This window comes from Nocardia sp. NPDC047038, from assembly GCF_040644075.1.
Lineage (GTDB): Bacteria > Actinomycetota > Actinomycetes > Mycobacteriales > Mycobacteriaceae > Nocardia > Nocardia sichangensis.
In genome coordinates this window covers 539,982-596,998 of record NZ_JBEYVQ010000004.1, presented here as the reverse complement: position 1 = coordinate 596,998, position 57,017 = coordinate 539,982, and the positions used below count along the sequence as shown (strand labels likewise).

Below are 57,017 nucleotides of genomic sequence, written 5' to 3'. Positions count from 1 at the left end.
TGCACGACGTCTCCGGCACCAAGCCTATGGATAGGCCTACCCGCGGCCCTGTTTTGATCAGGTGTCCGTGACCGCCGATGCACCGTTCACCTATTAGTAGATCGGGGTGTTCCTCGCCTATGCCTCCCCGCGGACATGCCCTGGTGGATCGGGAGTGGTATCTGCCGGAGTCCTGGACCGGTGACCGCGACCGCTGCCGCGGCGCCGGCATTCCTGACGAGGTGGAGTTCGCGACCAAGCCGCGGCTGGTGATGGCCATGCTGGAACGGGTGCTGGCAGCGAAGGTGCCGTTCGGGTGGTTCACTGCGGACGAAGCCTACGGTCAGGTCAAATACCTGCGGGTATGGCTCGAACAACACGACATCGCCCACGTGCAGGCCAGCCGCCGCAACGACACCCTGATCACCACCGGTTTCGGCCAGGCCCGCGCCGACGAGCTCGTCGCCGCGCTCCCGGCCCGAGCCTGGCAGCGGATCTCCGCTGGTGCCGGCGCGCACGGACCGCGCGACTGCGACTGGGCCAAAGGCCGATCCGCATCGGCTGGCGACCCGGGCGCGGGCACTGGCTGCTGGCTCGGCGCAGCATTTGCGGCCCCGCCGAGATCGCCTACTACGTCTGCTATGGGCCGCGCCGGTCCACGATCGCGGACCTGGCGTGGATCGCGGGGTCGCGGTGGCGGATCGAGGAATGTTTCCAGCAGGCCAATAACGAAGCGGGCCTGGACCACTACCAGGTCCGCAGCTGGCGGGCCTGGTATGCCCACACGACCCTGTCCGTGCTCGCCCTGCCCTGGCTCGCTGCGACGAATGTCCTTGCAGCAAAAGGGGAAACATCACCAGCGACGAGGGTATGATCGCTCTTACGCTACCGGAGATCCGCCATTTGACCATCAACCTCCTCCTCACCCGAATCCGACCCGCCGCCACGTCTGGGCCTGGGCGACCTGGCGACGCCGCCGACAACACCAAGCCCGCATATCCCACCACTGACAACGAGGACACCCACTCACCTGAGTGCCGTTGCTGTCCTGTACTAGGCGTGTCTCGAAGTGGAAACCATTGGTTGTCGATCGTGGTCAGGCCGGAACCTGGTCGGCGGCGAGGAAATCTTCGACGGATCTCAGCGCGCGGTCTTCCAAGCCCGCGTAGTGGGCTTCGCGGACCGCGCCGGTGAGGGCTTCGTCGAGCAGCAGATTGCCCGCGGCATCCAGGCGCTGCCGCTTTTCCTCCGCGCCGGGCAACAATCCCACCGATGACCGCGCGAGTCCGCAGTAGTAGGCGATGCCGTCGTCGAGTTGCGCGCTGAGCGCATCCTGCATGGGTCCGACGAGCGCGTCGTCGTCTGCCACGCCCGCCAGTCCCAGCCACAGTATCCGCTTGCCCGCGAGCCGGGATTTGCTGCGTCCGTAGGCGAATCCGTAGTTCCACACCCGATCGATCCAGCCCTTCAGAATCGCCGGGACCTGCATCCAGTACACCGGGAACACTGCGACGATCACGTCGGCGGCGAGGATGCGCCGCATATGGCTCTCGACCTCGGGGGAGTAGGCCTTCTCCCGGTTGCCCCATTCCGGAAGGTCGGCGGCGGTCATCCGGGGATCGAAGTTCTCGGCGTGCAGGTCCAGCAGGTCGATCCGGTAGCCGTCCGTGGTGAGCCGCCGGATGGCCAGTTCGGCGATATGGGCGGTCAGCGAATCGGGCCGGGGATGGGCGACGACGACCAGCGCGGTGCGGGTGATCGCGGTGTCCACGGTCGGGTTGTGCGGCAAGGTGGCCTCCCTGTGGGTCCGGAGTTCCGGACGATCGGTTGTGCGGTCTGGATTCATTCCACACCCCATGCGATGGAGGATCTATGGGTAGAGATCTACATTCGATAGGAGTTCGTCTACCGTGGAGTGGGTGGATCCATTGAGCAAACTGCTGGCCGGTATCCGTGCCGAGGGAGCTGTGCTCACCAGCGCGGTCCTGGAAGCACCGTGGAGCATCCGGTTTGCCGACGAGGCGCCGCTGACCATGATCACGGTGCTGCGCGGTGGTGGCACACTGCTGCTGCCGGGCGGTCTCGGGCGTCGGATCACGTTGGGGGACACCGCGATCGTGCGCGGTCCGGGAAAGTTCGTCGTTGTCGACAGCGCGGATACTATCGGCCTGCCGCACGAGGAATACGAGGTCGCCTGCTTCGCGCCCGACGCGAAATGCGATCCCGCGCTGGACGGCGGTCGCCGGGGCAACGACCCCGACGGTGAGACCGCTCTGATCGTCGGCGCCTATCGGGCTTCCGGTCGGCGCCATGAACGGCTGCTGCGTGCGGTACCACCCATCCTGGTCGTGACCGATGATGTGGAGGTGTGTGCGTGGATGGAGTCGATCGCCGAGGACGCGGCCCGGCGTCCGGCCGGAGCGCAGGCGATGATGGATCGGCTGCTCGATTGGGCGCTGGTGTGCACGCTGCGCAACTGGTTCGAGGGGCTGGAAGCAGACGCGCCGGGTTGGTATCGCGGGCCGGCCGATCCGGTGGTCGGGCCGGCTTTGGAGGCCATGCACGGAAAGCCGGCCGGCAATTGGACGGTCGCGTCGCTGGCCGCTGAGGCGGGGGTATCGCGGGCGCTGTTCGCGCGGCGGTTCTCCGAGGTGATGGGCCAGTCGCCCCTGGCGTACCTCACCGAATGCCGGATGGATGAGGCGGAGGAACTGCTGGCTGACCGGAGTCTCACCGTGGCGCAGGTGGCGAAGGCCGTCGGTTATGCGGACGCGTTCGGATTCAGTGCAGCGTTCAAGCGACGCCGGGGTATCCGTCCCAGCGATTTCCGCGCCACCGCCGATCTCGGAGCGGGAACCGGCACGGGGCCTGTACTGAAGCAGGCAAGTGACCGGTGCGTTGAAGGTGAAGTCACTCGCGATCAGGTATTCATGAAGTGGGCCCGGTGGTGATGGTTGCCACTGCTGATGATCCACACCGAGACGATCTGCCATCGGTTGCATCGACTTACGCTTGCCAATCGGCGAGCAATCCACGCAAGTAGAGTTGACCCTCGGCCCGTTGATCCCGGCGCGCGAACCCGGCGAACATCTCCGCGACGAACTTCTCGATCACCGGACGGACCACATCGATCTCCTCACCCAACACCACTGCAGCAGAACACATCCCCACCACACCTAACAGAGCACTACTAGTCGCTGCTGCGGAACGAACGTGTCGATGCGTCGACCGGTTTCCAGATCGATCTGCGTGCGCCGGATCCGCACATAGTTACGCACCGTCGAGTAGGACAACTCGCTCGCGGCTTGCTCGTCGATCAGCCGGACCAGAACCCGCCGGGCAGTATGGCGCTGCTTGCGCGATGCGGTGGTATCGGCGATGAGCATCGCATCGATCGCGGGTTGAACGCATCCAGCTTCGGGGCCCGCCGCACAGGCACCTTCCGGGGCGGTGGCGCCGCTCCCGCCAATGCTTGACGCACCGTCCGCCGATGCACACCTTGGCGGCGGGCCAGCTCGCGAATAGAAAGTCCCTCGACAAACGCATTACGCCGAATGGCAGCAAACAACTCCACCCGACACCCCATCCCAGACCCCTTCCACCAGCTCTGAACTCCGACAAGGTCGGAATCGAGCCTGAGGTGGGGGGCCAGATCAAACCGTCACAACCCACCCGATGCGTCACAAGTGGAGCCAACGCAGACCGTCACACCGGGGCCGGATCAGGCTGTCACAGCCAGCGCGGCCTGCTGCTGACTTGCGACGCTTTATCCGCAGATGCTGCGCTGACAATTTGACGCGGCCTCTCACTGCTGAGCGACTGCTGTTCATTTGGGAAAGTCGAGTCCGGCGATCAGGTCGAAGAACTGTTGGTCGATGACACCCCACACCTCGACCTCGATCGCATCGGTGACTCCCTGGTACTCGATGGTCCCGCCCGTGGATGGCGGCACGACCCGAGACAACCCCAGCAGCTGCGCCCAAGCCTGCACGATCGCCGGGACCTGGGCTTCGCTGTAGTCCCGGCCCGCGGTGGTGCCGCTGACCGCGAGCGCACCCGTGTCCTCGGTGACGAACAACTCCCAGCTCAACGGTGCACACCCCGCCCGCTGCCCGACCTTGTTCACTACCGCCTCCACACTCAACTCGATCATCCGACCGAAACCATGACCACCGGCCGCATCACGCCACGACGTCACCGCCCCACCTCCTGTCCACATCGAGGGATGTCGACCACGGCTGGAGCAACCTCCCGGCGGTGAGTCTTCGCTCGCCAGTAGCTATTGCTCTGATCATCAGGGTGTTTCGGTCGTGTGGAGTCGCGTGGTGTGGCGGTCGGCCAGGGCGATCCGCCTCCGCAGCCGTCCGGCGACGGTGTCCTTCGACAGCGGCGTGATGGCCAGCTTCCCGAGCGCACCCATCCCGGTGTGCGGGTGTTGCAGCCGCAGCCGGGCGCTGGCCGCGAGGTGGTAAGGAACCCGGTCGTCGAGCACGGCCAGCGCTGCCCGCATGAGCGCGACCTGGCGGGTGGAGGCGGCCTGGGTGGAGGCGGCCTGGCGGGCGCGGCCGGTGTTGGCGGCAGTGAACTCCCGCGTCGCGGAGAGGACGCGGCGGCACCGGTCGTCCCAGCGCACGCGCATCCGCGCCGCGTGGGGTGCGCCGATCGCGGCCGAGGCCGTGGCTCCCGCGTCGATCCCGGTCACGGCGACATTCCGTCAGTATGACGCGACCGGACGGCCAGCTCAGCGTCGTTGTTGAGAAACGGTCGGTTCTTCGCCACCTCGGCTGTGCAGTCCGGATGTGAGCTTCGGCGTTTCGGGGCGTCACTGGTTGCTGTCCCTGCTGGCCAGTGTCGTCGACAGGGTCGCGATCTGGGTGCCAGCTCGGATCCTGACGTGTCGCGGCGAAGTTCTCTCCCGTGGCCTTGCGGAACTCGCTGATCTGCGCGCTGATCTCGGTCACGTCTCGATCCACGCCACCGGCGAGTATCCGCGCGGCAATGGCGTCTTGCTCGACGCTGCGCATCCGCAACGTCGGTTCCGCGACTTGCTGTTCCAGCGCGACCAGGCGGCAGCCCGTAGCACGTCCTCGCCCGCAGCGCGGTCGCGATCGTTGATCAGGTCCTCACGCAGGTACCCGCAGGCAAGCGGTAGCAGTGCAGTCATCGTAGGAGCCAGTTCCGCATTGGCTGGCCACCGGAGACACCCGTCTCCGCGCAGCCGGATGAAATGTGCTCGCCAAGGCCTCGACCGGGAAAGGGGGGTGCCGTCAAGGATGGCGTCACCCGTGGCGAGGCGAGAGCCGTGGCGAGGCGAGAGAAAACCCAGGTAAGACGGCCGATTGGAACATTCGTTGTCCTCACGCCCCGATTGCGTCTTGCGGCGTGATTCTTCCCCGGCACCCCGTAGTGCTGGTGAGGTGGTTTGGATGTTGCGGCCGTCGAGTGCGGCGACTGAGCCGAACCTGCTGAATGGTCTAGGGGACATCAGAATGGGTTTCCTGGTTGGTGGCATTTGCCGGGTTCCGCCTGCGCGGCCGACTCCCTTGTCGGCCTACCCGACGCCGTTGTCGAGGGCGGTTGGGGTGACGCTGTTGTCACCACTGTTGTGCTCGCTGCACGACAACCATCCTTACTGAATAGGTACCGTCCCACATCGGTCATTCACACCGGCACATACCTATCTATGCAAGGCGCCTACCTACCTATTGCGTTCGGGTCAGCGGTTGTGACTCGCGGTGGAAAGTGGCGGTCGCCGTCGAGTGGCGGTCCGGTGAGAGCGGTCAGGTGGTGCCGATGACGAGGGTGCTGCGGGCGGTTTCGACGACGTCGGCGGTGATGGTGGTGTGGCATGATGCGGTGGATTTGGAGGAACAGTCGTTGCAGGGGGGAAGTAGCCGCGGGTGATGCGGGCGACGGCGGCGACGGCTTGGGCGTCGGTGAAGTCGTCAGGGTCAGGGTCAGGGTCGTGGTCGTGCCAGTGCCGGGTCAGGATGAAGGTGAGTTCCTCGGTTGTGAGCGGTCGGTAGTGGTGGGGGAAGCCGACGCGGCTGTAGAGCTGTGACTAGCGGGAGAACGTTTTCCCGATGCCGGGCACTCCGATGAACAGCGGGCCGTGGTCGCCACGGTCGTACTGGTCGCGTAGGTGCTCGATGGCGGTGGCGGTCAGGCGTTCGGATTCGTCGATGACGACCGTGCGGTACTCTCGGATACCGGCGTTGACGTGCTGGTCGATGCAGATGTTGACCCGGTTGTAGAGCAGTTTCAGATCGTCCCGCAGTTCGCGCAGGGTCGCGGCGCGGTGGGAGTGTAGAACACCGTGCGCGAGCGGGCCAGCGCGGCGTAGACGTCCTTGTCGGAGTCTCCGCGGGGACCCCAGGTGCGTAGCAGGTGCCCGGCTTTGTCCCAGTGGTCGTAGCGGGAGGCGGACAGGGTTTTCCCGATTCCTGCTGCGCCGTAGCAGATTCCGATGGTGCGGTCGCGGCGGGCGGTGTCTGCGAATTCGACGAACCGGCGGTGCGCTTTGGTGGCGATGAACGGCCAGTTCCGTGGCGGTGGCATGGTCAGTCTTCCTGGTGGGCGCGCAGCCGCGGCCGGGGCGGAGGGTCTGGTTCCGGCGGCGCGTGTGTGGGTGCCTGTGTGGGGAGGTAGTCGGTCACCACGGGGATACGTTCGTTAATCTGCTCGCGCAGCCGGTGCCGGTAGGCGCGGCGGGCGGCCTGGATGTCCTCGAGCCCGATGGTGTCTCCGGTGTGGTCGGGGCTGACGACCTTGCGCAGGAACTGGTTCTTGTCGAAGAGGCGGATCTCGGTGATGTCGCGCGGATCGCAGCGGAAGGTGACCGGTTCGCGGACATAACATCTGCTCGAAAATCTCAATCGGCGACGTTAGTAGCCGGATCAGTGCCTCGGTATCCGGCCAAGGCAATCTGCTCGGGAAACGCCCGCCGGGATCCGAGAGCTGTGCGCGAATAGTTCGTCCCTGCCACCATCTCGCTGCTCGGGACTCGCCGGCCTCGGCGTCGGAGAGCGGCATGTACCGTACAGCAGTTCCGACAACGACCTCGTCATGATGACTCCTCCGACTTCGTGTCCACCCCGACGAGTTCACCAGCGGCAACACGACGGGCCGCGGACACATCGCACGCCGCGCGTAGCGAAACAACGTCGCGCAGCATGCGCTCCACTTGATACTCAGTGAGATATCCGTAGCCGCCGTGAGCTTGAACGGCGAGCGCACAGGTGTCGATGGCCTGCTCGCACACCGCGTCGACCACGGCCGTCGCCTGCCATACCGAGCAGTCCCGCGCACGCAGCACTTCGCGCAATCCGGTCGCGACCGCTGCGCTGGAAGAGAACAGGGCGTCGCGGACGTTCGCCAGTCTGATGAGCGGACTGCCGAACTGCTCGCGTTGCGCCGCGTAACTCAGTGCGGCCTCGGCAGCGGCTTGTGCCGTACCGAGTGCCACCGCGGCGGCGCCGAGCATCAAACGGATGCGCGCGGCCTCCGTATCGACTCCGATGATCGTCGCGGTGCTCTCGGGTACCGGGGCGGATATCTCCGCCGACGCGGTACACGCACCATCGAGTCCGGTACGCGCCAGTGGGTGGAATGTCAGCGCCTCCGGCGGAATCACGCGGACGTGACCGCGCCCGAGTACGACAATGTGCGGAAACGTTCCGGCCGGATCGATCCGATCGATCCGGCCGTGAACCCGGCCGTCCGTGACGGTCAGCCGCACCGCGGTCGATCGCTCGTCGACGACCGCGACCGCGGCCGCCCCGCTTCGCACGGACTCGGCGAGCGGATGCCGGCCGAGGGATTCGACTGCCGCGTGCGCTTGCACCGTCGCCCAGCCGAGTGCGGGCCAGTTTCGACCCAACGCGCTGAAGGCAACGGCAGCGAATTCGTCAGCGACACTGTCCGCGGCGTCCTCGGCCACTCCGATCGTCCACACGCCGAGTTCGGCCAGACGCCGCCGAATCTGCGCGACCTCGTCAGGATATTCGTCACCGACATGCTCGGTGGTTCGAGCCACGACCACGCCGATCAGGTTTGCGATATCGGCCTGCTCGGCGGTCAATGCGGGAGTGTGCCGGATCATCTCCAGAACCTGTCCGGATCAGGGCCCCTGCGCTCGCTGAACGACGCGGACACCTCGTGCGCTTCCTTTGTCGTCAGGTACAGGCTCAGCAACTGGTCGTGCGCCATCCTGGCCTGCCCCGATACGCCGTTGTGCCGACCGGAGAACGCGGTCTTCAAACCCGCCAGCGCCATCGGGCTGCGGGCGGCCAGTTCGTGCGCGAGTTCGGCCGCTCTCCGCCGCAGGTCGTCGGCCGCGACGACCTCGTTGACGAGACCGAATCCGAGTGCCTGGGCAGCGGTGTACTTGCGATTCAGGTACCACATCTCCTTGGCGCGTTTGCGGCCGATCGTGTCCTCGAGATACCAGGTGCCGTATCCGGCGTCGAAGCTGCCGACCATCGGCCCGACCTGACGGAACACCGCGTTGTCCGCGGCGATGGACAGGTCGCAGACGGTGTGCAGCACATTGCCGCCGCCGACCGCGAACCCATTGACCGCCGCGACGATCGGCTTCGGGATGGTGTCGATCGCCTGATACACGTCGATGATCGGAAGCACCTGCGACTGATCGAGGGAGGTGACTTCATCGTGCTCGCCGCCAATGCAGAAGAACTTCTCGCCGGTCCCGGAGAGCACGGCCGCCCGCAGCGCTGGATCGAGCCGGAACCGTTGCAGTGCGTCGAACAGTTCGAGGCAGGTCTGGTGCCGTAGTTTGTTCCCGGCCTCTGGGCGGTTGATCTGGAGAATGACGATCGGGCCGTCCTGTTCGACGACGATATCGGTGTATTTTGCCATCATTACTGCTGCTTTCCGGCGCGAAATCCCTTGCCGCTCTTGTTGCCGTGATATCCGGCGGCGACCATCTGACTCAGCAGTGGTGGCGGCGCGAATCTCGGGTCGAGGCTCGCCTCATACGCGCTGCTCGTCGCGTGATGGTGCACGTCGAGCCCGATCAGATCGAGCAACTCGAGCGGCCCCATCTTGTAACCGAGTCCGAGCCGCATCGCGGTGTCGATGTCCTCGGCACTGGCCAAGTCGTTGTCGTATTCGGCGATCACGTCGTTGAGATAGGGCATGAGGAGGTGGTTCACCAGGAAGCCCGGGCGGTCCTTGACGACCACCGGGTCCTTACCGATGGCCTCGACGAATGCCACCAGCCGATCGACCACCGCGGGGTCGGTCTGCAGCGCGCGCACGACCTCGACGACCTTCATCAACGGCGCCGGATTGAAGAAGTGCAGCCCCGCGAATCGGCCGGGGTTGCGCACCGAACGAGCCAGTGCCGTGACCGAAATCGCGGAAGTGTTGGTCGCGATCAGCGCGTCCTGCGCGACGACGTCGGCGACCGCGAGCAACAGATCGCGCTTCAGTTCGATGCGCTCGCTCACCGCCTCGATCACTAGCGCACTCTCGGCCACGTCCGCGACATCGGTCGTCGGCCGAATTCGCCCGAGTATGAGATCGCGATCGACGATGGTGGTCTTCCCCCGGCTCACTCCCACGTCGAGGAATTTTGTGAGCGCGGCGAGGCCCGCCTCGATGCGCTCTTCGGACGCTTCCAGCACCGTGACGTCACGACCGGACGCGGCGATCACCTGCGCGATTCCGGAACCCATGGTGCCGAAACCGAGTACCGCCACTTTATGGATGTCAGACATGTGCATTCCTTGCTCAGAGGCCGAAAAGCCGGTTGTCGTCATAGGTATAGAAACCGCGCCCGGTTTTGCGTCCGAGATCGCCTGCGGCGACCATCCGGCCGACCATGGCGGGCGGGAAAAAGCGCGGGTCGCGCAACTGCTCGTAGAGGCGCGTCGCCACCTGCTGGTGGATATCGAGCCCGACGATGTCGAGAAGGGTGAACGGCCCCATGGGATGCCCGAGCGCGCCGGTCACCGCCGAGTCGATCGACTCCTTTGTGCCGAGGCCGGACTCGAGCGCTTCGATGCAGCTGTTCTCCCACGGGATGAGGAACCGGTTCACTATGAATCCCGGCCGATCCTTGGTGACCACAGTGGTCTTGCCCAAAGAACCGAGGAATTCCAAGGTCGCCTGATGCGCCCATTCCGCAGTATGCCGACCGTCGGCCACCTCGACCAACTTCATCAACGCCGCCGGGTTGCAATAGTGCGTGCCAACGACCCGCTCCGGCCGCTTCGCCCCAGCCGCGATCGCCGTCACCGACAGCGTCGAAGTGTTGGTGTGCAGGAGGGTCCTTTCGCCGACGATGGCGTCGAGCGCACCGAGCAACTGCCGTTTGGCGTCGAGGTCTTCGAAGATCGCTTCGATCACCACGTCGGCGGGCGCCACGGCGTCGAGGTCGGTCGTTCCCTCGACCAATGCGACCGCATCGCGCCTTTGCTGTTCGGTCAGTTTGCCAAGGGCGACGCTCTTGTCTAGGAAGCCGAACACCGTGTCGATTCCGCGCTTCAAGTTGTCTTCGTCGAGGTCGTGCACGATGGTCCGGTATCCGGCGCGCACCGCGACGGTCGCGATTCCGGACCCCATGGTCCCCGCTCCCATCACCGCGACAACACGGTCCTGTCCTGTCATTTCGATGGCTCCTGTTCCAAGTTCGTTCTGCTCAGCGGGCGGATTGGCCGCCGTCGATGACGATCGTTTCGCCGGTCACGAAGTCGGCGGTGTCACCGGCGAGCATGAGCAGCCACGGTTTGATCTCCTCGGGCACGCCCATCCGGCGGACGGGGATGTTCCTGACCACTCGCTCGTACAGTGCGTGATCGGCGCGCAGTTCGGCGTTCAACGGTGTCGCGAAATAGCCCGGCGCCAATGCGTTCACCTTGATGCCGAAAGGCGCCCATTCGACAGCCATCGCGCGGGTGAAGGCGATGACACCGGCTTTGGACGCCGAATACGCCGCGTGACCGGGCACGCCCTTGATCGCGAAGTTGGAGGTGATGTTCACGATCTTCCCCGCGCGCGCCGGCACCATGTACCGTCCCGCCGCCCGGGTGGCGAGATAGACCCCGCGCATATTCGTCGCGATGACCCGATCCCATTCGTCCGGCTCCTGCTCGAGCAGCGGCGTGGTCGCGACGATGCCCGAGTTGTTGACGAGCACGTCCAACCGGCCCCACTTCGCCACAGTGGCGTCGATCAGGTTGTCCACCGCGTCGACGGCGGTGACATCGGTCGGGCAGGCGAGGGCCTCGCGCCCGAGATCGGCTTGTTGAGCGACGAAGGCGTCGAGTTCGCTCTTGGTCCTGGCAGCCACACAAACCCGTGCGCCCGCGTCGGCCAGCGCGTCGGCCATCGCCCGACCCAATCCGCGGCCCGCGCCGGTGACAATGGCGACCTTCCCGTCGAGTGGCGCCGTCATCTAAGCCTTCCTGTTCTCTGCGCGGTGTCGCGGCCGATCAGCATCCGCTGCACCTCGTTCGTTCCGTCGTATATCTGGGTGACCTTGGCGTCCCGCAGGTAGCGCTCCACGCCGAGTTCGGCGAGATCGCCGTAGGGGCCGAGGATTCGCATCGCGTCACGCGCAACACGAAAACCGAGGTCGGTGCACGTCTGCTTCATGATCGAGATCTCACCGGTGGCGGGCGCACCTTCGCTGTCCACGCGGCGCGCGACGGCGTACAGCAGCAGACGACTCTGCAGGATCTGTCCACGCAGTGTCGCGAGCGCGGAAGTCACCTCGTCGGGTAGCCGGTCGGCGTGCAACCTGTTGACGGCGACCAGCGTGCGCGCATATGCCGCACGCGCGATTCCGACGCCCTGCGCCGCGGCACTGATCCGCGATTTGATCACCGAATCCATCACGATCCGCCATCCATCGCCGACCTCGCCGAGTAGATGGTTCGCAGGCACCGTTACGTCGTCGAAGAACAACTCCGCGGTGCTCGACCCGTGCATGCCTAGCTTCGCGAACGGCTTGCCGGTGGACAGTCCCCGCCACGCGGCGTCGAGCACGAACGCCGTGATGCCGTGGCGGCCCATTCTGCGATCGACCGTGGCGAAACAGACGATCACGTCAGCCCGGTCCCCGGTGGTGATGAAGGTCTTGCTGCCGTTGAGCAGATATCCGCTCGGCTGCGGCGAAGCGACCGTACGTAGACCGGCGACATCGCTACCCGCGTTCGGCTCCGTGATGGCGAGCGAGCCGTACAGTGACCCGTTCACCAGCCTCGGCACGTACCGCTCGGTCAATTCCGCGGATCCGGCCGTCATGATCGGGTACGCGGCGTGCATCTGGGTCATGTAGACCAGACTGGTCGCGGCGCAGCCGGTGGCGATCTCCTCCACCGCCGCCGCGTACGCCACATTGGTGTCCCCGGTGCCGGACAATCGCTGTGGGAAGATCAGCCCGGCCAAGCCGGCTTCGGCCAATGCGCGATAGCTGTCGTGCACGAACAGGTGGTCCCGGTCCGCCGCGGCGGCGCGCGGTGCCACATCGTGGGCAACGACAGCCCGAACCGCGGAGCGCACCGCGCGTTCCCGCTCATCGAGCAGCGCGTCGGCGGCGGGTTCGTCGAGTGCCTCGTACAAAGCCGAGTACGCGGCCGGATCGTGATCGATGTTGAGTGCAGCAACTGCGTAGTTCATACCGATACTCCGAATTCCGGCGGCCGCTTCTGCTTGAACGCCGCTATGCCTTCACTTGATTCCGCACTGCCGATCGCAAGCGCCGCGAGTGACGTCTCGAATGCGAGTCCGGCATCGAGCGAACTGTTCACACCGTGGTCGACAGCGTCGATGACGGCCCGGCACGCCAGCGGTCCACGCGCGGCTATCTTTTCGGCAGCCTCCCATGCCAGCGGCATCAGCTCGGGGGGCGCGACCGGCGCCGCCACGATGATGCCGAGCTGATATGCGCGGTCGGCAGTGATCCGGTGCCCGGTGAGCATCGCATGCCTGGCCACACCGGGGCCGACCACACAAGCGAGCCTTTGCGTACCACCGTAGCCGGGGATCAACCCGAGGCCGGCTTCAGGTAGCGAGAACGCCGCAGTGGTCGAAGCGACCGCGAAAGAGCAAGCCAATACCAGCTCGAATCCGCCGCCGATCGCCAGACCGTTGACCGCGGCGATCACCGGAATCGGACAGCGCTCGATGCCGCGGACGATCGCCTGACCCGCGCGCATGACCTCGACGGCCTGATCGGCATCGAGCCGGGCGATCTCGTCGAGGTCCGCACCGGCGCTGAATACCCGCTCCCCGGTGCCGGTGAGCACGATGGCGCGCACCGAACCCGATTCGGCCAGCGCGGAGATCTCGGCGCCGATCCTGCGCAGAATCGAAAGCGACAGCGCGTTGTGAACCTTGGGCCGATCTATCCGAACCGTCGCGACGGAACCGTCGCGCTCGACCACGACGGAGTCGTCCGCGCAACTCGCGGTCACGACGCATCACCTTCCGCATCGCGGTTTTGAACGGCTCCACACTCGATCAGCCGGGCAATTTCAGTAGGGCTGAAACCGTGTTCGAGCAAAACCTCAGTTGTGTGCTCGCCGAGATCGGGATACGGCGTATTACGCATCACTGGCGTCGACGCGAACCGGAATGGGCTCCGCACCACACGGCGGCGACCGTCGTGGTCGTGTACGGGAATCAGGGAACCACGTGCCTCGACCTGCGAATCGGCGACTACCTCGGACAAGCTCTGCACCAACGAACACGGAATTCCTGCCTCCCCGAAAAGCTTTCGCCATTCTGCAGAGGGTCGCAGAAGCAACTTTTTACCTACCGCAGCGACTATTTCCTGACGATTGGCACGTCTACCCGCATTGTTGTCGAGGTTATCGCGATCCAGGAACTCGGGTAACTCGACTACCGCGCAGAACCGTCGCCACATCGCGTCATTTCCGATCGCAATCACCAGATCACGGTCAGCCGTACGGAAGGATTGGTACAGCGCGAGTACCGAATCCGTTCCCCCACTCGGCGCCGGTTCCTGCTCTCCCGCCAGATAAGCGGCGATGCGCGGCGCCATCACCGCCAGCATCGAGTCGAGCAGGGAGACGTCGATGAGGTCGCCGACACCCTCCGTCCGCTGCCGTGCCACTGCGGCGCTGATCGCCAGTGCGGCGCACATCCCGGTGATCACATCGGAGAGTGCGGTAGAAACGCGTTGTGGAGAGCCCCCTTCCGCCCCGGTTACCGACATCAGGCCGGACCGCGCCTGGGCTGCCAAGTCGTAGCCCGGCAACGTATGATCCGGTCCGTCCAATCCGAACCCGGACATGGCGCAATAGATGATGCGCGGAAAATCGGCGCGCAGTCGCTGGTGGTCGATCTCCAAGGACGCGAGTTTGGCAGGATTCAGGTTTTCCATGAATACGTCGGCATCGGCGATGAGTGCGCGCAGCGTGTCCAACCCCTCCGGAACCCGCAGGTCGATCACCACCGAGCGTTTGTTGCGGTTCGCCGAGGCGAACCACGCCGACGCGGATCCGACGAAAGGCGGTCCCCAGGATCGCGCGTCGTCGCCTCTGTGTGGGCGTTCGACTTTGATGACGTCGGCACCCATGTCCGCAAGATACATAGATGCGGTGGGACCGGCGTAGGACGTCGTCATATCGACCACTTTAAGTCCGGACAATGGTCCGGCACCGTACATCGGCTCGTCTCGACTGTTCATCGACGAATTCACCTCTATTCAATGGGGGGTATCAGCGAGTGCCAACAGCGACGGCCGAGTCGGGCTCGATCTACACGGCAACCTTCGCGATAGCGTCCTGCAACGGCTTGCAAGCTCAGTAAATCGCGACGTAGTACGCAAGCTTCAACGGGCGATGCAGGGCGGCGACGTCCGATTCGACAACGCCGGGCGAACTATTCCGCGCGACTACGAGGCCATGCTCCATTCGCATGGCCACCCAATATCGGCGCCCAAGTTCCGATCTGCGTGCACTTCAGCGAAAGCCCATAGGCCCCTTTCCCACGTCCGCCATCACGAGGTCTGGAGCAGGCATGGACTTGCCTCCGAGCCCGCCGAAGACGAAACCTCCGAGACACCGCCTCGTGGATACGATCGCAAAGCCGCGAAGGGGGCGAGAGTGTCCGCTCCGAGGTCCGCGGACGCAGAGAGCGGCTTGCTGAAGGCCGACGCGAACGTGGTTCGGAAGACGAACACGGCGAAGAGCTCGACGAACGTGCCGATGATACCTGTGAAGAGCGCCTTCGGAACCGGCGTGCTTCGAGATGGATCCTGAGTGGCCATACCGCCGCTCTCCTAGCTAGAGCTTCTCGGGTCAATTCGATACGCCTAACGGTAGGTTATTAGACACCTTGGGTCAAGGTCCGACTTTTAAGGCGACCTTGAGTGATGCGACATGTCAACCCTCGGCAACCGCGTTGCTCCGGGGTGTGATCCTGAAGAGGCGGGCCAAGCCGCCAGGGATTCGAGCCGAATGGTCTTCGCTCGACCCGAGCGGCCAGGAGGTGATGGCGATGTGTCAATGTTCGACAATGGCCGGTATCCTGGGTAGATGTCATCGAAGATTGAGGTGTCACGTGGCTGATCCGCGAACTTCCGCACCGGCAAGGACCATCGGCCAGCGAGTACTTCGCCCTAGAGAGCAGGTAGAGGAACATATTCGACTGATGATCCTGTCCGCAGAGCTGAAGAGCGGCGAGATGCTTCCCCCAGAGGCGGAACTGGCCAGGCAGTTCAACGTCAGCAGAACAACGTTGCGCGAGGCGTTGCGATCACTGACCACCCAGGGGCTCGTCTACAAGGTTCCGGGCGCTCGCGGCGGGAATTTCGTCCAGGCGGTCGATCATCATTCGCTTGGGTCGGTGGTCATAGAATCGGTGCACAACCTACTCGAACTCGGCAGCATCGACTTCAGGGAAGTTGCCGAGGTGCGGCAGTGTCTGGAAGTGCCGGCCGCACGACTGGCCGCGGCGAAGCGCGGCGAGGAGCAGCTCGAACAGCTGCGCGACATCGTGCGACAGCAGAAGGCCGCCTCTGTGGAAGACCCTGAGGTGCCGAAGCTCGACGAAAGGTTCCATTCGCTGATCGCGCAGGCATCGGGGAACCGAGTGCTCGCATCCTTCGTCTCAGCGCTGCATCACGAGACCGAACCGGTGCACTACCTGAACCTTTCGCCAGAGGTCGGCCGGGAGACAGTCCGTCAGCACGGTGCCATCGTGGCTGCAATCGCCGCACAGGATGCCGATGCCGCACAAGACGCTATGGTCGAGCATCTGACCTACTTGCGCTCACACATCGCCGACGAGCGGGGCAGTAGCGGTCAATCCGAGCGCAAACCGCCAGAATTGATGTAAGTCGAGTTCGATCAGCGAGACGAGGCACCGCCCCGTGGCCTTTTGGTGGGTACCGAGATCGGGCCCACGGTCGCCAGACCCGGTATGGCTTCTTGCCCCTGTCTTTCGAATGATCCGGGGGGTGGTGTCGCCGGGTGCTGGTGGCGTCGACGGACCGCTGATGAGGACAGGGCCGATGGTAGGTCTCTTCGTAACGTGGGTGCCGGGAGTTGACGCCAGATCGGCGGCCGTCCGACCGAGCGTTTCGATGCGATGAGGACCGAGCAAGGTGACACACCCCTATGCCGTGTTCTGCGGCGTTGACGTGGGAAAAGGCGAACACCACGCGGTCGGGCTCGACCCGAACGGGAAACGGTTGTTCGAAAGGCATTGCCCAATGACGAGTCGCGGTTGCGGGCGGTGTTCGACAAGCTCGCCGCTCACGGCCGGTTGCTGATCGTGGTCGATCAACCCAACACGGCAACTCTGCGAGATGCCGAAATCCTTGGCGATCTGAGTCAACGGCGCTTCGCCCTTGCGGGCGACCGCGACTACATCGCGACGGAACTCCTCGGGAAACGGCTTGGGCATGATGACGATCCTTCCACTGCGAAGACCGAAGTCATCACAGATCGGGAGTCAACCGAACCGGGGGCAGTCCGAGAGCCTCGAGCTCTGGCGTCAAGACCGGACCGTGCGGATCGCTGGGATCGTGAACGGCTCAATCGGAGGGAAGGCCACAGAGCCTCGTTATTAGGGCGCCGCACGTTCGCGCCAGGGCTCGAACCAGCACAGACAGGGCAAGAAAGGCAGTGATTTGGCAAAGGTATTCTGCGGCATCGACTGGGCCGAGCGGCATCACGATGTCGCGCTGGTCGACGCCGAGAGCAAGTTGGTGGCTAAGCGGCGCATCGACGAGTCCGCCGACGGTTTCGCTCAGTTGATGTCGTTGCTCGCCGACGCAGGCGACAGCCGAGAGGATCCGATCCCGATTGCTATCGAAACTTCACGGGGGCTTGTGGTCGCCGCGCTGCGAGAGACCGGACGCGTGATCTATGCGATCAACCCTTTGGCCGTCGCTCGCTACCGGGAACGCCATACCGTCTCCCGCAAGAAGTCCGACCATGCCGACGCGATGGTTCTGGCGAACATCCTGCGGACCGACGCGCATGCCCACCCGGACACGGCCTGCCGACAGCGAGCTCGCTCGGGCAATTTCAGTCTTGGCTCGTGCCGCCCAGGACGCGGTTTGGCGTCGCACCAGGACACTTCAGGAACTGCGGTTACTGCTACGCGAGTATTTCCCAGGGTTTCTCGCCGCCTTCCGTCGCGCTGGCGTAACCAACCTCGCCAGTCTCGAAGCTCGCCAACTGCTCGTGCTCGCCCCGACTCCGACAGCCGGTGCCAAACTCACAACAGCGGGTATCGCAGCCCCCCTTCGGCGCTCCGGCCGCCAACGCAGCATCGGTCCGTTGGCGGCCGAGCTCCATCGGGTACTGCGGGTTCCGCAACTGCGGCAGCTCCCGCGCATCGAGGACGCATTAGGCCGTCAAGCGCTTGCCCTACTGGCGACCCTCAACGCCGAATGCGACAACGCCGACCAGCTCGGCCAGGCCGCCATGGAGACGTTCCAACAACACCCCGACCACCGCGTGATCACCAGCTTTCCAGGCATGGGCGACCTCAGCGGCGCTCGACTCCTGGCCGAAATCGGCGACGATCGCACCCGTTTCGCCGACGCCCGCGCTCTCAAGGCATACGCAGGCTCAGCGCCCGTGACCCGCGCATCTGGACGCAGTATCGCCATCACCCGCCGACTGGTGAAAAACGACCGGCTCAACGCGGTCAGGTTCCTCTGGGCATTCGCCGCCATTCCGCGGCCAGGACCCGCCAAAGACCACTACGACCGACGTCGAGCCCGCGGCGACCGGCACCCCGCCGCTCTGCGCCACCTGTTCAACCGCATGCTCGGCCAGCTCTATCACTGCCTGCACACCAGCCATACCTACGACCCGATCAAAGCATTCGCCGAGCCCGCCAATCACTTACGGCCCGCTGCCGCTTGACGCTTAGCGAGATCGGAGGTCTCGATGCCCGGCATCGGCGCCAGGACCGGCACCCATCTTGCCCGAAGTCGGTGACGCCACGGTATTCGCCTCGGCCGGCCACTTCGCCTCCTACCCCGGCATCGCCCCGCCGTGTTGACGCGGCATATCCAGAACCGTTTCGGGTGGTCTGCGTTAGCGACTTTCGACGTCGGGGCAGAAACGCGTCGGCCTCGGCTCGGTGCGCGCCATAGCGCGCCGGGCGCGGGTCACCTGCTTGCCTCGGCCAGAACGTCCCCGATGATCGCGATCCCGCGCTGTGCCTCGGCGTGCGTGATCACCGCGGGTGGTGTGACGTGGATGCGATTCTCGATGATGAGGGGGAGGAGACCTTCGGCCAGCAGTTGCGCCTTGATTCGCCCTATCTGGGCTGCTGGCAACGGTACTCGCGTCTGCTGATCGCAGACCAGCTCGATCGCCCACATCACACCCGATCCGCGCACCTCGCCGACGATGTCTGTACTCGACGCGAGCTCTCGGAGACCTGGTCCGATAGTGCGGTCGCCCACGCTGGCCGCGTTCTCGACCACCCGCTCTTCTGTCATTGCGGTGATCGCCGCAACCGCCGATGCTGCTGCCAGGGGATGCCCCGAGTAGGTGAGTCCGCCGGGAAAGACACGATCGTCGAAGTGGTGCGCGATGGCACTCGGGATGATGATGCCTCCGAGTGGCACGTAACCCGAGTTCACGCCCTTGGCAAAGGTGATGAGGTCGGGACGGACGTCGAACGCGTCGAGTGCGAACCATTGCCCCGTTCGACCGAAGCCGGCCATGACCTCATCCAGGATCAGCAGGATGCCGTGGCGGTCGAGTAGTTCGCGCAGGCCCGACAAGTAGCCTGGTGGCGGTGTGAGGACGCCCGCTGAGCCGGGAACGGTCTCGATGATCACGGCCGCGATCGTGCTCGGCTCTTCCATCTCGATCACGCGTTCGATGTGTTCCAACGCTCGCTGCGACTCCTCCTCCGGAGTAGTGGCCCAGAACGGCGATCGATACAGGTACGGCCCGAAAACATGGACGTGACCGTGGGAGTATTCATTCTTGATCCGCCGCCAATCTCCCGTCGCGGCGATGGCGGCGCCGGTGTTGCCGTGATATGAGCGGTAATGCGAAATGATCTTGTCACGGCCCGTGAACAAACGGGCCATCCTGATGGCGTTCTCATTCGCATCGGCGCCACCATTCGTGAAGAACACCTTCTCGAATCCTTCTGGTGCACGCTCGCGAATGAGCCGTGCCGCTTCCGCCCGTACCTCATTGGCGTGACTGGGGGCTACCATCGCCAGCCGTGCGGCCTGAGTTTGAATAGCGGCGACCACCTTGGGGTGCCGGTAGCCGAGGTTGGCGTTCACCAACTGGCTCGAGAAGTCGAGATACTCGCGGCCGTCGAAATCCCACAGGGTGGATCCGTTGCCGTCCGCAAGCGCGAGGGGGTCCAGAGTGCCCTGCGCCGACCAGGTGTGCAGGACAGTTGAGAGGTCGGCTTTGGCGACCTCTGTGTTGGTCAGAGCCCCTCCGGGTTGGATCGACATGGAAACTCGCTCCTTCGAATTGCAGACGGATGGAGGCTGATCATCCGACCGCTGCGGGGTCAGCTATGGGCTGGTTCGGTCTCAGCCTTCAGCGAGGCTAGCAGATTGTTCATCACTTTTGGTGGATCGAAGCATCAGAACGAAGATCGTTAGGCTAGGAGCTCGCCTGACTGCATGTTCACTCGGAAGTCGAATCGGTAATTGTTGGACAATCCTTGACGGCGTCATTGGCGGGCAGTAGCGTCGGCGACGGATCCCTGTAGGAGATTCCGGCGGCCCAGAAAGCCTGACCCGGAGAATCGCTGAGCACGTGACCCCGACCGCTCGCATGGCGGTGAATGCCTGTCGAGCTGAAGCCTTCACACGAGAGAGCCATATTTCAGATGACGACGATCGACCCACTGGAGACCTATGTCTCCGGGCATGAATTCAAGATGTTCATCGGTGGACAGTTCACCGATGGGGCGGACCTCGAGCGGCGCGACGTGAGGGATCCCTCGACGGGCAAGGTCGTCACCACTGTGCCCGCCGCAAGCGCGGTCGACGTGGAAGCGGCTATCGCCGCCGCTGCGGAAGCGCAGCCTGCATGGGAAGCGCTCGGGCTGAGCGGGCGCATTGCGTGCATCGACAGGTTTGCCCACCTCGTCCGTGAGAATCGAGAGCGACTCGCGATGCTCGATGCAATCGATTGCGGCAACCCTGTCGATGCGATGCGCGGAGACATCGACATCTGCGAGGCGTACTTCGACGGCTGGCCTGCCCTTGCGAAGTCGATGAGGGGCGACGTGATTCCGGCCAGTCAGGGTAACCTCCACTACACAGCGCACCGTCCGTACGGGGTTGTTGGCCGGATCACCGCGTTCAATCACCCGGCGTTCTACGCGATCACGCGCCCGCTGCCTTCGCTGATCACGGGCAACACGTTGGTGATGAAGCCATCGGACGAGACCACACTCTCGACACTTGCGCTGGCCGAGCTCTACGCGGAGGCGTTCCCCCGAGGTGTGGTCAATATCGTGAGCGGTGGTGCCTCGGCCGGTGATGCCATTGTCACGAGCTCGCAGATCAAGCGCATCGGCTTCACCGGCTCGGTGCCGACGGGCCTTCTGATCCAGCGGCGTGCGGCCGAGTCCGGCCACATCAAACATATTTCGCTGGAGCTCGGCGGGAAGAATGCGATGGTTGTCTTCCCCGATGTCGATCTCGACGAGGCGGTGGAGGGTGCTATCTTCGGGATGAATCTCAATGTATGCCAGGGTCAGTCCTGCGGCTCCAACTCCCGGATCATGGTCCACGCCGCAATCTATGACGAGTTCGTGAATTTGCTGTCCTCGAAGCTCGACCGCTACCGCGTCGGCATCGCGTACGACGAATCCACCGACGTCGGGCCAGTGGTGAGCCAGGCCCACTGGGATCGCGTCAACAGCTACATCGAGGCTGGCGTGGCCGAGGGTGCCACGCTGGTGCGCGGCGGGGGACGCCCTACGGGTGTGCCCAATGGCGGGCACTATATCGAACCGGCCCTGTTCGCCGACGTAACGCTCGACATGCGCATCGGGCGCGAAGAGATCTTCGGCCCGGTTATGTCCGTCTTCCGATGGGACGACTACGACGCGATGATCGCGGAGGTGAACGCCCTCGACCTCGGTCTGGCCGCGAGTGTGTGGACCAACAATCTAGCGATCGCTCACAAGACAGCCGGCGAACTCGAGGCCGGTTACGTGTGGATCAATGACTCGACCCGCCACTACTTCGGCACCCCGTTCGGGGGGGCGAAGAACAGTGGACTCGGTCGTGAGGAGTCGGCCGACGAACTGCTCTCGTTCCTGGAACGGAAGGTCGTCCACACTCGGCTGGGTGATCCCCGGAGTGCCTTGAGCCGGATGCTCGGCTGAGGTGCGTCGTCTCGGCCATGCCATCGCAGGGCATGGCCAGCTCTGCTGTGGCGAAGGCTCGCTGAGATTCCGGCCTCGATGATGGCGGAGAAGTCTCGGCGTCTGGCCGGGCGCGCGGTTGAGTGCCAGTGGATGATCTCGGACTCGGCCAGGCCAGCTTCGAAGCCGCAAATGGTTCGAGCTGAGCGCCTCGGTCATCCGTACCGTCTGGCCGATCAGTGCTCGGTCCATGGCACCACACGCTCGTCAGCGTGCTCGTGTTGTTCATGGGCTCTGCTGAAAATGTGATGGTTGGGCGTTGGGTCCTCGCGCCGACTGCGCTCATGGGTAGGACGGTTGTTGCGTGCCGAGTCCGCTGGGAGCGGAGTCGGCCGAGCACGGCGGCCTGGCGACTTGGTGAGCTGTCGCCTGCACCGCACAACTGAGCATAAGTTTCGGAAAAAGTTGGACAATAAATGTTCAACACTTTGGAAAAATCGAGTAGTGTGCTGTGGAGCACAGAGCCCAGCCGTCGCATCGTGGTCGAGCCAACGGCGAGTGCGGAGAAAATTCATTCCCGGCAAGGAGAGGTCGAACTAGCTATGACTGCGCAGAGGAATTGGATCGTGTTATGCGTGGTGGCGCTGACGTTGCTCCTCGCTGGCTGTGGTGGTGGGTTGACCACCGAGGTACCAGAGGCGGCCAAAGAGCACGTCTGGACGAGGCCGGCACTGGCGACCGACGCGGCAGGGAATCAGGCCGAGCTGCCGTACACCTCGGTCGATTCCGGGGCCGGGAGCGAGGTCCGCATCTGCGTACTTTTCCCGCACCTCAAGGACCCTTACTGGGTGGGCCTGGCCTATGGCACGTGGGTCGAGGCGCAGCGGACGGGAGCGTCGTACGACTTGTATGCAGCAGATGGCTACGGCGACCTGCCGAGGCAGATCGACCAGGCGAAGGACTGCATCAACTCGGGGAGGTATGACGCCCTGGTCATCGGTGCGATCTCTGGTGACGGCACCTGTGACACGATTCGGCAAGCCCTCCAGAAGAAGATGGTCGTTATCGACAGCGTGAACGGGATGGCATGCGGCGAGGAGGTGACGTCCGATCCTCGGTACGCGCGGACGCTCGTGAGCTACTACGTCCTCGGTCAAACGGCCGCTCGATACATCGCAGGGCTCGACCAAGAGCTCGACCTGCTGGCGTTGACGGGTCCTCAGGGCGTGCCGTGGTCCGACAGCTTGCTCGCAGGGTTGAAGAATGGGCTCGAGGGCAGCAAAGCAAAGGTTGTCGCCGCGCCACGCGGCGACATGGACGCGACCGTTCAGCTCGCTCTGGCCGGCGACGCCTTGAGTGCCGATCGATCCATCGATGCAGTGTTCGGAACATCGGTCACAATGTCGGCCGGAATCTCCGCTGTGCATAATTCGGGGCGTAAGGACATCCGGCTCTTCAACGGTGCACTCGACGGAGACAGCTACAAGGGCATCGCGGATGGTCAGATCGCTGTCGGCGCCAGCGACCTGGGCCCGATCATCGCTCGTATGGCGATCGATACGGCAGTTCGTCTGGTCACCCAGCCAGGCGGCGTTGCCTACCGTACGATCGGCCCCAAGCCTATTCTGGTCGATTCCGACACGATTCATAACGTGGCGCGGGAGGACATCCTGTCCCCGCCTGGCTTCAAGCCGGTGCTCAATTTCGACTCGAAGAAGAAATAACAAAACCCCTGATACCGATTACCCGCAAACCCTTAACACCGAGAAGGACACCGATGTCTGACAAGGAAGCCGTCCCCGTGCTGGAGTTACGTGGGATCGGGAAGCGATTCGGCGCGGTGGCGGCCCTCAAAGACGTCTCCTTGCAGCTGCATGCCGGTGAATGCCACGTACTTCTTGGTGAGAACGGGGCCGGAAAGTCAACACTTGTCGGTGTCATTCTCGGGTTTCATCAGCCATCGTCAGGAGCGCTCCACATCAGGGGAGAACACGTCGAGCGCTACTCACCGCAAGTCGCGCGCTCGCTCGGCGTGAGAGCTGTCATGCAGGAGTTCAGCCTGTATGAAAGCCTGCCCGTCTACGCGAACCTGTTTCTCGGCCAGGAGGAGCAGACGGTCGGCCTCAGGCGGAAGCGAGTCATGAGGAACGAGGCGCGCGAGCTGTTGGCCGAAATCGACGCCCCGTTCAGAGCCAATGACATCGTCGCCAACCTCACGCGTGCAGAGCAGCAACTCGTCGAGATCAGTAAGGCGCTGACGCGCCGAGGCGATGCGGGTGTGCTCCTCCTGGACGAGCCGACGGCGGCCCTCTCCGACGGCGAGGCGAATCGTCTGCTCACGATCTTGAAACGCCTCAAAGCCGAGGGCTGGGCGATTCTCTATATCAGTCACCGCATGGACGAACTCCGGGTGATCGGCGACCGAGTCACCGTTCTTCGTGACGGACGCCACGTCGCTACACATGTTATCGACGAGGTCTCCGACGACCAGCTCATCACCGAGATGTCCGGACGAGAGGTTGACCGAAGTCCGCACAACAAATCGCCGATCAGCGAGTCTGGGACCGTTGTCTTGACTGTGGAGCACCTGGCGACCAGGAACCGGAAGGTGGAGGACGTCTCGTTCGAGCTCCGGTCCGGCGAAGTACTGGGAATCGGCGGCCTTGTCGGCTCAGGCAAGGGTGATCTCGGGGCTGCACTCTTCGGGATCACTCCGCTCGCCGGTGGGCGGATCACCGCGGCGGGCATACCCGTGCGCTCCCTGTCGTCTCGCACGATGTACCGGCTCGGCTTCGGCTATGTGGCCGAGGACCGCAAACGCGGAGGAATCCTTCCTGACACCGATGTCGCGATGAACATCATGATCGAACGGATCGCCCTGACACGCCGCCTCGCGAGATGGGGGCTTCTGCGCCGCGGAAGAATGCGGCAATCTGCAGACCAGCTGATCGGCAGGTTCGACGTGCGTCCCTCAGGTGCAGCCGAGATGCCGATCTCCCATCTCTCCGGCGGCAATCAGCAGAAGGCCCTGATCGCTCGGGCGTTGTCGACAAAGCGCAAGGGACTCATCGCAGTCGAACCGACTGCAGGCGTCGATGTCGGCTCCCGTATGCAGATCTACAAGCACTTGCGTAGTGAGTGCGAAAACGGAGTCGGAGTTCTCCTGATCTCGTCGGACGTCGATGAACTGGTGAGCCTCAGCGACCGCGTTCTGGTAATGAGCTGCGGAACAGTATCCGCAGAACTAGAAGGCGCGGACATCCATGCCGACGCGATCGTAGGTGCGTCGTTCAGCTCGACTCAAGGAGCACTCTTGTGACCGAAAACATTGTTCTCGACCGCGGCGCCGGCCCGAAGCGCAACTACGCCACGCCGGCGGACTGGTTCGTGCGGCAGTTCGGAGCCGTCGGCCCGCTGCCTGTGCTCCTGGTGATTGCCTTCGGGTACTTTTCGGCGGTGGCTCCGACGTTCGCGACGGTGCCGAATATGACCGACCTCCTACAGCGATCGGTCTTCCTTCTCCTCATGGCCAGCGGCCAGCTTTTGATCCTCATCACGGGCGGCTTCGACCTGTCTGTCGCCGCCGTGGTCTCGTTCGTCAGTATCGTCGGTTCACAGGTGATGGCGAACACCTTCCTCGACGGAACCGGCAGCAGCCAACTCGTGGCTGTCCTCGCGAGCCTCGCGATGACGGTTTTGGTCGGCGCGATCGTCGGGTTGGTCAATGGGCTGGGTGTTGCGCTGTTGAAGATCAATCCGTTCATCGTGACGTTGGCCGTCGCCACCATCCTCGGCGGTGTCACTCTGATCGTCAGCGGCGGTGTCACCGTCGGCGGACTCCCCGACCTCTACAGTCGCGAGATAGCCAATGGGAGTCTGTTCGGAATACCGTGGCTCGTCGTACTGACTGCCCCAGTCATCATTGCTCTCGTCGTCCTTACCAACTACAGCGTCTTCGGCGTTCACCTGTACGCGTTGGGCGACAACGCGACTGCAGCACGGATTGCCGGCGTGCGAGTGGACCCGGTGATGATCACCGCGTACGTCTTGGGGAGCGCCCTCACGGCGTACGCCTCGTGGCTCCTCACAGCTCGCATCGGCAGTGGGCAACCCACGATGGGAGGTAGCTACACAATGGAGTCCTTGACAGCGGCGATCATCGGAGGCGCCTCGTTGCGCGGGGGGAAAGGTACCATCGTCGGCGTATTTCTCGGTGTGCTCTTTATGCAGATCCTGACGAACGGCATGAATCTCATGCAGTTGGACAGCAATCGACGCCAGATCGCGATCGGCCTCGCCTTGGTCTTCGCCGTGCTCATCGACCGACTGCGGAACCGTGCCCGCGACACATCGGCGGCCAAGCTCCGTTCCGGGCATGCCCAATGACCGGCTGTCTACGTGCCACTCGAGCCGGGGCGGTCGACATTATGTCGGAATTGTCCTCATTGTGCGTGGAGATTGGAAAGGTTAGTCATGACGAACATTGTTGAGGTCGAGTCCCCGATTCCGGGCGTTTTCTTCCGTCGACCCGCGAGCGATAAGCCGCCGTTCATCGAGATCGGCGACTATGTCACGAGTGGTCAGACGCTGGGCTTGGTCGAGATCATGAAGCAGTTCGCTCCGTTGGAGTCGCGGGCAACCGGGACGCTGGTGGACATCTGCGTAGAGGACGGCGCGAATGTCGAGGCCGGTTCGGTGATTTTCAAGATCCGGACGTCCGATGAGTGACTCACCAACGATCCTCGTCGCCAACCGAGGAGAGATCGCAGTCCGCATCATCCGTGCGATTCGCGAACTAGGCCACGTATCGGCGCTCGTGGTCAGCGATGCCGATCGAGACTCGCTTGCTTCGCGGTTGGCCGACCGGACGATCGTGCTGCCCGGGACCGCGTCAAAGGACACTTATCTCAACGGTGACGCGATCATCAGCGCTGCCAGAGAGGCAGGCGCTGTCGCGGTTCATCCGGGATACGGATTCCTGTCCGAGCACGCCGACTTTGCCCGTGCGGTCATCGACTCGGGATTGACCTGGGTCGGACCGTCACCCGACCTCATCGCGGCAATGGGCGACAAGGCCACCGCTTTGCAGCGAGCTCGTGCTGCTGGCCTCCCGACTGTCCCAGGCTCCGATGGCGTGGTGGCCAGCGCTACTGCCGCCGTCGCGGTCGCCGAAGCAATCGGCTATCCGGTGGCCATCAAGGCCACCGCAGGTGGGGGTGGCCGAGGCATCCGCATCGTGCAGACGCCCGACGAACTGGTCTCGATGTGGGACGTGACGGCCGCGGAGGCTGTCGCCGCTTTCGGTGATGGTCGCCTCTACCTCGAGAAATTCATTCCGCGCGCCAGGCACGTCGAGGTACAGGTGTTCGGTGATGGCACACGGTTCGTGCATCTTCACGATCGCGACTGCAGCCTGCAGCGTCGGCACCAAAAACTCATCGAGGAATGCCCCGCTCCGGGTATACCGGTGGCCACACGGTCTGAACTGCACGAGTCGGCGTGTCGGCTCGCCGCCGAGATCGAGTACGTGGGCGCCGGCACGGTCGAGTACCTCTACGATCCAGATACCGACAAATTCCACTTCATCGAGATGAACACGCGGATCCAGGTCGAGCACCCGATCACGGAGGAACTCCTGGGCGTCGATCTGGTCCAGGAACAGCTAGCTGTGGCACTCGGAGCCCCGATGTCGTTCGAGCAGGACGCACTGATCCCACGCGGGCACGCGATCGAGCTGCGCATCAACGCTGAGAATCCGAGGCTGAACTTCTTCCCTTCACCCGGAGTCTTGACATCGGTGTCATGGCCGAGCGGGCCGGGCGTTCGGATTGATGCAGGTGTGGCGACCGGCGACGCTATCCCCCCGTTCTACGACTCGATGATCGGAAAGATCATCGTGTGGGGAAGCACGCGACACAAAGCGATCAGTAGGGCGCGCCGTGTCCTCGATGAATTTTCTTTGGAAGGCGTCTCCAACACAGCCGCATTCGTGGGTGCTGCACTAGCCGACGAGGCCTTCGTCGCCGCCGCACATCACACCAAGTATCTCGAGGAGCGCTTGGACGTCATCCTAGCCGGGTTGGTCACGCCGGACGGATCAACGAAGTCGGACCCGCCTGGCTGTCGCCAGAGTCGGTAGATCTACAAGTTCAATTCGCGCCAGCAAGAAACGTGAGGTTACCAAGCAATGAGCGTTCAAGAGACCAGCAGAGTGCGGGCCGTGGACATCAACTGCGACCTGGGTGAGGGGTATGGCAACTGGGAGTTCGGAAATGATCCCGACCTGATGCCGTTCATCACCACGGCCAATATCGCCTGTGGCTTCCACGGCGGCGATCCCGTCATCATGGGGCGCTCCATCGAGTTGGCAGTCCAGAGCAATGTCACCATCGGCGCGCACCCAGGTTTTCCTGATCGTGCGGGATTCGGTCGCAGAATCATCCCGCTCGATGCAGAGGAAGTCGGGGCGATGCTCACGTACCAGATCGGTGCGTTGCAAGGCTTTCTGCGCTCACGCGGCCTGGAACTGAACCATGTGAAGCCGCATGGGGCGCTCTACGGCTATCTTCTGCGAGACTCGGTCATCGGTGAAGCCGCGGCGCGTGCGATAACCACGGTGGCACCGGGATGTCTCATCTACTGGCCGGCCGGCGCAGGGGCCAGCACCTATCGCGATGTCCTCGAGAATTCGGGCCACAAGTTCGTCGGTGAGATCTACCCCGATCTACGGTACTCGCCTGACGGAGCGCCGATCGTCGAGCGACGCAAGAAGCTCACCGATGTCGGCTTCGCGAAGGCGCAGGTTCGCCGTTGGCTGACGAACTCCGTGGTCGAGACGGAGGACGGATCGATGTTTCCCGTCGATGGGACGAGTATTTGCCTTCACTCTGACGCACGCAACGCTGTCGAAGTCGCGAAAGCGCTCGCGGAAGAGATCACCTCTCTGGGATTTCGGTGCGCGGCTGAGCCGAAGTCGACTGCTGTCGCCGCATGATCGAGATCCTGAGTCCGGGGCTGAGTACGACCATCCAAGACACCCGCGAGCGGCTCGGACTGGCCGTGCTGGGCATCCATGTGGGTGGTGCACTTGATCACTACTCGGCCACGGTGGCGAATCTACTGGTAGGCAACGACACCCAGGACGCGGTCCTCGAAGCCGCGTATGTCGCTCCGTCGTTCGTGGTGCATGTAGATACTGCGATGGCCGTAACCGGGGGGTCTGTCGATGTGGTCGTCAGCGGCGAGCACTTCGACTCCTGGACGACCGTTCACCTGTGCAAGGGAGATGTAGTCGAGCTGGGGGCAAGCCGGGAGGCACCCCGGATCTATGTTGCATTCAGTGGCGGAGTCGACGTGCCGCTCGTCCACGGCTCGCGCTCCACAAACCTGTTCGGTCGCTTCGGAGGTCTTGGCGGTACGACCTTGCAGAAGGGTGACCGGGTGCCGCTGGGCGGGTGTGACAGCAGACCGAACACGTTGACGGTTCGCGACAACCACCGGTTGGGCGCACGACGGCGTACTGCGATTCACGTCGTCCCGGTAGAACCAGACGACCGACTCTCGCCGGAAAGTTTTCGCGAGTTCTTTTCCGCGGATTGGACAGTGACTCCATCGAGCGACCGGACCGGCGTGAGATTCAGCGGCCCGACCATGACGTGGAGAGAGAGGGAACAGCCATTCGGGGCCGGTCCTGATCTGTCGAACACCCTTGACGGTGGCTACCCGCTCGGGTCGATACAGATCCCGGGTGGAAGCGGGCCGATTCTCTTGCATCGCGACGGTCCGACGATGGGCGGATACGCCGTCGTTGGTGTCGTTGCCCGGGCTGATCTCGATCTGGTTGCGCAGTGTATGCCGCAATCTGCGGTGCGTTTTCGCCAGACCAGCCGAGATGAAGCACTTGTCATGTGGGATCAGTACCGAAGTGAACTCGCTGCCTTGCCTGAAATCCTGATCAGCACCTGAAACATTCATCCTATGGGTGCGGCTGGACGCCTGCCCGTGCGAGAGGTGGGACAGCCCTCGCCTCGTCAACGAGTCTCGGAAGAAGTGTGCTATGAAGATCTACGTTAGTGGTGAGGATCATCTCACCTTTGTGTTCGAGGCCGACATGTCGTTGCAGGCGAATCTGCGTGCGATCCGCATCGGGCAGGCCTTGACGGCGCGACAGGTTGATGGCTTGGTCGAGTGTTATCCCACCAACACGTCGCTCATGGTGCGCTTTGACACCGATCTTCATCAGCCAGGCGATGTGGTCGCAATCGTCCAAAACGCGGTGCAAGCCATCGATCGGCTGGAGGCTCCGGCTCTTCGCTCCCGCGTGATCGGCATTCCGACATGGTTCGACGATCCGGTCACCCGTGCTTGCCAGGAGCAGTTCGCCTCTTTTCGCCGAGATCCGAATATAGATGACCTGACCTATTGCGCCCGTGTCAATGGTTTGTCCGGGAAGGAGGAGATGATCGATCGCTTCGCCGGGGCGCCCTGGATCGTGTCCGCTTCAGGCTTCTACCCGGGGTGCTTCGAGGGCTTTCAGCTCGTGGACCCGAGCCGTCAGCTCACGACGCCCAAATACGTCTCGCCGAGGCTTCATACCCCGGAGCGGACCGTGGGGCAGGCCGGTTGCTTCGCCGGAATATACCCATACGCGAGCGCTGGGGGTTATCAGATGCTCGGCCGTGCGGCCGGACCAATCTATCAGCCGGATGGAAATCTCGCCGACTTCAGTGAGGGACCTGCGCTATTGAAGGCCGGTGACATCATTGTCTTCCAGCCTATCGATGAGCAGACATTCACTGCCTTGGAGGGGGAAGTCGAGCGCGGCACATTCCGCTACCGCATCTCGCAGGTCGAGTTCTCACTCGACGACATAGAGACTGATCCGGCCGGTGTCTCCCTACGCATCCGAAAATCGGTGGACAACTGATGACCCCGTCACGCCTCTTCCAGGAGTAGTGGACTCTCCCCTGCAAGCGATCTGCGGACATCTTCGCGCCCCGTCATAACGGTCTTGGCGATGATCTTCTCTGCCCGGTCGACGTTCCCGCTCGTGATGGCTTGGTAGATCTCGAGGTGCTCCTGCTTCAGTGATGCTGCATCTCGGGGCACAGCTGTGTTGTAGGCGACCGTGAAGCAATAACCCAGCGCCTCAAGGAGTTTCTGGTAGTACCTGTCGAGATGAGCGCTTCCCAGCAGCCCGACGATCGCGCCGTGAAATGCCAAATCCTTCTCGACGATCGTCTGGGTATCGCTCGTCGAATACGCGGTCAACAGATCATCGAGTGCAGATTTGAGGGTCGAGAAGTCTGTGGAGGGGGAGACTGAGCGGGCGGCAGCTGTTTCGAGGTGATAGCGAGCGAGGTAGAGGTCCATGATCTCTTTCTCCGTCGGCTGCCACACCACCCAGCCCTTGTTCGGAGTGTGCCGAGCGAAGCCGGCGGACTCCAACGAGATGAGAGCGCTTCGCACTGTGTTACGGGAGACCTCCAGATCTCGGGCCAGCAAACTTTCCTTGATTCGTTCGCCCGCCCGCAGGCGACCGTCGAGGATCATCTTGTGGAGAGTGGTGGCGACCTGAGCCGCAACTGGGTGGGACGAGGCTCCGGGGGCTTCAGATGACACCATTGTGAGTATAGTACGTCGGTCTCACCCGCCCTCTTTTGTCCATCAGTTGGCAAGGTGTCCAGCAGGTAGATGGTGGTCTGACATCATCCCTCAGTCGTTGAGGCTCTGACCACCTTGTCCCCTAGAGCAGGTTCCGCGTAGGGCGAGATCCCGTCTTCTGTTCGACCGTTCCATGCTCAGATTAAATGTTGGACATATGCGGTTCGGTCTAATATTCTTGAGGCTCTGATGTAAAGGAGGCCGGATGGGCGACATTCAGGCAACTGCCGCCTTGTTGGCGGTGCTCGACTTCACTTCCGTTGACCGCGAGGAGTTCGATGCGTGGTACGACACCGAACACATTCCTGAGCGGCTGCGCGTTCCCGGTATTCTCGCGGCGCAACGTTGGCTCGTTTCCGGCATAGCGGACACCTCAGTGGCCTTCTATGACTTGAGCGACCTCGACGTGCTCACCACACCTGAGTATCGGAAGATCTCTGGCGAATCCCTCTCGCCTTGGTCCAAGCGAATGATCGGCAAGTGCGACTCTTTTCGCTACTACGAGGCCCGGCAGCTGACATTTGACCAGGAGCCGTCGCCAGCCACCGCGAAGGGGTTCTACGTCGTCGGTATGAACGTCGAAGACTCGTTCGAGGCCGAGTTCAATGCGTGGTACGACGAGGAGCACTTGCCGCGACTGAAGGCGCTGTCCGGCGTGATCCGTGCCCGTAGGTATTTGACGGTCGAAGGTCCACACCGATATTTCGCCGTCTATCACCTAGACGACCCTGGCCTTGTGGGGTCGCCTGCATGGCTTGAAGCCGCCGAGACCCCGTGGACGCACCGTGTGCGTCCACGTACATATGATCGTTTCAAATTGGTTTGCCATCCATTCAGCTCGGACGCACCGGATCAGGCACTCGTCGGTGGAGGTGCGCAGTGACCACGCTCTACACCGTGCAATGCAACTTCAACCGGTCCGACCTCGAAGCCGAGTGGAATGACTGGTACAACGGCCCCAAGATGGGGCGTATGCTGGCGAAGCCTCTCTTCCTCCGGGCCCAGCGATTCAAGGCCCATTCCTTCGATACCGGCGTCAAGTACCTCGCCATGTGGGAACTCGAGTCGCCCGCTGCACTGGAAAGTCCTGAATACAAGGCCACTTGGGGCTGGGATCGGTGGCAACCGATGATCGATGACTGGGTTCGGGACCTCAGCGCCTCCCGCGCCCCTTCCATGCGCGTGCCGTTCATGGAAGGGGCGAGCGGTGCTGTCTACATGCATGTCGCTTGGTTCGACGATGACGTGGACACGGCGGGTTGCGAGGCGCTCGCTGCACGCGAGATCGCTCCCTCCACATGGTGGTGGGGATCGTGTCGAGGACTCGACAATTCGGCGCGCACCATCGCGGTGTCCAGCATCCCGTCCGAGGCAGATATTCCGCGTGAGCCGATCTTCGGACGCGCTGCTCGGCGAGAGACGGTCTACCAATCAATATCGGCGCTGGCCCACGCTGGCGTAGCCGACATCGAGCGCGGCTGACGAACGGCTCGCCTGACCAATACGGAGATGGAGACTTGATGCGGAAACACACGTTCAGTCGTGGCAACAGTGCGCAGGCCCCGAAATGATGAAGTCCACGGAGGCGGCTTCACTCGGTCAGTTAGCTGGTCGCCATGCACTTGTCACCGGTGGTGGTGGCGGCCTGGGCTCGGTGATGGCGTTCACGCTGGCGCGTGATGGCGCCCGCGTTATTGTCGCCGACAGAAATATCGATAGCGCCGAGCGGGTTGCCCAGATAATTCGGGAGCGCGGCCGCAGTGCGACTGCGCTCGAACTCGATGTCACCAGCGAGGCGTCGTGGCTCAGAGCCATGTCGACCCCTGAGGTAGGACGAATCGACATTCTGGTGAATGCAGCGGGGGTCATCGCACGTGACACGCTCGAATCGGTGACCGAGGAGTCGTGGGCGAAAGTGATGTCGGTCAATGTCCTCGGCGCAACGCTGGGCATCAAGGCATGTGCACCGGGGATGCGCTCCGCGGGGTGTGGAGCCATCGTGAATATCGGCTCCACCGCCGCCCTGCAGGCGCATTCGGATCCTGTGTACTGCGCCAGCAAGTGGGCGATCCGTGGGCTCTCCAAAGCTGCGGCTATCGAGCTGGCTCCGTGGGGTATACGAGTGAACTGCGTCCATCCCGGCCTTATTCCGACTGAGCTCACCAACAACGCCGCGGCGAACTACGTCGTCGCAGCGTTGAACTCCACCCCACTCGGTCGGCTCGCCGACGCCGAAGGCGTGGCTGAAGCCGTGGCCTTCCTGGTGCGTGACAGCGCGGAAGCGATTACCGGCATCGACCTCGAGGTCGATGGCGGGTACACCGTCGGTGGTGCAGCGTGGGCCAGGAAAACGTCGGCGAAGAATTCTCAAGCACATGACGGCGCTGATCAAACCTGAGTCCTTCGCAGGTTATGGCTGTCGCCGAACACAGGCTGCGTGACACAGTCTCGCTGCGCGGCGACCGATGTCCAGCGCGACGCTGTCTCTGTTGCGCGAGCCCTTCGTAATTCTTTTCGACAAAGTTCCACATCACCAAGGAGGCACCGTGACAGACGTGCGGGGCACACACCCGCTGCTCGAGGTCCTGGGCGGCCAGTTCACCCCGACCGACGACGCCACGGCGGCTCGCTGGCGGGCCGAGGGGTGGTGGGAGCAGCGTTCGATCCGATCCTTGCTGACCGACGCCGCTGCTGCCCACCCCGATCGGATTGCACTCGTGGGGCGCCGGGCGGAGGGTCGCCGAGTCACCCGAACTTATGCGGAGTTTCACGCGGGTGCCAACCAAGCGGCAAGTATTCTCGCATCGCTTGGAGTGGGACCAGGCGATGCCGTCGCCGTCATGCTGCCGAACTGGGTCGAATATCCCGAGATCGTCTTCGGCATCAACGAGGTCGGCGCCGTCTATGTGGGCATCCCTGTAGCGCACGGCGAGCGCCAAGCCGCTGCCGTATTACGGAGAAGCAGGGCGAAGATTCTGGTGATCCCGCGGCGCTGGCGTCGAGATGAGCATCTCGATCTCTCTCGTCGAATGCGTCTCGATCTCCCGACGCTCGAGCACGTCATCGTCCTCGATGAGGATGCCTCCGATCTGTGTCAGGGGGAGTCGCTCTGGAAGGACCATGCGGAGGTCCCGCGGCAAAAGTTCCCCGAACCGGACCCCGACGGACTCTGCTATCTCGGCTTCACCTCGGGCACGACCGGTGAGCCCAAGGGGGCCATGCACAGCCACAACACCCTGATCTACTCGGCTCGGCAACAGGCCGAGCACATCGGAACCGAAGTTTACGGTCACCCGCTGGTACAGCTTGTCGCTTCGCCCGTAGGCCATCACACCGGCTTCATCTGGGGCATCGTGTTCACCACACTGCTGGCAGGGACCGGAGTCCACGTCGACCGATGGGATCCCACGTGGGGAGCCGATGTCATCCGCCAGGAGGGGGTGACGACGTTCTTCGGTGCGCCGACCTTTCTGCAGGACATGATGCGGACTGACCTAGTCGGGGACCCCGCCTGCCCCCTTACCTGTCTGGTCATCGCCGGCGCGCCGGTGCCGCGCAGCTTGCCCGCGCAGGCGGGCGAGGCGCTCGGCGCCTATGTGGCACCGGCGTGGGGCATGACCGAGTGCAGCATCATTATGTCGTGCACGCCAGATGAGCCGGACGCGATCCAGCGCACAGATGGGTCGGTCTTCGCCGGGTCTGAGGTCAAGATCGTCGGCGCCGGTGGCACCGAGCTGGCACCAGGCGAGGTCGGTGAGCTCCTCGTGCGCGGCCCGGCGGTTGCCTATGGCTACTTCGATCGGCGAGACGCTACCGAGAAGGCGTACCTTCCAGGGCTGTGGTTCGACACGGGAGATCGCGCCAGTATCGATGAGCACGGGTGGGTGTCGCTGGCCGGTCGCACAAAGGACATCATCATCAGAGGCGGGGAGAACATTCCCGTGACAGAAGTCGAGTCGGCCATCTTCGACCACCCCGATGTCTTGAACGCGGCGGTAATCGGGATCGAGGATGCGCGCCTCGGCGAGCGAATCTGCGCCGTACTCGTTATCGAGGCCGGCCGCCCGGAGCCGACTGTGGACTCGCTGGGCGAGTTCCTGGTTGGTCAGGGGCTCTCCACGCACTACCTGCCGGAGCGAGTGATTTGTCTGCCGGAACTGCCGATGACACCCAGCGGCAAAATCCAAAAGTTCAAGTTGCGGGATTTGATGTGACTACTGAGCAGTTGCCCCTCAGCGGGGTGCGGGTGCTTGATCTTTCCACGTTGCTGCCAGGCCCCGTGGCAACGCTCTTCCTGGCCGAGGCCGGTGCAGACGTGGTGAAACTGGAGCGGCCCGGGCGCGGGGACGAGATGCGAAGCTACGAGCCGCGCTTCGGCGAGGCCAGTGCCAACTACGCCATCCTCAACCGCCACAAGCGTGCGTTCGCCGTGGATCTCAAGGACCCCGCCCAGCGAGACCGAGCACTCGAGCTGGCAGCCGAGGCCGACGTCGTCGTCGAACAGTTCCGACCCGGCGTAGCAGACCGGCTCGGGCTCGGATACGAGGCCGTGTCTTCGGCAAATTCTCGTGTGGTCTACTGCTCGATCAACGGTTACGGATCTGCCGGACCCTACGCCACGCGCGCCGGCCACGACCTCAACTACCTGGCCGAGTCTGGCCTGCTGGGCGTCGTCGTCGATCGAAGAGGATCGCCGACATTGCCCGTCAGCGTGCTCGCCGACATCGCGGCGGGGGCCTATCCAGCTGTAGTCAACATCCTCCTCGCGCTGCGCCAGGTAGAAGCGACCGGCCGAGGTGCGCATGTAGAGGTCGCGATGACAAGCAACCTGCAGGTGCTCGGCTACGGCTACTTCGCGACGCACCAGGTCGACGGGAACTGGCCGGTGCCAGGAGGCGAGCTGCTCACGGGGGGCAGCCCGCGGTATCAGATATATCCGACCGCCGACGGACGGCACATCGCTTGCGCGGCATTGGAAGACAAGTTCTGGCGGCGGCTTACCGAGATAGTCGGCCTTGACGAGGAACTCCTCGACGATGCTGGACAGGAGCAACGGGTGATCGCCGCGCTCGCCGAGATCTTCTCGGCTCGCCACTCCGACTTCTGGCGGGACCTGCTGTCATCCGAGGACGTTTGCACATCCGTCGTCGCCACCTGGGAGGAGTCGGTCGCGGCCGGGCTTGTTCAGGTGGACGGCCCTGATCGGGTTTCCTTGCCCGGAGCCGCCGATCGGTCTTTTGCCACACTTCCCAGCCCGCTGGCACCCGCCCTCCGGCGTGCCCCAGCCATCGTCAGCTATCCCGAGCTGGCGGACCTGCCCGACGGCTCACCCTGGGCCTGACTGACGTTCCGAGAAGGAGTCACCAGAATGCGTGCAGTACTCGTGGAGGATTTCGGTCCACCGTCCAACCTCGTCATAAGAGAACTCCCTGACCTTCAGCCGCGACCAGGTGAAGTGGTTATCGAAGTCGCCGCGGCAAGCGTTAACTTTCCCGACATCCTGGTGGTCGAAGGAACGTACCAGAAACTGCCGCCACGTCCTTTCAGCCCAGGCAAGGAGGCAACCGGACGGGTCGCCGCGGTAGGGGAGGGTGTCGAGCGAATCGCCGTCGGCCAGCGCGTCTTCGCGCTGGTCGAGTACGGCGGGTACGCCGAGCAACTCGTGGTGCCTGAGGAACTGGTGGTCGAGCTCCCTGACGATGTCGGATTCGAGCAGGCCGCTGCCGCCGGCTTGGTTTACGCGACCGCTCACTTCGGTCTCCGTCGTCGCGGTCAGCTGCGAGCCGGAGAGACCGTGCTGATCACCGGAGCCGGTGGCGGCGTGGGCTCCGCGGGCGTCCAGCTCGCCAAGTCTTGGGGCGCACGAGTCATCGCGCTCGCGCAGGACGAGGCGAAAGGCGCGCTGGCCCAGAAGCAAGGCGCGGACGTCGTGCTCACGTCCGGACCGGACACCCTGCGCGACGACCTGCTCGCCGCCACCGACGGTCACGGCGTAGATGTCGTGCTGGAAATGCTCGGCGGTGACTATCTCACCCAAATTGTACGAGCCACCGCATGGGAGGGTCGAATCGTGATCGTGGGCTTCGCGTCCGGCAGTCAGACCCCGATCAAACCAGGCCATCTGCTGGTGAAGAACATCAGCGTCATCGGACTCCAGAGCAGTGACTACCGTGACCGCCATCCAGCTCTGACGCGCGCGACGATGACCGAGGTGCTCGAGCTTCTCGGCAGAGGGGACGTCGACGCTGCGATCGACGCTGTCTTCCCGTTGGAAAGGGCGAGTGACGCATTGCAGTACGTCAGGGACGGCAAGGTCAAGGGCAAGGTAGTCCTGACGACGGGGCTCGCCTGATGGCACCGCGGACCGTGACCTGGCAGTCGGACACCGCGAGGCTACGAGGATTGGTGGAGGGAACGTGTCGGTGACATGGTCCGGGCACTAGGCGCGAGTGCCGGACTCAACCATAGACGGCGAACGGCAGTAGGTATCGCTCGCGCCTTCTTCTCAGGAGGGGCGCAGGTGGGTGTCGTCGAGACGGATGAGTACGCAGCTGAGGCGGCACGCGAAGGTGTCGAGCGCAACGTTGCGGTCGACGCTGGGTCACTAGGCCGCGAGATCGGACAGAGGTTCTAATCATGGTGATGTCGGATATGGGGCGCTCGACCCACGACCTGGGGATGGATCTCAGGCACAAACAGCCGATCGGTCCGCAGGAGCACGGGACGCGGCAATCCGGGGCGGAGAACGTGCTCGCCACGGCCCGTCGCCCGTTGGACGATGCGCGCGCCCAACTGCGGGAGGCCGTCGAGTACCTGCAGTACGACGAAAGCGTCTATGACATGTTGGCGGTCGCCAGGCGAGAACTCTCCGTCAGCATTCCGCTTCGGCGTGACGACGGTCGAGTGGAAGTCCTGACAGGCCATCGCGTACAGCATAACCTCTCGCGCGGGCCAGGAAAGGGCGGTCTGCGCTACAGTCCGGATGTCGGCATCGACGAGGTTCGTGCCCTTGCGATATGGATGACGTGGAAGTGCGCCCTCCTGGATGTTCCTTTTGGCGGGGCGAAGGGCGGCATCACGATCGACCCGCGATCGTACTCACATGCGGAGCTGGAGCGGGTGACTCGGCGGTACACCAGCGAGGTCTCGCCCTTCATAGGCCCCGACATCGACATCATGGCTCCCGACATCGGCACCGATGAACGCACCATGGCCTGGATGCTGGACACCTACTCGGTGGGCCGAGGAAACACAGTTCTTGGGATCGTGACAGGCAAGCCGGTCACGCTCGGCGGTTCACTCGGGCGCGCAATGGCGACATCGCGAGGCGTTGCGTACATTGCCATGCTCGCACTTGCCCAGCGATCGATTCGTGTAGAGCGCGCATCGGCCGCTGTTCAGGGCTTCGGCAAAGTTGGACGAGGAGCGGCTCGGATTCTCCACGATGCCGGCGTCACCGTGGTCGGCGTGAGCGACGCCGACGGAGCAATCTTCCGCCAGTCCGGTATAGACATTCCGAAGCTCGAGGAACACGTCGACATGACCGGTTCGGTGGTTGGCTTCAGCGGTGCTGAACCTCTGCCGGGACAGCATGAACTCTTGACGCTCGACGTGGACATGCTGGTACCCGCCGCCGTCGAGGCGGTTCTCACCGAGGAAAACGCAGCCCAGGTCCGCGCGAAGGTCGTCGTCGAGGGGGCGAACGGACCTACCACATCAGCGGCAGATCGAATCTTGCAGGAGAAGGGTTGCCTCGTCGTGCCGGACATCTTGGCAAACGCAGGCGGGGTGGTCGTCAGCTACTTCGAATGGGTACAGGCGAATCAGGCGTACTGGTGGACGGTCGACGAGGTGGAGAGCCGACTCGACGCTCGCATGCAGTTCGCCTGGAACCGAGTGTGGGAACTGGTCGAGTCCAGCGGGATTTCTCTTCGCAGCGCTGCGATGGCCCTGGCCGTAAGGTCGGTGGCCGAAGCTCATCGCGTCCGCGGTCTGTACCCCTAGTCCCGCGCGGCGTGCCTGCTGAGCCGTCGCGGGGTCTGGTACCGGAGTAGGGGCAAGAAGTGGAGGGAGAAGTGATGAAACCAATGCCTTCTCGTCAGCATGAAGATCGGTGAGGCGTCGATCGCGAGCGGGGCGAGCCCGCGCGCGCTTCGCCTGTACGAGGATGAGGGCCTGATTGTCCCTGGCCGGTGCAGTAACGGATACCGCGACTATTGCCCGTCGACGATCGACCGAATTCGAGTGATCCGCCACCTCCTTGATGCTGGGCTTCCAGTGCGGTTCGTCAAGCGGGTCCTGCCCGCGCTGATCGAGGGCGCCGGTGACCTTGATTCACAGGCACGGGATGAGATTGCTGCGTATCACGACCGTCTCACGCGAAGGATTGCGCTCCTCGAACGACAGCGCTCCTCCCTCGGCGGCTTCCTGTCCCAGGCGGCCGATCGTGAGGCATTCAAACGCTTGACCTTCACCCATACGTCAGGCTCCTACGGTTGACGTATGACAAGCAATTCGAGCGCAAGTGCAAGCCCTGAGACCATGAAGGGTCTGGTTCAGAAGTCCTTCAACGGACCCGACGATCTCGTGATGGTGACGGACCTTCCGGTTCCGTCGCCGGGTCCACATGACTACCTGATCAAAGTTGGTGCCGCCGGGCTCAACTTTGCCGACGTCATGCAGACAAGAGGTACATATGCCGGCGGTCCAGTTCCGGAGTACGTAGCGGGATTCGAAGCTGCCGGTGAGATCGTTGCCGTGGGTTGCGAGATCGCCGATCCGTTGCCTATCGGCTCCCATATAATCGGCGCGGGCCCCGGCGCCTTTGCTCAGTACATGGTCATGCCGTCCGTTACTGTCGCTCCGGTTCCGCCTGGATGGAGCGATGCAGCTTCTCTCGGCCTGGTGCTCAACTGGGCCACAGCGCTGGCCGCGATCAAGCCGTTGGGGAATCTGGCCAGCGGAGAATGGGTGCTGGTCCATGCCGCAGCGGGGGGAGTCGGCCAAGCAGCGATCCGTCTCGCTCGGCACTACGGCGCCAAGGTGGTTGCGACGGCATCCCAGCACAAGCACAAGGTTCTCGCTGGCTTGGGCGCTGATGTCGTGCTTGATCGCGAGCGCGCCGACCTCGGGGCTGAGATCCGTCGACTCACCGGCGGAGTCGACCTGGTTCTGGAGTCGGTCGGGAAGGCGACGTTCAGCACGAGCCTGTCGGTCGCCAAACCGTTCATGGGCCGCATAGTCGTGTTCGGAGCCGCCTCCGGCGACGCCTCCATCAGCACCCACGAACTCGTATTCGAGCACCGAGTCCAGGTGAAGGGCCTTCACGTGGGAGCCTTCGCGGAACTCGTCCCAGAGTTGTATGTCGACTTGCTCGAGGAACTCTCGTCCCTCATCGAACTCGGGGTCTACACTCCGGGCAATCCAGACGTTCATTCGATTGCAGACGGGCCCGCTGCTATGCGTGCTCTTGCCGGCGGAGGAACCGTGGGGAAGCTGGCGATCGACCCCTGGTCGTAGCGACTGAAATCGCCCTGGCCCGGTGGAGGCTTCCGATGCACAACACCGTCACCCGAGCCGCCTACGACAGCGGTGTCGGTAGGCCGACAAGGGAGTCAGCCGCGCGGGCGGACCCAGCAAATGCCACCAATAACCCATTCCGATGTCCACTGAACGGCACATAGGGTCCAATGACGCGAAAAGTCCCGCTTAGCTGTTGCTGGCCAGGAGGTCGTTGACAGCCAGACTTCTCAGGCCAGTAACGCTGCGGACAATCTGCGTTGATGGTTGACTCTGACCCTGGGGCAAGCAGTGTACTCGGGTCTGGCCCATCCGAGAGACGGGTGGCGACCGGGAGGAACATCAATGACCGAATTCACTGTCGAAGAGCGCGCGGAACGTCCCTGGGTGGGAGTGTCGACAACTGGCGAGCTTGCTCACTGGGATCGCGTGAACGCGCACGTCCCGCAGGTCTATGCCGCCCTCGCGGCAGTCGGCGGCATCCCCGAGGGCGGGCCGATCTACCAGTACCACAGGATGCAAACCGTCGCGGATCCGATGGACATCACCGTCTCGGTTCCGGTGGCCGCGTGCATCGAGATCGGCGAAGGCTTCGAAACGGGCGTCATTCCGGGCGGCCGCTACCTCGTCGCGCGCCCGGAGGGCGGTCCGGATGCCTTGGGGCGGGTGCACGGCGAGATGTGGCAGTGGGCCAGCGTGCAGGGCTTGGATCTGGCGATCGAGGAACGAGCTGACGGGATCCACTGGCGAGCGCGCACCGAGCAGTTTCTCACCGACCCGCAGTCCGAGCCCGACCGCAGCAAGTGGGCGGTCGAAATCGCATACTTGCTGAAGTGAGCGGGACCGCCAGGCTGTCGATCGGGGAGTTCAGCCGTCTTACCTGGCTGTCGCCGAAGGCGCTGCGTCTGTACGAGCGGCGAGGTTTGCTCCTTCCGGATCTCGTCGATGAGTACACGGGCTACCGCTACTACCGACCATCCCAGGCGGATCGCGCGCGGATGATCGCGCTGCTGCGCCGCGTGGGCATGCCGTTGGAGCGTATCGGTGCGGTGCTCGACTCCACAGGGGAGCAGCGGCGCGCATTGATCGAGGCGTACCGGGTGGAGACGATCCGTGCACATCAACGGGCTGTTGCACTGCTCGACGGCCTGGCTGGCAGCCCCACCGGCGAGCAGCTGCCCGAGAACATGCCGTGTGTGCGGAGCCGCGTGGTGAATCCATGGGCGTTCATCTCACGTACGCTCCGCACGACCGCAGCTGATCTTCCCTCGCACATCGAGCGAACCGCTGCTGTGCTCGCCCTCCGCGCCGGAGCGAGGGTCTCCTGGACCCAGCCGCTTGTCGTCGTGTATCACGGCGAGGTCAGCTGGGAGTCGGACGGACCGATCGAAGTGCGCGTCCCCATCGTCGACAGCGATGCGGCCGACGGTGTCGAACCCGAGGGAATGGAGTTCTTCGTCGACGTTGCGTTCGGCGAGGTCCAGTTCCCCACGATCCTCCGCTCCTTCGACGCGGTGCGGGACGCCGCCGCACGCGACGCACGCCGGCCATCCGGGTCGCCGCGCGAGATCTATCTCGACGGCGACCCGTTCCGGTGCCAGGTCGCACAACGCTACGTCGAAACGAGTGCGCCGCGGAACTGGACGCGATGTGGCGACACACGGCCGGCCGGGCCGTGGCGGGCGAGTTGAGCGTCGACCACGACGGTCGGCTGCACGCGGCGGCGTTGACCGCGGTTCCGGAGCCGCCGCCGCTGATCGATCTGCGGCGGCGATGTCAGGCGATGATGCCGCGGGTCGACATCGGCGAGCTGATCCTGGAGGTGATGGGCTGGTGCCCGCAGTTCGGCGCCGCGTACACCCACATCTCCGGCGGCACCCGGATCAGCGACAACTTCGATGTCACCCTCGCTGCGGTACTGACCGCGCATCGCTCAACGTTGGTTGGGGCCCGGTCGTGACGCCAGGCCTTCAGGCGCTGACCCGATCCCGGATCGGGCACGTGTTTCAGAACTATGTGCGTACCGAGAACCATGCGCGAGCGAACGCCGCGCTGATCGCCGCCCAAGCTGGGATCGGCACCGCCGAATTGTGGGGCGGCGGCCTGGTCGCCGCGGTGGACGGCACCCGATTCGTCGTGCCGGTCCGCAGCATCGACGCCCGCGCGAACCCGAAACATTTCGGGCGATCGGGGTCAGCGTCACCGGTGAAAAGGGCATTCTGAGGTTGCGGGCCAGCACCTCGCGGCACTGGTCGCTGCGGTGCCAGGGTACGCAGGAGAACCCGCACGGCGGTTTGGCGTAACAACCGCATCGCCAGCCGCCGTAGCATACGTGCTGCCGCCCGCGCAGCCAGGTCCCACACCACCGACCTCACCTGGCAGGTCAGACGCGTGGTCCGCCGTTGACAGCGCTACATACCGCCAGGCACTTGTTCGAGGAAGGTGATGCAGCAGTTCGGTGTTGGGCACAGCAGCCGCCGGATTCGCACCGGACGACAGCGGCGCGGTCATCCACTGGAAGGTCGGCGAGGATCCGTCCGTCATAGCCGTGCACCCGGCCGGACTCGGCACCGCAGACCGGGCAGGACGCCGAGCCATCGGGCGTTCGCGCCACCACGACGATCCTGTTCACCCTCATGCACCGCATCCTCGACCACCAACGGCAACAACCCCGAAAACGCCACGCCGACAGCGAAACTCACCTCATTCGCCGAGGCATCGTGCCGTCACCGACGATCAACCACCGGAAGCGAGCCAGAGCCGCCATCGAGATAGACCCTGTTTATCGGTGGTGATCCCGTTTCAGGTGCGGTGACGGCGCTTTCGCGGCGCGGCTGAACAGCCTTAGTTTCGGCGTTTGCGGGACGGGCATCGCTGTCGATTGTGTTAACTTGGTTGTCCTTTTGCGGGCTCGCTTTGTCGGAGTGGCGCGTTGGGGCTGGTCCGGCGGAGGTTGGTCCGAACACCACAGTGGCGATGACTGGCTGTTCCGCAGCGGGTTCGCGTGTGGTCTTCGACCACGGCGTTCTGCCGGATTTGTGGCCAGCAGCCACATCAGCGACGGCTGAGGTTGGTTTGGGTGGTGTCGTTCTCGCGGGGTTTCTGTGCGGTGTCCGAACTCTGCGTCCCCACGGGGTCTGCGGCGTAGGTTCGTTATCCCGGTTCTGCTGTGCTAGTGACGAGCGAGTTCCGGCATTGTTGTCGGGTGAGGGGCTGTCGAAACTGGGGGACTGGCTATCCGAAGCGATAGGCTCGGGGGACGATCCCAGTTCGCGACGATCGTTTTCAGCGGGCCGGATATGTGCATCGGAACCATCGACCTGGGTTTCGATTATCTTCGGCACACGTTTATCCGCTTCCTCACAGCGGATGGTGATATCGTTCGTGTCGGGGCGGCGCGCCTCGTATTCGTCTGCGGCTGAGGTGTTTGTGGCGACAGCCATCCCCGTGGAACTCGGTCGAGTGAGGTTGGTAACGTCAGGGGTCGCAACCGTCTCTATCGACTCATTGATCGCCTGCTGTCGGTCAATTAATCTAGCTATTGCCGGACCATCCTGATTCGCATCAACTGCGCGTAAGCCCGTCGTGGCATAGAGAGCGCTTCCCTGTGGGGAAAGCATACTCCTAGGAACAGAATGTGGTTCGGGTCCAATGCCGGCATGTACCCTCCCTGCAGGCGAGTTCCCGATTTCCCGCTGCGGCGAAAAGGCCGGTGTGGTGGCGGCATCGAATCGGTCGGCTGTGGTGAAATCTAGTCTATCTACGTTCTCGACGAATGTCGCGGTGTGCTGCGAGATCTCGTTGGCATGGTCATGGAGGATTTTGGCGTAGCGCAACATTTCGTCAGGCTCGATGTATAAGGGTTGTACTGACGAACTTTGCTGCGAAGGAGGCATGCCCAACGCGTCGCGGACGGCTGCCTTGATCAGTCGGTCGATAGTTTCTCCGAGGGGTTCGATCGCTTCACCGACGACCTCGGCGGCGATGTAAGATACCAGTATGTCTTCGACGCCGTTGCACAGACGCCGGGCGGCCTCCCGGACGGCAAGGCCGAGGGCCTGCGCCCCTGGAGTGGTCAGAACAACCGCGTAACTCACGGCGAGGGCGGCGAGTTCAGTCAGCGTTGCGATCTTCACCGCGGTGATCACATCCGCCGCGACGTCCAGTGCCGTGGCGACGATCTTGCACGCCCGGTCGAGGTCGGCCATGTGGGTCGCGCTCATTCGACCCCAGGCCGTGGCCAGTGCCTCGTAAGAATCGCCGGAGTAGACCGAATTCATATCCTTGATAACGCCGGTCGCCGACTCATGCGTTTTCGCGATATTCATCGCGAAAACGCGCACGTGCTGGCCCAGTAAGCGAACATCGTCTTCATTTATGTCCGGATATTGAATGCCGATGAAGTTTAGGAAGTGCGCGACCTCGCTCGGTATTTCTACAGGCATATCCGGATCCAACTCGGAAGGCATGTATTCATGTATGTATAAGCGGTTTTCCGAATGTGTGGACCAGCTATTGTTGCGCGTTCGCTGTGGCCTTCACTGCATCGACGCGGACTGCTAATTCGAACAGCACTTGGAGAAGCTGGTCTACCTGGAATCTTTCCGGATAATATGATACTCAGTCCACTGGGTTCGGTCCCCAAGGGGTAGTTAACTGGAATCTTCGATGTGGGGGAGCCGACGCGGTGGAAACCGTCTTCACCTACTAGCGTTAGAGCCGCGGGTCGGTACTGCACCGAATTGATGACTCGCATCCTTCAGGTGCATCTATCTGTGATCGACCTCAGTCCTCGCGCTGCTTCTGCGCTTCCTCGAACTCCGTGTCGGAAAGGTCGTCCGAGAACTTCGGAGACATCATTTTACGTTGTTTTGGCGTGAATGAGTCGCGAATTCTCTTACCCTCATCGATCTTGCGCAATGCCTCTGCGATTTGATCTGGATTCATGGGAGCGACGCCAGCCTCCTCGGGTGTGGAGAACGTTTTTCCTGCTATTTTTTCACTCATCGGTGGCCGCCTTGTCGAGATTGATCATGTCTATTTCTAGAGGTGTATCTGAATCTCGACTCTCCGTTCTGCGCAATACTTTGAACTTTGATCCCGAAGGAAATAAAATCTCCTCCTCTGATGGAAAACGTGAGTATTCTTTCACCGACCTTCCCGATCTCGACAAAATGTTGAATCTCACATTTCCGTAAAACGCACTTCTCGGCTTGGAGGTTGTGCTGGTAAATGCGTCTTCGGTGACAACTTGACCAGGCTGGTATTTCGCCGATATTTTCGGTCCAATCTCTGCTCCACGATACACGTTTCCTTCGTAGCGTGGTAGCTTCGTCAGCGCGTGGTTGATGGCATCGATTCTCGCCTGTTGCGCAGGCGTCACAGTACCCTCGCGAAGCGCTTTGTTCAGTTCCATATACCCTTCGCTGGTATAGTTTCTCAGCTCCAGGTGTTCGGTATGAGTCAGCAACGAATTCGGCTGGATCACTGGTTCCGGACCACCGGCCCTAGCTGCTGTAATTTCGGCAGTCTCAAATGCGCCCATGGCTGTGTTACTGCCCAAGATTTCGCGGGCAGAGTGGGCATCGGCGCCCGCTATGCGGTTAGCCGCCTCCGACGAGGAGTCGCCGAACTCGTTAAGCTGCTTGCTGATTGCCTTACTCGCCTGCGGGATACCGGGCTGCTCGGTCGTGCCTTTGAGGCCTGTGATCACATCTTTCAGTGCTTGTTTTAGGACCTTTTTCATGATCTTCCGGCAATGACGGTGCGGCCCGTCGCTGAGGCGGGTGGAGCGGCCTTCGGCAGGTTGGGCACGTGGGGGCCTGGAGGTGGCGGCATCCTCCTACTGATTCTGTCGAGCTATTTGATCCCCTCCGATGGAAGTCGGACCAGTTGCCAGCTGGTTGCACCCGGTGTCGTGTACCTTGCCCGTCGTGGGGTATTCGCGGGGACACCAGTCTCCCGTCTCGGCAACCTTGACGGCATGGGGAAAACCCCTACGAAGTGCCCTGAGCCGTTGGGTAACGGACCGGGTTCGATCTAAAGAACCCCTAACGAAATGCAGTTCGGAGGCGCGCATGATGCACGGCTGTGAGGAGTGGCGGATAGTGTGCACGCCATGGTCCAGGTCCAGGTCACGCCGGATTGCGGTAACGCTCCCAGGAAACAGGTGCTGCGCGACTACTCGATCGCGGTGGCGGAGCACAACACGGAGGTGCTGCTGTCAACCGTCGCCGATGACGTCGAATGGGAGATTGTCGGCCAGCAGGCCGTCCGAGGCAAGGCAGACGTCGCAACTGCACTGGACACGGCTGTCGGTAGGCAGGTGGTGACACTGCACGTGGACAGCATCATCACGCACGGCAACGAGGGGGCAGTCAGCAGCCGCATGATCTTCCGTGGCGGAGGCGAGTTGCGCTGCTGCGACGTCTACAAGTTCAGTGGCCACAGCAAGGCTGCGAAGATCAAGCGCATCACGTCCTACTGGATTGAGGAGTGAGCGATAGCTCGTAGGCGTCGCCACCAGATGAGTGTGTAGCCGAGGGTGAGGAAGACTTCGTGGATGTCATCGTGTATCCCCCGGCGGATTTGCAGGCGACGGAACCCGTGCAGATGAGCGAACGCGCGTTCCACAACCCAGCGTTGGGCGCCAAGCCCGGAGCCGTGCTCGGTACCGCTGCGGGCGATCAGCGGTTTCACGCCGGGATCCCAGACCAGGTGTCGGTACTTGTCGCGATCGTAGCCGCGGTCTGCCAGCACCATGTCTGATCGGCGTCGGGGCCGGCCGCGTTAGCCGCGCATCGGCGGCACGGCCTGGAGCAGTGGGATCAGCTGGCTGACGTCGTTGCGGTTGCCGCCGGTGAGGGTGACGGCGAGCGGGATGCCGGTGGCGTCGGTGATCAGGTGATGCTTGCTGTCCGCCCTGCCCGGTCGACGGGGCTTCGTCCGGATTTGGATCCCCCTTTAACGGCGGATGTGGGAGCCGTCGACCGCCGCCCGGGAGAAGCCCAGGGCCTTCGCTCTGCGCAGCCCGGCGAGGAGGACCTCGTGCAGCCGGGGCGAGACGGGCCGTGACCAACGATCTTGTGAAGACTGCCGTTTGGCGCGACAGTTGTAGTTCGTTACCTGTAGATTGTCGTGTGCTGGGTTATGTTGTAGCGCAGGATATTTCGGTGTGACGAGCGAGTATGGATGACGTCTTCGCCCGGGTTTCCGGTAGAGGTCGTGCAGTTGCGGCTGGCGCGGGCTCATCAACGAGTTTTCGCCGAACGCGATGCGTGGTGCGGGAAGGAAACTGTGGCGGGTCAGCCGCCACTGTGTCCAGCCTGGATCAGAGTTGTTGGATTCTTCGGTGTCGTCGTCGGTGAGCAGGAAAAGTTTCCCGCGGCCGAGGCGGCGGTTCTGCCAGATCTTGACGATCCAGGTGGCGATCAGGTGTTCCATCTTCTCGACGGTGAGCGCGGCGTCGGCTTCGGTGTCTTCACCGCGGTCGGCGACATCGACACCGGTGTAGCCCGGTAACTGTTCGAACAGCAGAGACCGGATTGTTCCGAATGCCCTTCCGATGGCTTGCTTGTCCGTGGGCCGCATCACCCGAGCTGGGAGGATGTTGCAACCAAGCACTCGCTCCGTACTAGGACATCGACACGTCGATCAGTCGCCGCTACAAGCCCTACCTGCATGAAGGCATGCGCTGCACCGACCTCAAGGGGCCGAGCGCGGAAGTCGTCGGCAATCGCACCAAGCGCAGATCAAGCGGCAGATTGGTGACAACAATGATGAAAGAACGGTGACAATCACTCCGAACAAGGCGCCGACGACCACCAGGTCAGGACAGCTTAACGGTGACGGATGTGATGAACAGCCACAGTCTACCGCCCCTGACACGATCCTTGACGACACCCCTTGTAGGGATTCACCCCATACCGAACGGTCGGCATGAATGAGAAGGTCATCCTGATCGAACATTCCTCGCTTCCGGAATGCCACTAGCCGCGAGCCACATGTCGACGGCACCGGAATCGATTCTCGAAGAGGTGTATACAATGACGACTCGCCAGGCAGGCGACGTGCCAGAGGCGTGGTCGCTGCCGTCATAACGTAGGCCTGCTCGCCGCCGCACCGGCACTCGGCGCAATAGGCACTCCCATCGCGGTCGCCAGCGCGAGCGAAGTTCTAGTCAGCCACTCAGCCCCCACCACCACCGTCCCCGGTTCCGAACAACTGGTACGACTTCTAGTCGGTCGGCGCCGGGCACAGGGTCGGTTCAGCCCCAGGCCGACCTCTGTGGGCAAGCGGTACACAATTCAGAAACCATGGAGAATGCTGTGCAGGTGCTTAATCCACTGGAACCCGATCCGCGGCTCCGATACGAATACGGCCGCGGCAGCGGTTACGAGACCGAGCTACGGTTGACCGAGGCACTGTCGGCATTGGTTCCAGCCGACAAACTCGTCCACACCGACCATCGACTGTTTCAAGTCACGCACTTGATTACCGAGTTCGCCTGGGCCGGGATCCATCACACGCTCTGCGATTTCGTTGTCGCGCTCGCCGAAGAGAATTTCATAGACGGTGTGCGCTTGCTGAAGCGTGCGACATCCGTGGCCGCAGTGCCGGCACTGTGCGTACGGCTGCTGCTGGAATCGCTGCCGCAAGCCAGCTTCCTGCGTATGCGGGATAGCTTTCCGAGCGGTGCGTCAGGGCTCGATTCACCAGGAACGCGGGCGATTCGAAAGGCGAGTCGCGTCGTGTGGGACACCTTCGAATCCACAGTCATCACGAACGGGCACACCATCTCTTCACTGATGCCCGCCACTGAGCTCGCATACTCTGGTGACATCCGGGTCTCGCTGCTGGCGGAGATGGCGCTTGAACTCCATCGGTTCGATTCCAGAATGCTGGAGTGGAAGCAAATTCACCTCAACCTGGTCTGGCAGTTTCTCGGCGGCCATCCCGGAGTGGACAGCACCGGCCCGACACCAACGAGTCTGCGCGGACGGCCGCTCGACGATCTGTCGCGGCTGGCGGTACGACCGGCTTTTCCGCGACTGTGGCAGGAGAGTACGGCGCTGTATCAGTCGTTCGGCAATGGAGCCAAGCATGGGTACTGAGTGGTCGATACCGTCCGAGGGCCCGTTCCATTGGCATACCTACGATGTGGAGTCGAATCTGCCCGGCGGGTGGAATACAGAGTTGCTTGCTCTCGCGGCGCGGCAGGGTGTCGAGCACACATTTCGGCCGTCGGTCAGTACCGCACGCGAAGCCGCAGAGGTCGAGATCCCGCTCGAATCCGTCAGTGGTGAGACACTCTTCCGACAGGCGAACTGGGTATATCAGTTGTACGGCAGCTGGTTCCGCATGCTGGCCGAGCGATACGCTGGGGAGTCGTTGTCGCTTACCAGCACTCCCAACCGTGCCTTGAGTCTGAACGTGCTGCGCGGCAACGGTGAACGGTATCCCTGTCACGTCGACAGCAATCCAACCCAAGGCCTGCTCTACCTAACCGATTGTACCGAGGAGACTGGCGGCGGTCTGGCTATTGCGCGCAACCGCACTGCCCGAAATGTGGCCGAGGTGGACTCCGACTGCCTGGTGCTCTACCCGAGGCGTGGGCTGTTGTTGTTCTTCGACGCCCGTTACTACGCGCACTATGTCCGACCAATGCGTCACGAGAGCGGATTACGCGTAGTGCTGACGATGAACTACTACTCGAAGTCATGCCCGGAGTCGGTCCGGCCCGCCGACCTCGATGCGCAGCTGTTCCGGTGAGCGTCGCAGTCCATCACACGGCGGTGTCGGGCCGGACCTTTGCCAGCGATAACCATGCCGGTGTGCATCCTGAGGTGCTGGCAGCGCTTGCGCTGGCCAACGAAGGCGACCAGGGCGCGTATGGCAACGACGACTACACGCATCAGCTACAACGAACATTCGCCCGGCACTTCGGATTCCAGGCCCGATCCTATCCGGTATTCAATGGGACCGGCGCGAACGTTGTCGCGTTGCAGGCGTTGCTGCCGCGCTGGGGTGCGGTGATCGCGGCCGAGTCTGCGCACCTCAACCTGGATGAAGGCGGCGCGCCGGAACAGGTCGGGATCAAGATTTATCCGGTGACGACTCCCGACGGCAAATTGACACCTGAACTGATCGATCGCCAGGCATGGGGCTGGGGCATAGAACATCGAGCCCAACCCCTGGCCGTGTCGATCAGCCAAAGCACCGAGTTGGGAACCTGCTACACCAGCGACGAGATCCGGAGAATCTGCGATCGCGCCCATGAACTCGGCATGCTCGTCCACGGTGATGGTGCCCGATTGGCCAATGCCGCAGCAACTCTCGGTGTCTCGTTGCGCGACATGACGACCGACGCGGGCATGGATGTATTGTCGTTCGGCGGTACCAAGAACGGCCTACTACTGGGCGAGGCTATCGTGGTCCTCAACCCCCAGATACCCGGAGACGTCGCCTATCTACGCAAGTCGTCCATGCAGCTCGCGTCGAAGATGCGCTTCATCTCTGCACAGTTCGAAGCCCTACTGGGCGGGGATTTGTGGTTGAGAAACGCCGCACATGCCAACGCCATGGCGATACGGCTTGCAACCGCCGTGCGCGAGATCGGCGGTCTGGAGATTGTGCGGCCGGTACAAGCCAATGCAGTGTTCGCCACAGTCCCCCGAAGCGCCCGTCGGCGGCTCCAGCAACGTTATCCCTCCCATGTCTGGAATCGCCGCACCGGAGAAGTACGTTGGATGTGCTCCTTTGACACCACCACCACCGACGTAGACAACTTCGTAGCCGCGCTTACCGTAGAAATACGCGCGAGGTGAGAACTCCGAACCAGTTATCGACTGTCGTGCGTTCCGCGCAATTCGGAGGTTCTGGAGGTAGCGGCTGGGCGTATCCTGTTCGGGTAATCAACAGTCGACGAGTTCCTGAGCCTTCCAGCCGTCCCCGACTGAACACGAACAGCTCGGGCGCGGTTGGCTCCTGGATCAGGTGCGGGCGAGCCGCGTTGGGCTCGCCCGCGCGCGGGTCAGGGGAGGGGGATCGATGGCGGCCAGGGCCGGGCCGAACACCACGGTGTGGTTGTCCTGCGGGTCGAGGCTGTCCAGCGGATCCGCCTGGCAGCAAACATCCACGCGTCAGCCCCGGCCGCCAGGCGGTTTCTGCACGGCAGCGGGGTGAGTGCTGGGATCCGCTTTCCGGCGCTTCACCGCCTCACCGATTCGGATGGCCCGGACATGCACGTCCAAGATGATGAACGTCGAAGCAGCGATGCGGGAACGGTGGAAGCTACCTGCACACCGGTGGGGCGCTCGTAGAGGACGGTCGAGTCCGTCGCGATCAGCCAGCGCCCACCCGCGATCGGCGTAGCAGAGGTCTCCACGTAGATTTCGGCTACTGCGCGCACGTAGCTCGTGTGTGAGGGCACGCGCGCGCGTTCGTGGACCGTGCCGGTCCAGGAGTGCGCGCGAGGGCCGGAGGACTCGAGTGTTGCGCAACCCCTGTGCTTCTCGGAGACAGTCACGGCGGGCGTACTGCGCTCGGTCGGTCTCGGGGCGGCGGAGGCAACCGTCGGCGCGGGGGATAGCACCGGCGTCGCCGAGTCGATCGCAACGACTTCGGCTGGCCGGGGACTGCGGGATGGCAGGGCGGTACCCCCGCGTGAGTTGAGTTGTTTTCCACTTTCCTGGTTGCAGTGTTGTTGCACATCTGGCGTGGGAATGGGTTTCGTCGGTGTGGAGGCGGTGGTGTGCGCTACCTGTCTGCCGGTGTGTCTGTCGTGTTGGGTGAGCCATTGCGTCCATGTCGTGCGGTCGCGTTGGTGGCAGGCCAGGCGTCGGATGCGCTGTTGGTGAAGGCCGTGTGCGTGGGCGATGTCGTCGAGACTGGTTGGTCCTGGTTGTAGGTGGCCGTGGGTGTGGTTGATGAGTCCGGCGGTGGTGAGGACGGCTAGTGCGTTGTATCCCGCGCTGGGACTGACTGATGCCGCGACGAAGACATCGGTGGGGGTCGTGAGCCCGTCGCGGGTGATGAGTTCGTGGATGCGGCGGCAGTGCAACCCCAGAACGGTCCAGGCGGGATGCACGGGTTCGACCCGCGCGCGACTCAGTTGGGTCGGGTTCGGGCGGATAGGTTGGTGGCCGTGGTGTGGGGTGACCAGGGCGTAGCGGTCGGCGGTGAGTCGGCGGCCGGGCCGGGTGAGCAGGATCGGTGCGCCGGGCATGTCGCGGATTTCCCGCAGCACGCCCCACACGGTGGATTCGGGTAGGTCGCCCGCGGCCAGTGACAGTGAGCGGCCACCGAACTCGACGACGGGCACCCCGCGCGCGACCTGCCCTCCGACTGCTGAAGCCCACGCCAAGGCCTGCAGCACCGCAAGCACCGTCCACCGCCGTGGGGACCGAGGCCACTGCGCGTGCACCCACACCGTCGCGGTCGCGAGCCACCGCTGCTGCAGACGTGCCGCCGACCGGACCTGGGGTGTGCCCCCTGTGTCTTTTTGCTTGTGCGCCATGGACAGGAATTCGGGGACGGTGCGCTCGGCCCACCGGCAGGCAGAGGACCAGTCGCGGTGCATGGCGGCGTCGGCGCCGCGGCCGTAGCGGCGGTAGGCGTCGGCGAACCCGTGCCAGCTGCCGCCAGCGGCGGGGAGTTGCGCGCGCACGTCGAGGTAGGAGTAGCCGTGCACGACCGCGGCGGCGAGCACAGATTGGCGTGCCGCGGAGCGATCCAACCGGCCCGCGCGCGTAGTCCACCGGCCGTCGGCGGGGGCGGCGCCGTCGCGCGCGAAGCTGTGGATGGTGGCGGAGAGTTGACTGCGGCGGCGGTATTGCGCGCGCAGCCGCGCACGCTCACCCTCGCCTTCCCACAACTGCACCTCGCGCGTGAGGTCGTCGGCCGCGCGCGCCGCGCGCGGGATCGCGCATGCCCCGCACGCGGTGGTCGCCTCGTGCGCGGTCCCCGCCACCAGGTGTCGCAAACGCGCGACGAACCCCGGTGCGGATCGCGTGCTGAGGGCATCGAGAGCCTCATCGAGGCTGCCGCCAAGACGGCGGTATCCGCCTTGCTTGCAACGCGACCCAGGAGGAGTTATGCAGCCGGTCGCGGGGTTGAGCATCAGTGTGATGTCCAGACTGGGCAGCCGCGCGGCCAGTGCGCGCACAAGGGATTCGGCTTCGGCGAGGTCGAGAGTGTCCCCGACGGGCAGCGGGATGAGGATGTGGCGGCCGCCGCTGGTGGAGTGGTCGGCGATCGCGCGGCCACCGGCTTCGCGAACCCATCCCAGGCAACGCTCGACATCGCGGTCGACCGCTTCGGTGCCGCCACGGCTGCTGTCGAAATCCAACGCCAACAGGCGAGTCCGGCCGTCCCGATAGATCGGCACCGCCGCGGGCTGGTCAGGCAGTTTCCGGGTCAGTGCTCGGGCACGGTTGTTGTACCCGTCAAGGCTCGGGTTCCACAGGCGCATCGAGCGGCGCGCAGCCAGTAATGGTGCGAGCCGAGCGAACGCTTCTTGCGCAGCAGCGGCCTCATCGTCCGCCGTCGGCGCGGCGGGGTTTTCGGTTCTTCGGGGTAGCTGCGCGGGTGGCCGGTAGGGGATGGTCGCTGTGCCGTTGGCGGCGTTTGATGCCGTGGCAGGGCGTGCGCTACCCTCGGAGGTGCCTTTCATGAGCAACCTTCGGGTTGTGTTTCAGAAGTGCCCTCAGTTGCCGCTGGGGGCCTTCGTCATATCTGGAGTTGTAGTGAGCTGAGGCTCACGACAGTGTGGGGGTACGCGGCTTAGCGTGCGACTAACCCGCGCACCCCGGCCGCCGCTTCAGGCGGAGGTGACCGCAGGCCCCACCCCCTGCCTGGATCCGATGCGGAAGCCCATCGACTCCGCGCGACCCACGATGCGATCGACCGTCGAGCGCGTCCACTTGACGCCCGTGATCCGACTCAGTTCGGTCGCGATCGCGTTGGCGTTCCCCCCACGCTCAGCAAGCCGCAGAAGCTCCTCGATCTCCGTCTCTGGCTTCTGAGTCAACCTGCCGCGCACCAACTCCCGTGCGATGCGACAGCATTGGTCAGGCTCCGACACATCGATCAGCACCCGTTGCGGCATCTCCACCTGCTGCTGCGTCAGCGCCTGGTCGTGGGGCGGCGCTTGGACCGAACCCACGGAAGGTTCGGTGGTCGACGCCACCAGGCCGGTCGCATGTGCAGGGGGTGCAGTGGTCTGCGCCATGACCGAAGCGGGGTAGTCGTCCACATGCGGAAGACCAATGGCCTGATCGGCGCCATGATCGCCGTCCGCGCGATCTGTGGAGTCCGACGTATCGTCGAGGGTGCCGGTTGGGCTCACCATGTTGATGAGCCGGGCGTAGCGGGCAGCCAGCCAGGCATGCAACCACATCAGGACAACCACCATCACCGGCGCGACCGCATACTCGCTGCCGCGGCCGAAGTCTCCCGCCGCGAGATGAGGACCACTGTTGAGACCGACTGTCGCGCTCAACAGGCAGGCCTCGAACAGCAGGATCTTGCGGCGTTCGACCGTGACACCCAGCCGTGCAGCGGTCGCGGCCTGTGCCATCACTTCCAAGATCGGCACCGAAATCATCGCCTCGATCCCGAACGACAGCAGCCACAACAGCCACCACGACTCGCCTGCCGGCCCGCCCTCCGGCGCGAGGTTGCGTCCGACGTTCACCGCCGACCACACCAGCCCGACCACGATGACCGCCCGCAGCCGCAACGACGACCACGTCGCGCGACGGTGCAGCATGCCCTCCAACGCATCCGCGCTGGTGGCACGACGACGCTCGGCTCGAGCACGCGCATGCCACCGCAGCTCCCGCTGCTCCTTCGCGCGAATCCGCTCCGTAGTGCGCCGCGAGCGATTTCTTGATGCACGCTCCCGGCGAACCTGGCTCTGGCGATCGCGCCGGTCCCGCGCCCGAATCCAGCGGTGCAGCCTTTGCTCGGCATCGAACTCGCTTTCGTCGATCACGTCGTACAGTGCCGGATCTCGCAGAGACGGCAGGCACGCGTTCGCCGCCGCTAGGAGGCGAGCAAGCTCATCCGGATCCAGCGCATCAGCGCGCCGCACGCGCGGGCGCAGCAGCCACGAAGCGCGCCGGCGCTTCCACGTCGGCGCGTCCGCTGATCTGATAGTCGGATCCGTTGGATCCGCGACGGGAGTCATCTCGGGAGGTCCTCCGTGGACGGGAGCAGGAGATTCGGGACCAGAGGGTGCGGCTCCCCGGTCAAGACCGACAGTGCATAGGCCACCTCTTCCCGGGTCGCGCGGGTGTAGATCGAGGTGGCACCGTTGCTGGCGGTGTCGGTGTGCCCGGCATATGCCTTCGCGACAGCGTGCCCGAAATTGCGCTCCACCCATGTCAACGTGGTGTGACGCAGCCAGTGGCACGTGATTCCTTGCTGTTTGACCCATGGAAGCTGCTCACCGATCTGACGCCACATGATGTGAAATCTTCTTTCACTGATCGGATCGCCATTCTTGTACCGAAATAGTCTTTCGTCAGCTTTGTTGGTGATCAGTCTGCCATTTTGTGCTCGCCGGTTCCGGTCAGTCCGCAAGCGAGCGCGAGATGCGTAATGCTCCAGTAGTGCCCGCATAAGGGTTGGTGACACAGGCTGCCAACGCTCGGTGTTACCTTTCTCGCGCAGCCGAAGGAGGCATTGGTCCGGATCCAGATCTTGCGGCCGCAAGGCCAGGATGCCGCCCCGCCGGCAGGCGGTTTCGGTGCACACTCGGAGGATCAGTGTGGTGAGTTCAGGTTCATCGCCGTACTCGGCCACGACACGGTTGATCTCCGAGAGGCGGTCGGTCGATATAGCTCCCCTGCTCGAAGAGCGCATCCTTGGCTTGACCAATCGGGCTGCGGGATTGTCCGTAGAACGGATCAGATTGTCCTCGACTGCGTGTCGGTATAGGTAGCGGAGGGCGCTTATTGCCATTCTTGCGATGCCGTATCCGCCGCGATCGGTGCACCGGATGTTGCGTTGCGCCCGAAAGTCGCCAATGA

General features: G+C 63.5%; 52 protein-coding genes and 6 pseudogenes (1 of these 58 only partly in view). 31 read left to right on the top strand and 27 right to left on the bottom strand.

Annotated features, from left to right (window positions below):
- Nucleotides 1-100: 100 nt before the first annotated feature.
- Nucleotides 101-853, top strand: a pseudogene (locus tag ABZ824_RS19360) (IS701 family transposase); the annotation flags it as partial.
- 222 nt (nt 854-1,075) lie between these two features.
- On the opposite strand, the gene ABZ824_RS19355 reads toward ABZ824_RS19360, so the two are convergent.
- Entirely contained in the window at nt 1,076-1,768 is a 693-nt protein-coding gene (locus ABZ824_RS19355; protein WP_356964522.1) for an NAD(P)H oxidoreductase, read from the bottom strand.
- 130 nt (nt 1,769-1,898) lie between these two features.
- Here ABZ824_RS19355 and ABZ824_RS19350 point away from each other — a divergent pair, with 130 nt between their 5' ends.
- Nucleotides 1,899-2,930 (top strand): AraC family transcriptional regulator, encoded by a 1,032-nt coding sequence (locus tag ABZ824_RS19350; RefSeq protein WP_356964521.1) that lies wholly within the window; start codon nt 1,899-1,901, stop codon nt 2,928-2,930.
- A gap of 55 nt (nt 2,931-2,985) precedes the next feature.
- Here ABZ824_RS19350 and ABZ824_RS19345 read toward each other — a convergent pair whose 3' ends face one another.
- The 15 genes and pseudogenes from ABZ824_RS19345 to ABZ824_RS19275 form a co-directional block, all read right to left on the bottom strand.
- Complete coding sequence (locus ABZ824_RS19345) at nt 2,986-3,144, bottom strand: hypothetical protein (protein WP_356964520.1); 159 nt, start codon at nt 3,142-3,144, stop codon at nt 2,986-2,988.
- A 32-nt stretch (nt 3,145-3,176) separates the two neighbouring features.
- Nucleotides 3,177-3,565: pseudogene (locus tag ABZ824_RS19340) on the bottom strand (IS21 family transposase); the annotation flags it as partial.
- Between the two features lie 240 nt (nt 3,566-3,805).
- Complete coding sequence (locus ABZ824_RS19335; RefSeq protein WP_356964519.1) at nt 3,806-4,132, bottom strand: hypothetical protein; 327 nt, start codon at nt 4,130-4,132, stop codon at nt 3,806-3,808.
- 141 nt (nt 4,133-4,273) lie between these two features.
- A complete protein-coding gene (locus ABZ824_RS19330; RefSeq protein ID WP_356964517.1) occupies nt 4,274-4,681 on the bottom strand; it encodes a helix-turn-helix domain-containing protein in 408 nt (135 codons plus the stop codon).
- Between the two features lie 255 nt (nt 4,682-4,936).
- On the bottom strand, nt 4,937-5,143 hold the full coding sequence (locus ABZ824_RS19325; protein WP_356964516.1) for a hypothetical protein: 207 nt from the start codon (nt 5,141-5,143) through the stop codon (nt 4,937-4,939).
- A gap of 1,097 nt (nt 5,144-6,240) precedes the next feature.
- Nucleotides 6,241-6,537, bottom strand: a complete 297-nt coding sequence (locus ABZ824_RS19320; RefSeq protein WP_356964514.1) for a hypothetical protein — start codon at nt 6,535-6,537, stop codon at nt 6,241-6,243.
- A gap of 2 nt (nt 6,538-6,539) precedes the next feature.
- Nucleotides 6,540-6,854, bottom strand: coding sequence for a hypothetical protein (locus tag ABZ824_RS19315; RefSeq protein WP_356964513.1), 315 nt, complete (start codon nt 6,852-6,854; stop codon nt 6,540-6,542).
- A 188-nt stretch (nt 6,855-7,042) separates the two neighbouring features.
- The gene (locus ABZ824_RS19310; RefSeq protein ID WP_356964511.1) at nt 7,043-8,080 is read right to left on the bottom strand and encodes an acyl-CoA dehydrogenase family protein; all 1,038 of its coding nucleotides are present in this window, start codon (nt 8,078-8,080) and stop codon (nt 7,043-7,045) included.
- Nucleotides 8,077-8,859, bottom strand: a complete 783-nt coding sequence (locus tag ABZ824_RS19305; protein ID WP_356964509.1) for an enoyl-CoA hydratase-related protein — start codon at nt 8,857-8,859, stop codon at nt 8,077-8,079. The genes ABZ824_RS19310 and ABZ824_RS19305 overlap by 4 nt, the downstream gene beginning before the upstream one ends.
- Nucleotides 8,859-9,719 carry a 3-hydroxyacyl-CoA dehydrogenase family protein gene (locus ABZ824_RS19300; RefSeq protein WP_356964507.1) on the bottom strand — a complete coding sequence of 287 codons (861 nt, stop codon included), beginning with the start codon at nt 9,717-9,719 and terminating at the stop codon, nt 8,859-8,861. Before ABZ824_RS19300 ends, ABZ824_RS19305 begins: the two co-directional genes overlap by 1 nt.
- A 13-nt stretch (nt 9,720-9,732) precedes the next feature.
- Nucleotides 9,733-10,611, bottom strand: a complete 879-nt coding sequence (locus ABZ824_RS19295) for a 3-hydroxyacyl-CoA dehydrogenase family protein (RefSeq protein ID WP_356964505.1) — start codon at nt 10,609-10,611, stop codon at nt 9,733-9,735.
- A gap of 31 nt (nt 10,612-10,642) precedes the next feature.
- Entirely contained in the window at nt 10,643-11,398 is a 756-nt protein-coding gene (locus ABZ824_RS19290; RefSeq protein WP_356964504.1) for a 3-oxoacyl-ACP reductase family protein, read from the bottom strand.
- Nucleotides 11,395-12,624, bottom strand: coding sequence for an acyl-CoA dehydrogenase family protein (locus tag ABZ824_RS19285; RefSeq protein WP_356964502.1), 1,230 nt, complete (start codon nt 12,622-12,624; stop codon nt 11,395-11,397). The genes ABZ824_RS19290 and ABZ824_RS19285 overlap by 4 nt, the downstream gene beginning before the upstream one ends.
- On the bottom strand, nt 12,621-13,421 hold the full coding sequence (locus ABZ824_RS19280) for an enoyl-CoA hydratase-related protein (protein ID WP_356964501.1): 801 nt from the start codon (nt 13,419-13,421) through the stop codon (nt 12,621-12,623). Before ABZ824_RS19280 ends, ABZ824_RS19285 begins: the two co-directional genes overlap by 4 nt.
- Nucleotides 13,418-14,659, bottom strand: a complete 1,242-nt coding sequence (locus tag ABZ824_RS19275) for a CoA transferase (RefSeq protein WP_356964499.1) — start codon at nt 14,657-14,659, stop codon at nt 13,418-13,420. Before ABZ824_RS19275 ends, ABZ824_RS19280 begins: the two co-directional genes overlap by 4 nt.
- Nucleotides 14,660-15,534: 875 nt before the next feature.
- Between ABZ824_RS19275 and ABZ824_RS19270 the strand changes: the two genes are divergently transcribed.
- The 3 genes and pseudogenes from ABZ824_RS19270 to ABZ824_RS19260 all read left to right on the top strand — a co-directional run bounded on the left by ABZ824_RS19270 (nt 15,535) and on the right by ABZ824_RS19260 (nt 18,356).
- Entirely contained in the window at nt 15,535-16,311 is a 777-nt protein-coding gene (locus ABZ824_RS19270) for an FCD domain-containing protein (protein WP_356964498.1), read from the top strand.
- Nucleotides 16,312-16,579: 268 nt separating this feature from the next.
- Nucleotides 16,580-16,770: pseudogene (locus tag ABZ824_RS19265) on the top strand (transposase); the annotation flags it as partial.
- A gap of 337 nt (nt 16,771-17,107) precedes the next feature.
- Nucleotides 17,108-18,356 (top strand): annotated as a pseudogene (locus ABZ824_RS19260) (IS110 family transposase).
- 248 nt (nt 18,357-18,604) lie between these two features.
- Here the strand turns inward: ABZ824_RS19260 and ABZ824_RS19255 are convergent.
- Nucleotides 18,605-19,927 carry an aspartate aminotransferase family protein gene (locus tag ABZ824_RS19255; protein ID WP_356964496.1) on the bottom strand — a complete coding sequence of 441 codons (1,323 nt, stop codon included), beginning with the start codon at nt 19,925-19,927 and terminating at the stop codon, nt 18,605-18,607.
- 383 nt (nt 19,928-20,310) lie between these two features.
- Between ABZ824_RS19255 and ABZ824_RS19250 the strand changes: the two genes are divergently transcribed.
- From ABZ824_RS19250 to ABZ824_RS19210, 9 genes are all read left to right on the top strand, one after another.
- Nucleotides 20,311-21,822, top strand: coding sequence for an aldehyde dehydrogenase family protein (locus tag ABZ824_RS19250; protein ID WP_356964495.1), 1,512 nt, complete (start codon nt 20,311-20,313; stop codon nt 21,820-21,822).
- Between the two features lie 455 nt (nt 21,823-22,277).
- Nucleotides 22,278-23,525: a substrate-binding domain-containing protein gene (locus tag ABZ824_RS19245; RefSeq protein WP_356964493.1), complete on the top strand. Its 1,248-nt coding sequence runs from the start codon at nt 22,278-22,280 to the stop codon at nt 23,523-23,525.
- A 53-nt stretch (nt 23,526-23,578) separates the two neighbouring features.
- Nucleotides 23,579-25,120, top strand: coding sequence for a sugar ABC transporter ATP-binding protein (locus tag ABZ824_RS19240; protein WP_356964491.1), 1,542 nt, complete (start codon nt 23,579-23,581; stop codon nt 25,118-25,120).
- A complete protein-coding gene (locus ABZ824_RS19235) occupies nt 25,117-26,187 on the top strand; it encodes an ABC transporter permease (RefSeq protein WP_356964490.1) in 1,071 nt (356 codons plus the stop codon). Before ABZ824_RS19240 ends, ABZ824_RS19235 begins: the two co-directional genes overlap by 4 nt.
- 87 nt (nt 26,188-26,274) lie before the next feature.
- Nucleotides 26,275-26,529 (top strand): acetyl-CoA carboxylase, encoded by a 255-nt coding sequence (locus ABZ824_RS19230; RefSeq protein ID WP_356964488.1) that lies wholly within the window; start codon nt 26,275-26,277, stop codon nt 26,527-26,529.
- Nucleotides 26,522-27,940: a biotin carboxylase N-terminal domain-containing protein gene (locus ABZ824_RS19225; protein WP_356964486.1), complete on the top strand. Its 1,419-nt coding sequence runs from the start codon at nt 26,522-26,524 to the stop codon at nt 27,938-27,940. Before ABZ824_RS19230 ends, ABZ824_RS19225 begins: the two co-directional genes overlap by 8 nt.
- An 81-nt stretch (nt 27,941-28,021) precedes the next feature.
- Nucleotides 28,022-28,795, top strand: a complete 774-nt coding sequence (locus ABZ824_RS19220) for a 5-oxoprolinase subunit PxpA (RefSeq protein ID WP_356964484.1) — start codon at nt 28,022-28,024, stop codon at nt 28,793-28,795.
- The gene (locus ABZ824_RS19215) at nt 28,792-29,766 is read left to right on the top strand and encodes a biotin-dependent carboxyltransferase family protein (RefSeq protein ID WP_356964482.1); all 975 of its coding nucleotides are present in this window, start codon (nt 28,792-28,794) and stop codon (nt 29,764-29,766) included. Before ABZ824_RS19220 ends, ABZ824_RS19215 begins: the two co-directional genes overlap by 4 nt.
- A 91-nt stretch (nt 29,767-29,857) precedes the next feature.
- A complete protein-coding gene (locus tag ABZ824_RS19210) occupies nt 29,858-30,727 on the top strand; it encodes a carboxyltransferase domain-containing protein (protein ID WP_356964480.1) in 870 nt (289 codons plus the stop codon).
- Between the two features lie 8 nt (nt 30,728-30,735).
- On the opposite strand, the gene ABZ824_RS19205 is transcribed toward ABZ824_RS19210, so the two are convergent.
- Nucleotides 30,736-31,425, bottom strand: coding sequence for a GntR family transcriptional regulator (locus tag ABZ824_RS19205; RefSeq protein WP_356964479.1), 690 nt, complete (start codon nt 31,423-31,425; stop codon nt 30,736-30,738).
- Nucleotides 31,426-31,669: 244 nt separating this feature from the next.
- Between ABZ824_RS19205 and ABZ824_RS19200 the strand changes: the two genes are divergently transcribed.
- From ABZ824_RS19200 to ABZ824_RS19140, 13 genes are all read left to right on the top strand, one after another.
- Complete coding sequence (locus ABZ824_RS19200) at nt 31,670-32,347, top strand: hypothetical protein (protein WP_356964478.1); 678 nt, start codon at nt 31,670-31,672, stop codon at nt 32,345-32,347.
- Nucleotides 32,344-32,946, top strand: a complete 603-nt coding sequence (locus ABZ824_RS19195; RefSeq protein WP_356964476.1) for a hypothetical protein — start codon at nt 32,344-32,346, stop codon at nt 32,944-32,946. Before ABZ824_RS19200 ends, ABZ824_RS19195 begins: the two co-directional genes overlap by 4 nt.
- 85 nt (nt 32,947-33,031) lie before the next feature.
- A complete protein-coding gene (locus ABZ824_RS19190) occupies nt 33,032-33,862 on the top strand; it encodes an SDR family NAD(P)-dependent oxidoreductase (protein ID WP_356964475.1) in 831 nt (276 codons plus the stop codon).
- Nucleotides 33,863-34,010: 148 nt separating this feature from the next.
- On the top strand, nt 34,011-35,678 hold the full coding sequence (locus ABZ824_RS19185) for an AMP-binding protein (RefSeq protein ID WP_356964473.1): 1,668 nt from the start codon (nt 34,011-34,013) through the stop codon (nt 35,676-35,678).
- Entirely contained in the window at nt 35,675-36,805 is a 1,131-nt protein-coding gene (locus ABZ824_RS19180; RefSeq protein ID WP_356964472.1) for a CaiB/BaiF CoA-transferase family protein, read from the top strand. Before ABZ824_RS19185 ends, ABZ824_RS19180 begins: the two co-directional genes overlap by 4 nt.
- Before the next feature lie 42 nt (nt 36,806-36,847).
- On the top strand, nt 36,848-37,816 hold the full coding sequence (locus ABZ824_RS19175) for an NADPH:quinone oxidoreductase family protein (RefSeq protein ID WP_356964470.1): 969 nt from the start codon (nt 36,848-36,850) through the stop codon (nt 37,814-37,816).
- Nucleotides 37,817-38,100: 284 nt separating this feature from the next.
- Entirely contained in the window at nt 38,101-39,468 is a 1,368-nt protein-coding gene (locus tag ABZ824_RS19170; protein ID WP_356964469.1) for a Glu/Leu/Phe/Val dehydrogenase, read from the top strand.
- Between the two features lie 99 nt (nt 39,469-39,567).
- A complete protein-coding gene (locus ABZ824_RS19165) occupies nt 39,568-39,963 on the top strand; it encodes a MerR family transcriptional regulator (protein WP_356964468.1) in 396 nt (131 codons plus the stop codon).
- A gap of 3 nt (nt 39,964-39,966) precedes the next feature.
- A complete protein-coding gene (locus ABZ824_RS19160; RefSeq protein ID WP_356964467.1) occupies nt 39,967-40,983 on the top strand; it encodes a zinc-binding dehydrogenase in 1,017 nt (338 codons plus the stop codon).
- 345 nt (nt 40,984-41,328) lie between these two features.
- Nucleotides 41,329-41,820, top strand: a complete 492-nt coding sequence (locus ABZ824_RS19155) for a GyrI-like domain-containing protein (RefSeq protein WP_356964465.1) — start codon at nt 41,329-41,331, stop codon at nt 41,818-41,820.
- Nucleotides 41,817-42,674 (top strand): helix-turn-helix domain-containing protein, encoded by an 858-nt coding sequence (locus ABZ824_RS19150; protein ID WP_356964463.1) that lies wholly within the window; start codon nt 41,817-41,819, stop codon nt 42,672-42,674. The genes ABZ824_RS19155 and ABZ824_RS19150 overlap by 4 nt, the downstream gene beginning before the upstream one ends.
- A complete protein-coding gene (locus ABZ824_RS19145; RefSeq protein WP_356964462.1) occupies nt 42,671-42,943 on the top strand; it encodes a hypothetical protein in 273 nt (90 codons plus the stop codon). Before ABZ824_RS19150 ends, ABZ824_RS19145 begins: the two co-directional genes overlap by 4 nt.
- A complete protein-coding gene (locus tag ABZ824_RS19140) occupies nt 42,940-43,206 on the top strand; it encodes a Tn3 family transposase (protein ID WP_356964460.1) in 267 nt (88 codons plus the stop codon). Before ABZ824_RS19145 ends, ABZ824_RS19140 begins: the two co-directional genes overlap by 4 nt.
- Before the next feature lie 47 nt (nt 43,207-43,253).
- Here the strand turns inward: ABZ824_RS19140 and ABZ824_RS19135 are convergent.
- From ABZ824_RS19135 to ABZ824_RS19120, 4 genes and pseudogenes are all read right to left on the bottom strand, one after another.
- Nucleotides 43,254-43,685, bottom strand: a pseudogene (locus ABZ824_RS19135) (transposase family protein); the annotation flags it as partial.
- Nucleotides 43,686-43,709: 24 nt separating this feature from the next.
- A complete protein-coding gene (locus ABZ824_RS19130) occupies nt 43,710-45,452 on the bottom strand; it encodes a hypothetical protein (RefSeq protein ID WP_356964459.1) in 1,743 nt (580 codons plus the stop codon).
- A 316-nt stretch (nt 45,453-45,768) separates the two neighbouring features.
- The gene (locus ABZ824_RS19125) at nt 45,769-45,990 is read right to left on the bottom strand and encodes a hypothetical protein (RefSeq protein ID WP_356964458.1); all 222 of its coding nucleotides are present in this window, start codon (nt 45,988-45,990) and stop codon (nt 45,769-45,771) included.
- Nucleotides 45,983-46,729 carry an ADP-ribosyltransferase gene (locus ABZ824_RS19120; RefSeq protein WP_356964457.1) on the bottom strand — a complete coding sequence of 249 codons (747 nt, stop codon included), beginning with the start codon at nt 46,727-46,729 and terminating at the stop codon, nt 45,983-45,985. The genes ABZ824_RS19125 and ABZ824_RS19120 overlap by 8 nt, the downstream gene beginning before the upstream one ends.
- Nucleotides 46,730-47,101: 372 nt before the next feature.
- On the opposite strand from ABZ824_RS19120, the gene ABZ824_RS19115 reads away from it, so the two are divergent.
- Complete coding sequence (locus ABZ824_RS19115; RefSeq protein WP_356964455.1) at nt 47,102-47,482, top strand: nuclear transport factor 2 family protein; 381 nt, start codon at nt 47,102-47,104, stop codon at nt 47,480-47,482.
- Here the strand turns inward: ABZ824_RS19115 and ABZ824_RS19110 are convergent.
- Nucleotides 47,464-48,234 (bottom strand): annotated as a pseudogene (locus ABZ824_RS19110) (IS5 family transposase). The gene ABZ824_RS19115 and the pseudogene ABZ824_RS19110 sit on opposite strands and share 19 nt — an antisense overlap.
- Before the next feature lie 1,064 nt (nt 48,235-49,298).
- Between ABZ824_RS19110 and ABZ824_RS19105 the strand changes: the two are divergent.
- The 3 genes from ABZ824_RS19105 to ABZ824_RS19095 are packed head-to-tail and all read left to right on the top strand — an operon-like array spanning nt 49,299 to nt 51,809.
- Nucleotides 49,299-50,096 (top strand): hypothetical protein, encoded by a 798-nt coding sequence (locus ABZ824_RS19105; protein WP_356964454.1) that lies wholly within the window; start codon nt 49,299-49,301, stop codon nt 50,094-50,096.
- Nucleotides 50,086-50,754: a 2OG-Fe(II) oxygenase gene (locus ABZ824_RS19100; protein ID WP_356964453.1), complete on the top strand. Its 669-nt coding sequence runs from the start codon at nt 50,086-50,088 to the stop codon at nt 50,752-50,754. Before ABZ824_RS19105 ends, ABZ824_RS19100 begins: the two co-directional genes overlap by 11 nt.
- Nucleotides 50,751-51,809 (top strand): low specificity L-threonine aldolase, encoded by a 1,059-nt coding sequence (locus tag ABZ824_RS19095; RefSeq protein WP_356964452.1) that lies wholly within the window; start codon nt 50,751-50,753, stop codon nt 51,807-51,809. Before ABZ824_RS19100 ends, ABZ824_RS19095 begins: the two co-directional genes overlap by 4 nt.
- Nucleotides 51,810-51,974: 165 nt before the next feature.
- Here the strand turns inward: ABZ824_RS19095 and ABZ824_RS19090 are convergent, their stop codons facing one another.
- The 4 genes from ABZ824_RS19090 to ABZ824_RS19075 all read right to left on the bottom strand — a co-directional run.
- A complete protein-coding gene (locus ABZ824_RS19090; RefSeq protein ID WP_356964451.1) occupies nt 51,975-52,121 on the bottom strand; it encodes a hypothetical protein in 147 nt (48 codons plus the stop codon).
- 71 nt (nt 52,122-52,192) lie between these two features.
- Nucleotides 52,193-54,370 (bottom strand): hypothetical protein, encoded by a 2,178-nt coding sequence (locus ABZ824_RS19085; protein WP_356964450.1) that lies wholly within the window; start codon nt 54,368-54,370, stop codon nt 52,193-52,195.
- Nucleotides 54,371-54,802: 432 nt separating this feature from the next.
- The gene (locus ABZ824_RS19080) at nt 54,803-56,173 is read right to left on the bottom strand and encodes a hypothetical protein (RefSeq protein ID WP_356964448.1); all 1,371 of its coding nucleotides are present in this window, start codon (nt 56,171-56,173) and stop codon (nt 54,803-54,805) included.
- Nucleotides 56,170-57,017, bottom strand: partial view of a site-specific integrase gene (locus ABZ824_RS19075; protein ID WP_356964447.1) — the 3' portion only. Its footprint extends 256 nt past the window's final position; 848 of the gene's 1,104 nt are visible here — the last part of the coding sequence; the start codon falls outside the window, past its right edge — the gene reads right to left on this strand; its stop codon occupies nt 56,170-56,172. The genes ABZ824_RS19080 and ABZ824_RS19075 overlap by 4 nt, the downstream gene beginning before the upstream one ends.

Excerpts from the sequence above, each read along its gene's own strand:
- ABZ824_RS19325 (WP_356964516.1), bottom strand. The coding sequence starts at position 5,143 with ATGACTGCACTGCTACCGCTTGCCTGCGGGTACCTGCGTGAGGACCTG.
- ABZ824_RS19295 (WP_356964505.1), bottom strand. The coding sequence starts at position 10,611 with ATGACAGGACAGGACCGTGTTGTCGCGGTGATGGGAGCGGGGACCATG.
- ABZ824_RS19190 (WP_356964475.1), top strand. The coding sequence starts at position 33,032 with ATGATGAAGTCCACGGAGGCGGCTTCACTCGGTCAGTTAGCTGGTCGC.
- ABZ824_RS19240 (WP_356964491.1), top strand. The coding sequence starts at position 23,579 with ATGTCTGACAAGGAAGCCGTCCCCGTGCTGGAGTTACGTGGGATCGGG.
- ABZ824_RS19345 (WP_356964520.1), bottom strand. The coding sequence starts at position 3,144 with ATGTGTTCTGCTGCAGTGGTGTTGGGTGAGGAGATCGATGTGGTCCGT.
- ABZ824_RS19230 (WP_356964488.1), top strand. The coding sequence starts at position 26,275 with ATGACGAACATTGTTGAGGTCGAGTCCCCGATTCCGGGCGTTTTCTTC.
- ABZ824_RS19335 (WP_356964519.1), bottom strand. The coding sequence starts at position 4,132 with ATGATCGAGTTGAGTGTGGAGGCGGTAGTGAACAAGGTCGGGCAGCGG.
- ABZ824_RS19300 (WP_356964507.1), bottom strand. The coding sequence starts at position 9,719 with ATGTCTGACATCCATAAAGTGGCGGTACTCGGTTTCGGCACCATGGGT.
- ABZ824_RS19120 (WP_356964457.1), bottom strand. The coding sequence starts at position 46,729 with ATGAAAAAGGTCCTAAAACAAGCACTGAAAGATGTGATCACAGGCCTC.
- ABZ824_RS19285 (WP_356964502.1), bottom strand. The coding sequence starts at position 12,624 with ATGAACTACGCAGTTGCTGCACTCAACATCGATCACGATCCGGCCGCG.
- ABZ824_RS19225 (WP_356964486.1), top strand. The coding sequence starts at position 26,522 with ATGAGTGACTCACCAACGATCCTCGTCGCCAACCGAGGAGAGATCGCA.
- ABZ824_RS19290 (WP_356964504.1), bottom strand. The coding sequence starts at position 11,398 with ATGACGGCGCCACTCGACGGGAAGGTCGCCATTGTCACCGGCGCGGGC.
- ABZ824_RS19130 (WP_356964459.1), bottom strand. The coding sequence starts at position 45,452 with ATGCCTTCCGAGTTGGATCCGGATATGCCTGTAGAAATACCGAGCGAG.
- ABZ824_RS19215 (WP_356964482.1), top strand. The coding sequence starts at position 28,792 with ATGATCGAGATCCTGAGTCCGGGGCTGAGTACGACCATCCAAGACACC.
- ABZ824_RS19115 (WP_356964455.1), top strand. The coding sequence starts at position 47,102 with ATGGTCCAGGTCCAGGTCACGCCGGATTGCGGTAACGCTCCCAGGAAA.
- ABZ824_RS19155 (WP_356964465.1), top strand. The coding sequence starts at position 41,329 with ATGACCGAATTCACTGTCGAAGAGCGCGCGGAACGTCCCTGGGTGGGA.
- ABZ824_RS19320 (WP_356964514.1), bottom strand. The coding sequence starts at position 6,537 with ATGCCACCGCCACGGAACTGGCCGTTCATCGCCACCAAAGCGCACCGC.
- ABZ824_RS19160 (WP_356964467.1), top strand. The coding sequence starts at position 39,967 with ATGACAAGCAATTCGAGCGCAAGTGCAAGCCCTGAGACCATGAAGGGT.
- ABZ824_RS19200 (WP_356964478.1), top strand. The coding sequence starts at position 31,670 with ATGGGCGACATTCAGGCAACTGCCGCCTTGTTGGCGGTGCTCGACTTC.
- ABZ824_RS19275 (WP_356964499.1), bottom strand. The coding sequence starts at position 14,659 with ATGAACAGTCGAGACGAGCCGATGTACGGTGCCGGACCATTGTCCGGA.
- ABZ824_RS19310 (WP_356964511.1), bottom strand. The coding sequence starts at position 8,080 with ATGATCCGGCACACTCCCGCATTGACCGCCGAGCAGGCCGATATCGCA.
- ABZ824_RS19205 (WP_356964479.1), bottom strand. The coding sequence starts at position 31,425 with ATGGTGTCATCTGAAGCCCCCGGAGCCTCGTCCCACCCAGTTGCGGCT.
- ABZ824_RS19105 (WP_356964454.1), top strand. The coding sequence starts at position 49,299 with ATGGAGAATGCTGTGCAGGTGCTTAATCCACTGGAACCCGATCCGCGG.
- ABZ824_RS19170 (WP_356964469.1), top strand. The coding sequence starts at position 38,101 with ATGGTGATGTCGGATATGGGGCGCTCGACCCACGACCTGGGGATGGAT.
- ABZ824_RS19125 (WP_356964458.1), bottom strand. The coding sequence starts at position 45,990 with ATGAGTGAAAAAATAGCAGGAAAAACGTTCTCCACACCCGAGGAGGCT.
- ABZ824_RS19250 (WP_356964495.1), top strand. The coding sequence starts at position 20,311 with ATGACGACGATCGACCCACTGGAGACCTATGTCTCCGGGCATGAATTC.
- ABZ824_RS19100 (WP_356964453.1), top strand. The coding sequence starts at position 50,086 with ATGGGTACTGAGTGGTCGATACCGTCCGAGGGCCCGTTCCATTGGCAT.
- ABZ824_RS19165 (WP_356964468.1), top strand. The coding sequence starts at position 39,568 with ATGAAGATCGGTGAGGCGTCGATCGCGAGCGGGGCGAGCCCGCGCGCG.
- ABZ824_RS19080 (WP_356964448.1), bottom strand. The coding sequence starts at position 56,173 with ATGACTCCCGTCGCGGATCCAACGGATCCGACTATCAGATCAGCGGAC.
- ABZ824_RS19305 (WP_356964509.1), bottom strand. The coding sequence starts at position 8,859 with ATGATGGCAAAATACACCGATATCGTCGTCGAACAGGACGGCCCGATC.
- ABZ824_RS19210 (WP_356964480.1), top strand. The coding sequence starts at position 29,858 with ATGAAGATCTACGTTAGTGGTGAGGATCATCTCACCTTTGTGTTCGAG.
- ABZ824_RS19245 (WP_356964493.1), top strand. The coding sequence starts at position 22,278 with ATGTTCAACACTTTGGAAAAATCGAGTAGTGTGCTGTGGAGCACAGAG.
- ABZ824_RS19255 (WP_356964496.1), bottom strand. The coding sequence starts at position 19,927 with ATGTCGATCCAACCCGGAGGGGCTCTGACCAACACAGAGGTCGCCAAA.